The following is a 54,716-nucleotide window of genomic DNA, read 5'->3' as shown; positions in this document are numbered from 1 at the left end:
CGGTCTCGAGCGCGGCTGGCGCACCAGAAATGAGGAAGACCATCAACGCGCGGCGGGATTGCGCACCTTCGCGCTTTCGGGGCTGATCGGCGGCGTCGCCGGCGCGCTGGCGCAGCAATTCGACTCAGCCGCCATCATCGGCTTGGCTTTCCTGGGGTTCGCAGGGGCTTTCGCCGCGTTTCACTGGCTGGAGGCGCAGGCCGAGCGGAACTACAGCGCGACCTCCGTGATCGCCGGCATGTCGACCTTCCTGCTTGGCGTCCTCGCCGTCGTGGGCGATGTGGCAGCCGCCGTCGCCGGCGCCGTCGCGACGGCCGTGCTGCTGGCGCTGCGCGATCAGTTGCACCGTTGGGTCGCATCGTTGAGCTGGAGCGAAATCCGCTCGGGCTTGACGCTTCTGGCGATGACGTTTCTGCTGTTGCCGGTCCTGCCAAATCGGCCGATCGATCCGTGGAACGCGATCAATCCGTATGAAATCTGGCTGCTTACGATCCTGATCGCGGCCGTGTCCTTTGCCGGATACGTCGCCGTTCGCGTATTCGGGGACCGGCTGGGCGTGCTCACGGCGGCGGTCGCAGGGGGGCTCGCATCTTCAACGGCCACGACCGCGACACTGGCGGCCCTGGCCCGGCGCCGCAGCGAAGCCGCCGCTCTGCTTTCTGGCGGAGTGCTCCTTGCAGGGGTGGTCATGATCGCGCGCGTTGCGATCATCGCGACCGCACTCAGTCCGTCCCTGCTGCCGCACCTCCAATGGCCGCTCCTCATTGGCGGCGGCGTCCTTGTTCTCGGGGCCGGGCTTCTGCTTCTCCAAGACAGCGGCGCCACGGAACAGCCGGAACTGAAGATCACCAATCCGCTCGAACTGGCGCCGGCCATCAAGATGGGCGCGCTCATCACCGCCGTCATGTTGATCTCGCAATTGCTTCAACAATCGTTCGGAAACGCGGGCATCTTCGCGACGGCCGCGATCTCGGGGATGGCAGATGTCGATGCGATCTCGATCTCCATGGCGCGAATGTCGCTACAGACGATCGAGCCGAAGCTTGCGGCCCAGGCCATCCTGATCGCGGTCGGTGTGAATTCGCTCGCCAAGGCCGTCCTGGCCGCATGGCTCGGCGGCTACAGACTCGGGGTTCGCGTGGGAGCCGTCAGCGCGCTCGGGGTTGCCGCGGGCATGGCAGCGTCGCTGAAACTCGCTTGATTTCCCGGGCTGTCGGGCCGCAGTTTCCCATAGGATGCCCTAGACTGCTCTTTCGTCCACCACTTTTGGAACAGACGCCGAAACGTTTCGTTCCTCCGGTGTGCGGCGCGTAGGCGTTGCCTCGTCCGCGTTCCGCCGGATACGGTCCGAGAGCAGGCGCAAGCCGTTCAGGACGACCAGCACGGTCCCGCCTTCATGCCCGACCACCGCCAGCGGCAGCGGCAGATCGAAGAACAGCCCGCCTGTGACGAGCACCAGCATGGCGCCGATCGCGACGGTGAGGTTCTGCCGGATGACAGAGGCGGTGCGCCGCGCCAACCGGTGCGCATCTGCCAGTTTCTTCATGTCTTCCGACAGCAGGGCCACATCGGCCGCCTGAAGGGCGACATCCGAACCGGCCGCACCCATGGCGATGCCGACATTGGCGCGGGCAAGGGCCGCCGCATCGTTCACGCCGTCGCCCACGAAGGCGACCCTGCCGCGTTCCGCCAGCTCACCGATTTGGCGCACCTTGTCCTGCGGCAGCATTTCGGCGTGGATCTCGTCCGGGCCGAGGCCAAGTTCCTCACCGATGCGCAGGGCCACCGGGCGACGGTCGCCGGTCATCATGAAGATGCGGCGCACGCCGCCGGCGCGCAGGGCCGCAAGCGCCGGGGCGGAACTCGCCCTCGCCTCGTCCGCGACGCTGACGGCGCCCAGAATGGTCGATCCTCGCCCGAGATAGACGACGGTTTGCGCGTTCTCCTCCAGCTCGCGGAATTCGGCGCGATCAGTGGACGCATCCATTTCCCTGGCGAGATAAGAGTTTCCAGCCCAGACCGGGCCAGTCTCATCCCGCCCGACGATTCCGGCACTGGGACGGGAACTGACATCCATGACTTGCGCCGGTTCGATCCCGTGTATGACCGCCTCACGGCGGATCGCTGCGGCGATATGATGCTCGGAATGCGCTTCCAGCCCCGCCAGCAGGGACAGGAAGCGCCGATCCTCACCGTCCAGCGTAATGATCCGCGTCACCTGCGCACGGCCGTTGGTCAGCGTGCCTGTCTTGTCGAAGGCGAAGGTATCGACGGCCGCCAGCATTTCGAGCGCGCCGCCGCCCTTGAACAGAACGCCGCCCCGCGCCGCCGCCGAGAGCGCCGACAGGATCGCCGCCGGCACCGATATGACGATCGCACAGGGGCTGGCCGCGACCAGCAGCGTCGCGGCCTTGTAGAGCGCCTGCTCCCAATCGCGGCCGAGCCAGTAAAAGACGGCGAAGGCGAGAACCGCGCCGATGAGGACCGCGACGGTATAACGCTGGCCAAACCAGGCGCTGAACCGTTCGGACGGCGCTTTCGCCTCCTGGGCCTCGGTGACCAGGCGGATCATGCGCGCGATCGTACTGTCGCCGACCGTTCTCGCTATCGTCACTTCCAGGATGCCGTCGAGATTGACGGTGGCTTCGAACACCTGCTGGCCCGGCTCCTTGGAGACGGGCATGGATTCGCCGGTGATGTTGGCCTCGTCGATGCCACCGCGCCCTTGCAGGATGACGCCGTCGGCAGGCACCCGGGCGCCCGGCCGCAGGATCACCACGTCGCCGACGGCAAGCTCCGCGGCGGGAACCTCCGTGACCGCACCGTCGGCGGCGTTCTTGCGGAACGCCGTCTCGGGGCGCAGCGCCATCAGGGCTTCGACCGCGCGGCGCGCGCGCCCGAGCGCCTGGTGTTCGAGCGTCGTCGACACGCTGAACAGCGTCAGCAGCACGGCACCTTCGAACGGCGCGCCGACGATCGCTGCGGCGATCGCGGCGACCACCATCAGGAGGTCGATGTCGAGGATATGCTGCCGCCACAGCGCTGACAGGGCCGTCCACGCGGCGGGAAGCCCGCCGGCGGCATAGACGAGCGCCAGTCCCGGCCACCGCAGGACACCAAGTGCCTCGGCTGGCGGCCAGGTCCCGACCGTCGCCAGGATCATGCCCAGCACTGTCAGGAGCGACATCAGCATCGGGATATCGAACGACAGGCGTCTCATAATCAGACCGCCCGGCCGATAAGGGCGCCGATGGCCGCTGTCGACGCCATGGCCACCGCGCCCCAGAAGACGACCCGAACAGTCGGTTTCCAGATGCCGGCGCCGCCCGCGCTCGCACCAACCGCCCCGAGCGCGGCAAGCCCGACGAGACAGGCGATGGACACTGCCCATACGACCGCTCCCGCCGGCGCGAGCAGCGCCACGACCAGCGGCAGCGCCGCGCCCACGGAAAAGGTCGCCGCGGATGTGAAGGCCGCCTGGACGGGCCGCGCCATCACATGGCTCGACAGTCCGAGTTCGTCGCGCGCATGCGCCTCGAATGCGTCCTTCGCCATCATTTGCTTAGCCACCTCAAGGGCGAGATCCGGCGCGACGCCGCGCTGCTCGTAGATCGCAGCGAGTTCGGCTAGTTCCGCCTCCGGCTGCGTGGCGAGTTCGCGGCGCTCGCGCGCCATGTCGGCTTCTTCCGTGTCGGCCTGTGAGCTGACCGAGACATATTCGCCGGCCGCCATTGACATGGCTCCGGCCACCAGCCCGGCAACGCCCGCCACAAGGACCTCGTGAGGGCCGGCGGTCGCCGCCGCCACGCCGACGATAAGGCTCGACGTCGAGATCAACCCGTCATTGGCCCCAAGCACCGCCGCCCGAAGCCAACCGATACGTTCGATAAGATGATTCTCTTTGTGTAAAGTGCGCATAGAATTTGTTCCAGTGTGCGATCGGTCGGCCCCGAGGCACCGCCCATTCTACGGACGCTCGTGAAAGCGTCGCCGATCGATTGTTCGACGTTCATATTAGAATTATTCTAAATATTTGACATGGGCATTGAGATTGGTCAATAAGTTATAATTATTCTAATCTGGGAGACATCATCCATAGAGCGTGCTGGCGTTCAAAACGCCCGATCGTCATATCGACGGGCGCCAATCCCGGAAGATCTGGCACGCCGAGGCCGTTATAGGGGGGAGCCACCTGCCGGCTGCGGTCACCGCGAGGCCGAGAACAGTGATGACTGAGCGGACCCGCGACGGGTCGATCGGCAAAACGCGTCATTTCAGGTTCCTGGCTGGCACGGTCACGGCCTCGGCCGCCGGCGCTGGCTGGGCAGGGGAATCGTCAGGCGGCTTTTTTGCACCGTAACGCGAGGATTGCGATGGCAATCCAGATGCCGGTGCGCAAGATCATCGCGCCCATGGTGCGTATCTCCCATGCGCCGCCGGAGCCGACATGCCACAGGAAGGCGGCGAAGACGGCCGCCGTCGCCGCGGCGATGCCGAGCGACAGCATCGGCGCCCAGTTCGTGCCGCGCCACAGGCCGATCCCGGTGAGGACATAGGCAAATCCCGCTACGAAGTTGAACCACAGCACGAAGGGCACCACAGCGCCCATGTCGACGCCGCCGAACAGCGCCCTGGCGCCCGAAACGATGGTCAGCAGGCCGAAGATCACCGCGACGGCGGCGGCGATGGTAAGGGCGCGGGATCGTCTTGCGGGCATGGAGCGGCTCCGGGTCAGGCGTCGGCGAGGCGGCCGTCGCGCAGGTGGATCAGGCGGTCGAAACGGTCGAAGATCTTTTCGTCGTGGGTGACGGTGACGATGCAGGCTTCCTGCTCGACGGCGAGCTTGCGCATCAGGTCCATCACCAGCCCGGCCCGCGCGCCGTCGAGCGCGGCGGTGGGCTCGTCGGCGAGGATGATGCGGGGACGGTTGGCGAGCGCGCGAGCGATCGCTACGCGCTGCGCCTCGCCGCCGGAAAGGAGTGCAGGTTTAACCTTTGCGCGGTGGCCGACTTCCAGATAGTCCAGCAATTCGCGCGCCCGCACCCGGCCTTCCTCAGCGTGAAGGCCGGCAAGGTCGAGCACGACCGCGACGTTCTCCTCGGCAGTCAGGAACGGCAGCAGGTTGTGCGCCTGGAAGATGAAGCCGATCTTGTCGAGCCTGAGACGTCTCAAGTCGCGGCGCAGCCATCTGCCATCGAACACTGGCTCGCCGTCGAGCACCACCCGTCCCGCCGAGGGGGCGAGGATGCAGCCGATGATGTTGAGCAGCGTCGTCTTGCCCGAGCCCGAAGGTCCGAGCAGCGCGATCACCTCGCCGGCGCGCACGGCAAGATCGACCGCGCGTAAGGCGTCGACGCGGGTCTCGCCCTCGCCGAAATGCTTGGCCACGTTCGAGACTTCTATGAGGATGTCGCCGAGCGCCATGTCGGTCAGCTCCCGAGCGCTGTGGCCGGGTCGACCTTCATCGCCGCCCGCACGCCGAGCGCCGAGGACAGCAGGCAGACGGCGGCGATGATGCCGGCAAGGACCATGACGTTGAACGGCTCCAGCACCACGCGGCGGGGAAAGTAGTCCTTCACGCTAAGGATCAGCATCAGGCCGATCGCCCAGCCCGAGGCGCCGAGGATCAACGCCTGCTGCACGATCAGCGCGACGATGGTGCGGTCGGGGGCGCCGATCAACTTCAGCGTGGCGATCTGCTTCAGCTTCTCCATCGTCATCGTGTAGATGATGAGCGCGATCACCACGGCGCTGACGGAGAGTAGGATGCCGAGGAACAGCCCGATCTGGCGGCGCGCCTTGTCCACCACGGAAACGAGCAGCAATTCCTCCTGTTCGGCCTGGGTCATGGCGGCGAGGTGCTTCCACTGGCGCACTGTGGCGGTCAATAGATCGACATCGGCGCCGGGCGCCATGCGGGCGATGACGGCCGCCACCGATGCGGACTTGACGGAAACCGCCCCGCGCGCCGCCTGCACCCGCTGGGCGGCCGGGTCGAGTTCGGTCTGGAGCGCCATCGCGTCGGCGAGCGTCACGTAGACCGCCGGGTCACCGCCGGAATTCATCGCGCCCTCGACAAGCCCGACGACGGTGAAGCGCTTACGCCCGAACCGGATCGTCTCGCCGGGTAGAAGGCCGGTCTTGCGGTCGGCGACCAGCTCGAAATGGCTGGCGCCGATGCCGCGCCCCTCGGCGATCGCTTGCGGCCCACCGGGCCGACCGGGCTCGTAGCCGACGACGTAGATCCTGAGCGTACGCCCGGCATGGAAAGCCTCGACGTTCTGGTAGTTGACCGCGCCGGCTTCGGCGACACCGGGCATCCTCGCCACCGCATCGCGCGTATCGGCAGGGATGCTGGACGCTTCCGCAAACGGACCCTTGGTTCCAGCCTCGACCACCCAGACATCGGCCACCGGCGCCTTCACCACCGCCAGCGCGTCCGAAACGAGGCCGTTGTAGATGCCGATCATCGCCAGCACGACCGTCATCAGCAGCCCCAGCCCGAAGCAGGTCAAGACGAAGCGAAACAGACCGTGGCGGATGTCCTTGAGCGCAAGGTTCATGGCGCATCCTCGGGGCGGGCACGTCTGCCCCCAGCCACACCCTTCGGCGGTCTGGCGACGATCGCCGCCCCTTCGGGCAGGCCGCCCGCAACTTCGACGCGGCCGCGATCGTCGCGGGCACCGAAGGTCAAGTGCGCTCGCGCGAGACGGCCGTTCTGCACCGTCCACACCGTGCCGCGATGGCCGTCGAAACCGGTGATCGCCACCTCGGGAACCATCAGCGCGCTTTCCCGGCTGCCGGTGGTGATACGCACCTCGGCCTGCTCGCCGAGAAACATCTCGGCGGGACAGTCAGCGCAGGCCAGCCAGACGCGGCGTTCCTCGTTCACTCGGTCACTTTCGATACCGATGCGGACGATTGTGCCGTGGAACTCGGCCGACGGCTGCGACCGCAGCCGGATTGTACCTTGCTGGCCAGGGACAAGCTGGCCGGCGCGCTCTTCGTCGACATAGGCTTGGATCCAGACGGTGGCTGGGTCGATCAGCGTGAAGATCGGATCGCCCGCCTTCACCACCGTGCCCGGCTCCGCGTGGCGAGCGACGACCAGCGCATCGTAGGGTGCGACCAGCCGGTGATGGGCGAGAATGGCTTCCTCCTGTCGCAGGGCTGCCGCCGCGTCCAGGCCCTGCGCCCGGATCACTGCCAGATCGGCCTCCGCTACCGCCAGATCGGCTCGCGCCACGTCCTCATCGCGTTGGGCTTCCTCGGCGCGCTGGGCCGAGGCGACTTCGCGCTGCACCAGCCCCTGCTGACGACGGTTCGCCGTCTCGCGCTCGGCGAGCACCGCGCGGGCGCGCACGACTGCGGCATTGGCCTTGGCGAGATTGGCCTTGTTGGTCGCCACTGTCGCATGGGCGCGCGCCACCCGCGCCTCCTGCTCGGCGGAGTGAAGGATGGCCAGTTCCTGTCCCCGGATCACGCTGTCCCCGGCATCGGCGGCAAGAGAGGTCAGCGCGGCACCCACCTCGAAGCCGATACGGCTGAGAACCCGCGCCTCGACGGTGCCGAGTCCGTAAATGCGAAGGGCGACATCGCGTTCAGGTTGAACGACCGTCACCACCAGCGGCCGTTCGGTGAAGAACAGAAAGCCTGCTCCGACAGCCAAGGCCAGAAGAATGCCCGAAAGCCCGATTCGTCGCATCGCCTATTCTCCCCTTGCAGCCAGAAGGCGGCATTGCACGTCGAACAGCCGCAATCCCTCTTCGCGCAGGTCGAACTCGCGCTCACCGAGCGCCCAGCGGATCGCCACCCCCTGCACGAGCGACGTCAGCAGCACCGCCACATCGTCCGGCATGACATCGCCTCGCATAGCCCTTGCTTCCTGTCCCGCACTGACCTCGCGCGCGAGCAGGCGGTGAAAAGCCTTGAGCGTGCTGTTGAACGTGGCGCGCAGCTCCGCATTGGTGACATTCAGCTCGCGCGAGAACAGCAGCATGGGAAGTGCGGGGGTGGTAGCGATCTGCGCGAACTGCGCGGCAATCAAAGCACGCAACCTGGCGATAGGCTCATCGCATCGGCTCAATGCGTCGTCCCACGCCTCCTCCAGACCTTCGGCCACATGCTCGGCCACAGTCTGCCAAAGCGTGTCCTTGGTCGGGAAATGCCTGAACAGCGCCGCCTGGGTGATGCCGATCGACGACGCCACCGCTCCGGTCGTCACACGGTCCGGCCCGATGCTGTCAGCCAATCCCAGGAGGGCGGCGACGATCTCGGCCTTGCGAAGCTCCGCCCGCTTGCGCATAGATTTCCCTATTGTTAGTTATCAGACACTAACTAATATGATAGACCCTTACGCTATGTCAATCGCAAGCGACCATGGATGAATCACTAGCCAAGAGGTCCATATTCGCTGCTCGCTATGACGTAGATGGCGAAGGAAACAGCGAGGTATGTGGCAAGGTCATCCGCCTTGTGCTGTCGGCGAGCACTCCTTCGCCATCGAGACAAGCATGGTCCGGACCTACACCGCAGCCGGTTTTGTCCAACGCAATATGTTGATTGGAACGCACGACGTCCTCGATCCAGCGTATTTTTCGCCGCTTCTGTTCAACAAGCCGGACGCAGCGGAGAGAGCAGGTTCGGGAAAACTGGACAGGTTGGATAAGTGGAGTTTCTGCCGGAAGGCGGCATGATGGCCGCGATAGGAGAGAGACCATGGCGAAACGACTGCGGCGGAACCACACGCCGGCTTTCAAGGCGAAGGTGGCCCTTGCAGCCGTCAGGGGCGAGAAAACGATCGTCGAGCTGAGGCAGCAGTTCGACGTGCACCCGAACCAGATCAGTATGCGCAATTTTTAACTCAGGATCGCCGAGCCCGGTCGCTCGACCGGCCTATATCTAACCCTGACTATCCGTGCTCCCTACGCGGACCAAATCAGGCTTCCCCGATTTCCCTCAGCGCTGCATGGTCGTTCGCGCAACAGCGTGAGCGACCAATGACAGGCAAGCCCAACGGTGACTTCGGGTGACATTGCACTCAGGGAACTAGCCTCGCGCTCGATGTCCATCAAATGAGCGACACCACGTTGTCGACCGTCGACCGAAGGAGGCTAACATTGGACAACAAATTTCTTACCCCTGAGGAGGTCTCGGAACGCTATCGAGGCGGCGTCTCGGTTGGAACGCTTCGGAACTGGCGGGCGATGAAGATCGGCCCGTCGTTCGTTAAGATTGGCAAAGCCGTCCTCTATCCGATCGACGAGCTTGAAGCGTGGGATGAAAGGAATACAGTGAGTTGCCGTGCATCAAGGCGACTCACTGAACTCACTGGTGATCAGCCGTGATGATCACGATTGGTCATTGGGGACATGCCCCATTCCCCGGCACCAACTTCACCGAATTCCAGAAAAATATCTGCAATATCAATACGATATGGATTTTCGTGGAATGATCCACAACCATCCCTCCGGCGACCCGACCCCGTCCGGCGCCGACATGCGGATGACGCGCGAGCTCGTCGACATCGCCAAGCCCCTCGGGATCGCCATCCACGACCACATCGTCGTCGGCCGCGACGGCCATGCCAGCTTCCGCAGCCTGGGGCTGCTTGACGACTGAACCGGGAGGACGCGGCATGGCGCCGGTATCGATCAAGCGCGTCTACGAGCCCGCCGCCCCGCAGGACGGCACCCGCATCCTGGTCGACCGGCTCTGGCCGCGCGGCGTCGGCAAGGACCGGGTCGATCTCTGGCTCAGGGACATCGCGCCGAGCGACGCGCTGCGCCACGAATTCCATGCCCACCCCGACCAATGGCAGGCCTTCCGGGCGGCCTATGCCGCCGAGCTCGGCGGCGCCGCCGCGCAGGCGGCGCTGGCCGTGCTGAAGGAGAGGATCGCCGCCGGCCCGGTGACGCTGCTCTATGCCGCCCGGGACGAGGAGCGCAACAATGCACGCGCCCTGCTGCTCTGGCTGGACGGCCGCGCCGATCCGGGTCAAGACTAGCAAAGCCGCCGCTTCCGGCGGCCCCGCCAAGGAACAGCCGTGATTCACGGAACGGTTCTTCTCGGCCACGACCGTCGATCCTGAATTGAACCCGCTCAATACTGCCCAGCAAACAGGCATAGCTGCCCGCTAGACAGACTATTCTCCCTCTTCCCGAATGCCCGCGAATGCGCATAGGCTGCCGAAAAGGGAGAAGACGGCCGCATGGTTGCGTTCGATGAGATGACCGGCTCGGGGCAGGAATTGAGGCCGGCCTATGACGCGCTCGACCGCTGGCTGAAGGAAGCCCCGCCCGAGACGCTGGCGCTCAGGCGCTCGCAGGCGGAGCTGTTCTTCCGGCGCATCGGCATCACCTTCGCCGTCTATGGCGACGAGGAATTGACCGAGCGGCTGATCCCCTTCGACATCATCCCGCGCGTCCTGACCAAGCCGGAATGGACCAGGCTGGAAGCCGGCCTGCGCCAGCGGGTCACGGCGCTGAACATGTTCCTGGCCGACGTCTACGGCGCCAAGGAATGCCTCAAGGCCGGCATCATCCCGCCCGATCTGGTCTACCGCAACGCCTGCTACCAGCTCGAGATGGTCGATTTCCAGGTGCCGCACGGCGTCTATTGCCACATCGCCGGCATCGACGTGGTCAGGGTCGACGCCGACACCTTCTATGTCCTCGAGGACAATGCCCGCACGCCGTCGGGGGTCTCCTACATGATGGAGAACCGCGAGGTGATGCTCAGGCTCTTCCCCGAGCTCTTCGCCACCCACCGCGTCGCCCCGGTCGACAACTACCCCGACCAGTTGCTGGCGACCCTGCGCTCGGTCGCCCCGCGCAGCGCGCCCTCCGACCCGACGATCTGCCTGCTGACGCCGGGCCAGTACAACTCGGCCTTCTACGAGCACTCCTTCCTCGCCGACAAGCTCGGCGTCGAGCTGGTCGAGGGCTCGGACCTGCTGGTCAGGGACGATGTCGTCTACATGCGCACCACGCAGGGTCCGAAGCGCGTCGACGTGATCTACCGGCGCATCGACGACGACTTCATCGACCCGCTGGTCTTCCGCAGCGATTCCGTGCTCGGCGTGCCCGGCATCATCGGCGCCTACAAGGCCGGCAACGTCACGCTCGCCAACGCCGTCGGGACCGGCGTCGCCGACGACAAGGCGGTCTACAGCTACATGCCGGAGATCGTGAAGTTCTTCACCGGCGAGGAGCCGATCCTGAAGAACGTCCCGACCTGGCGCTGCCGCGAGCCGCAGGACAACGCCTATGTGCTCGACAATCTCGAGAAGCTGGTGGTCAAGGAGGTCAACGGCTCGGGCGGCTACGGCATGCTCGTCGGCCCCCATGCCGACAAGGCCCAGATCGAGAGCTTCCGCCGCAAGCTCAAGGCGAGCCCCGAAGGCTTCATCGCCCAGCCGACGCTGGCGCTCTCGACCTGCCCGACCTTCGTCGCCTCGGGCGTGGCGCCGCGCCATGTCGACCTCAGGCCCTATGTGCTCTCCGGCGCCAACGGCATCTCCTGCGTGCCCGGCGGGCTGACGCGCGTGGCGCTGAAGGAAGGCTCGCTCGTGGTCAATTCCAGCCAGGGCGGCGGCACCAAGGACACCTGGGTGCTCGACGCATGAGGCAGCAGCGCCGCCCGCCCCCCATGTCCCGGACCTCGCCTGCCCTGCAGCGGAAAGGCCCTCGCTGACCATGCTCTCGCGCACCGCAGACAGCCTCTACTGGGTCTCCCGCTATGTCGAGCGGGCCGAATATCTCGCCCGCATCCTCGACGCCACCTCCCGCCTGACCAACCTGCCCTCGGACTATGGCGGCGCCGGCACCGAATGGCAGAGCGCGGTCTCGACCGCCGGCTGCGAGGACGAGTTCGCCGCCGCCTATGGCGAGGCGAACGAGCGCAATGTCTGCGAATTCCTGACCTTCCACCCGGACAACCCGTCCTCGATCCGCAACTGCCTGGCCCAGGCGCGCTCCAATGCGCGGGCCGTGCGCACCGCCCTGACCTCGGAGATGTGGGACGCGCTCAACGGCGCCTGGCTCGAATTGCAGCGCTTCGAGAAGAAGCGCATGGACCGCGAGGAATTCGCCCGTTTCCTCGACTGGGTGAAGAACGTCTCGCTGGTCTTCGACGGCTCGGCCTACCGCACCATGCTGCGCGACGACGGCTACTGGTTCTCGCGGCTCGGGGTCTATATCGAGCGCGCCGACAACACCGCCCGCATCCTCGACGTGAAATACCATGTGCTGCTGCCGGCCAACGAGCAGGTCGGCGGCTCGCTCGACTATTTCCAATGGACCACGGTGCTGCGCGAGGTCTCGGCCCTGACGGCCTATCACTGGGTCTATCGCGAGGCGGTGAAGCCGATCCTGATCGCCGACCTGCTGATCCTGAACCGCCGCATGCCCCGCTCGCTCGCCGCCTGCTACGAGAGCATCTCGCGCTTCCTCGATGCGCTCGGCGACGCCTATGGCCGCCAGGGCCCGGCCCAGCGCCATGCCCGCAAGACGCTGGCGACCCTCAACAACACCCGCATCGAGAGCATCTTCCAGCACGGGCTGCACGAGTTCATCGAGGATTTCATCATCGACAACAGCGGCCTCAGCAACACCATCTTCGAGCAGTATCTCCAGTGATCCGCAGGCCTGCCGGGAGCCGGCAGGAGGACGCGACGACAGGACAGGGACGCCGGAACGGCCAGAACCCATGCGGATCAGGATTTCCCACACGATCGGCTACGACTATGCCGAGCCGGCCCGGCACATCACGCAGATTCTGCGGCTGACGCCGCGCGACCATGACGGCCAGCATGTGATGTCCTGGCGGATCGAGCCCAGCATCGACGGGCGCCTGCGTGCCGGGCAGGACGCGCATGGCAACATCGTGCACAGCTTCTATGCCGACGGGCCGATCTCGGCGCTGGCGATCCGGGTCGAGGGGCTGGTCGAGACGATCGACCTCGCCGGCGCCGTCCGCGGCGGGCCGGAGCGCGTGCCCTGCGAGGTCTACCGGCGCGACACGCTGCTCACCGCGCCGGACGACGCGCTGCGCGCCTTCGCCGAGGAGGCCGCCGCCGGCGCCGGCACGCCGCTCTCGCGGATGCACGCGCTGATGGCGGCCACGGCCGGGCGCATGAGCTGCCGCGACGCCAGCGGGCGCAGCGGCGTCGGCGCCGCCGCCGCCTTCGCGGCAGGCGAGGCGATCGCGCAGGACATCGCCCATGTCTTCATGGCCTGCGCCCGGCATCTCGGGCAGCCAGCGCGCTACGTCTCGGGCTATGTCGCGCCGTCGGGCGGGCTCGCCGCCGGCGGCGGCGCCCATGCCTGGGCCGAGGTCCATCTCGACGGCTATGGCTGGATCGGCTTCGACAGCGCCAACGGCCTCTGCCCCGTCGACACCCATGTCCGCGTCGCGGCGGGGCTGGACTACGCCGACGCCGCCCCGATAAGGGGGGCGCGCCAGGGCGGCGGCAGCGAGCATCTCAGCGTCCTCGTCGCCGCCCGGGAAGCGGGCGGCCGCCAGCCGGCCCAATAGGCCGGGCTCCCGGCGCGCGCGCCGGCCCGACGACAGCGGAAACGACCGAAGGACAGCAACCGTGACCTATTGCGCCGGAATCCTCGTGCAGGACGGGCTGGTGATGATCGCCGACACGCGCACCAATGCCGGGCTCGACGACATCTCGACCTTCCGCAAGCTCCATCTCTTCGCCTGGCCGGGCGAGCGCAATTTCGGCGTGATGACGGCCGGCAACCTCTCGATCACGCAATCGGTCGTCAGCTTTCTGCACGAGGGCCTGCCGAACCCCGAGACCGGCGAGATCGACACGCTCCAGAACGCCGGCACGATGTTCCGCGCCGCCCAGCTCGTCGGCCGCTGCGTGCGCCATGTCCGCGACATCGACGGCCCGGCCCTGGAGGAGGCCGGCGTCAAGTTCGAGCTGTCCCTGCTCTTCGGCGGCCAGATCAGGGGCCAGCCGATGCGGCTCTTCATGGTCTACAGCGCCGGCAACTTCATCGAATGCGGCGCCGACGCGCCCTTCCTGCAGATCGGCGAGCACAAATATGGCAAGCCGATTCTCGACCGCGCCGTCACCTTCAGGACCGATCTCTACGACGCGCTGAAGGTCGGGCTGATCTCGATGGATTCGACGATGCGCTCCAATATCGGCGTCGGCCTGCCGATCGACCTCATCGTGCTGCGCCGCGACGCCGAGGACTTCGAGCTCAACCGCCGGATCGAGGCCGGCGAGCCCTATTTCCACGATCTGCGCGAGCGCTGGTCGGCGGCGCTGCGGGCAGCGCATATGGCGATCCCGCGGCCGCCCTACAGGCCCGGTCAGGGCTGAGGGCGGCGCAGATTTGCCGGGCGCGGCAACGGGATGTCAACATTTCGTCGGTTAGGTCGATTCGAAGGACCGAGCCCGGGCGTCGCATGTCTCACCTTGCCAGCGCGAAGATGACCAATGCGGGTTCATCCGCGCGCATGTTCGCGAGCACCGTCGCCACGCTGGGTTGCGCCTTCCTGCTGCTGATGGCGGCGGGCGCCGCGGTCGTGGTCGCGATCACGCGCGAGTCGAACCGCCTCGAGGCCCAGCGCCAGCGCGAGCGCATCGAGGCCGCCTTCAACAACCAGATCCGCGCCAGCGAATTGCGCCTGGAGCGGCTGGCGATCACCGGCGACTTTCAGGAGACGCTGCGCGGGCCGGCGCCGCGGACGGCGCTGCAGGCGGCCATCACCCGCCTGCACGGCCAGCTTTCCGATTTCGACGGCGCCTATATCGTCACCGACACTGGCACCGCCCTGGCCGGGGTCGAGGCGAACGCGCCGGCCGGGCAGACCGGCTATGACGGCCTGCGGCACTTCAGCGACTTCATTCCCGGCGGCGACGGCCGGGCCGGCCCGATCTCCCTGGTCAGCGAGCGCAGCGCGACCTGGTCGACCATCGCCAGCAACGGCAGCGACACCATCCTGCTGATGGTGATCGACCTGTCGCGGCTCGCGACGCCGGTGTTTTCGTCCGCCATCGGCCCGCTCTCCTTCGTGGCCTATCGGCGCCTGTCGGGCGGCATGCTGGCCGAGCTGGCGGACGGCTACCGCGTCGCCGGCATGCGCCTGGTCGACAGGGAGCCGGCCGACCCGCTGTCGAGCCTGCCGATCCCGGCGCCGGACGCCTCGGTCGGCACCTGGCTGACCTGGACGCCCGCCCGCCCCGGCGACGTCATGCTCGAGCGCTTCCTCTGGGCGCTGATCGCGGTCGGCCTGCTGTTTTCCGGCATCATCGTCTTCGCGGTGCAGCGGCTGCGCGCCGCCGCCGTCCAAATCGTGCTGCGCGAGCAGGAGATCCACCGCCTCGCCGGGCAGGACGAATTGTCCTCCCTGCCCAACCGCCGCAGCTTCGACCTGGCCTTCGACCAGGCGCTCGCGACGCGCGACCGCAGCGGCGGCAGCCTCGCCGTCTTCCTGATCGACCTCGACCGCTTCAAGGCCGTCAACGACACCTATGGCCACAATGCCGGCGACGACCTCATCCGCCAGGTCGCCAGCCGGCTGCTCGGCGTCGTGAAGGCGGGCGACACGGTCGCCCGGCTCGGAGGCGACGAGTTCGGCGTCATCCAGGCGCAGGCGACCGCGGCCGATTGCGCGGCGCTGGGCGAGCGTATTCTCAAGCACCTCACCGCCCCTTTCCCGGTGGTGGGGGTGGAGGTGACCATCGGCTGCTCGGTCGGCATCGCCATGGCGCCGCAGGACGGCACCGACCGGGAAACGCTGCTCAGGCTCGCCGACACCGCGCTCTACGAGGCCAAGAACAGCGGCCGCAACCGCTTCTCCTTCTTCGAGCAGCAGATGAACCGCTCGCTCCAGGTCAAGCGCATGGTCGAGGACGACCTGCGCAACGCCATCGAGCGCGACGAGCTGACCCTGCACTACCAGCCGCAGGTCTCGATCGACGGCGCGACCATCGTCGGCGTCGAGGCGCTGGTGCGCTGGCCGCATCCGGTGCACGGCATGATCCCGCCCTCCGAGTTCATCCAGATCGCCGAGGAGCGCGGGCTGATCGTGCCGCTGAGCGAATGGGTGCTGCGTCGCGCCTGCCAGGAGGCGAAGCGCTGGAGCGGCATCCGCCTCGCGGTCAACGTCTCGCCGATCCAGTTCCGCCACAAGGACTTCGTCTCCAACGTCATCCGCATCATCGAGGAGACGGATTTCGATCCGGCCCAGCTCGAGCTGGAGCTGACCGAGGGCGTGCTGATCGAGGATGCCGACGCGGCCGAGACGGCGATGATGGACATCCGCGCCCATGGCGTCGGGCTCGCGCTCGACGATTTCGGCACCGGCTATTCGAGCCTGATCTATCTGCGCCGCTTCGCCTTCGACAAGATCAAGATCGACCGCACCTTCCTGGAATATATGGAGGAGGCCGGCGAATCCGCGATCCTCGTCCATTCGATGGCGCATCTGGGCCGCGCGCTCGGCCTGCGCGTCTGCGCCGAGGGCGTCGAGACGCCCGAGCAGCACCGCTTCCTCCAGGCCATCGGCTGCCACGAGCTGCAAGGCTTCCTGTTCTCGAAGGCGGTGCCGGCCGCCGAAATCGACCGGCTGCTGGCGGTGAAGAACCCTTTTGCCGAAGCGCTCGCTGCCTGAGCGCCAGCCCCGGATCAGAACAGCAGCTCGTGGATGCCGCTGAAGATGGCGTAGGCGAAGCCGGCGCTGAGCACGAGCCCGATCGCGCCCAGCACCGCACCGGCTATGATCAGTACGCCGTCGCGCTCGACCAGACCCAGCCCGACGAGGCAGACCGCGAGCCCTAGCGGGATCTGGCCGATGAAGGGCGCCGCGACGATCAGCCCGAGCGCCAGGATCAGGATGACGAGCCCGAGCACCGGCACGGCATAGGCGCCGCCGAGCATCGTCAGCCGCGGGCGCGAGAAGCGTTCCAGCCAGACCAGCGGCGGCAGCGCCCGCCCGACGGCGCGGTTGAGCTCGGGTTTGCCGATGCTGCGCGCGAGCAGCGCCCGCGGCAGCCAGGGCGTCTTGCGGCCGAGCACCATCTGGAACGCGACGAAGGCCAGCACCAGCCCGCAGACCAGCGGGATCGGCGGCGGCATCGGCAGGCAGTTGGGCAGGCCGAGCAGCACCACCAGCAGCGCATAGGCGCGGTCCTGCAGCGCGGCGACGATGGTCCCCACGGCGACACGCTCGCCGGGCAGGCCGGCCAGCGCCTTCAGAAGACCGGAGGTGCGGAGGGGAGATGACAAGAGAGACAGGCCGTGCCGGATTGAGCCGCCCGCCCGGAGCATCGGGAGCGATGCCACGGCAAAGAGCTGGATCGTCATGATGCGTCCGCCGGGACGCAGCGCGATCTAGCACGGCCCGGCGGCGGGCAACAAGCACGCCCCACGCAGGCGCTCAATGCAGCGTTAGCACGCCGTTCACCGTCCGGATCTCGGCCGGGCGGATCAGTCCGGCATGGGCGACGGTGACCGAATGCACCGGACCGTCGAGCTCCCGCTGCCAGAAGGCCAGGAAATCCTGCAGCACCGGAAAGCGCGGAGCGACGTCGTATTGCTGCCAGACGAAGGTCTGCAGCACGTTGAGATGGTCGGGCATGCGGTACAAAATCGTCGCCGTGGTCAGCCCGTAGCCTTCGAGCTGCCTGATGAAATCGGCGGAAACCATCTTCACCTCCCTCCGTGGCGGAACGAAAGCTTAGCCGGCCTGTCGAGGCTGCGCCCGTCTGGTTAACAAAAGCTTGCAAGCTTCCTGACAAGCTGTTGAGATCGCGGGGTCTGCCGCGAGAGCCAGGCAACGGTGCGGCGGGCCCGGAGGGCGGGCGTGGCGTGGGGGTGGCGCAGGGCCGGACAGGCCGGGTTGGCGATGGTGCTGGCCGCCGCGCCGCCGCGTGCCGCCCTGGCCGACGAGGAGGAGACGGAGAGCGGGCGCGCGGCGCTGTCGCAGGTCATCTTCGGTTCGATGGAAGCCGGCCCCACCAAGACCTTCCTTTCCGTCGGGATGAAGCGCGCCCTCGGCGGCGGCCTCGCCGGGAGCGGCTTCCGCCTCTTCCTGAAGGCCGGCGGCTCGCAGGAGCAGACCCGGCGCCAGCCGCCGCGCGGGACCACCTACAAGGCGGAGAGCCAGGCGCTGATCGGCTATGAATGGCGCCTCGGCGACAGCTTCCTCGCGCTCTATGCCGGCTCCGATTTCCAGAGCGAGCAGCGGCTCGAGCCTTTCGGCGCGTCCTTCACCGAGGCGCGCTACGGCGCGCGCCTCCAGGCCGACCTCTGGTCGACGCCGATGCCCGGCATGATGCTCCAGGCCAGCGCCTATGCCTCCTCGCTGAACGGGCGGCTCTGGGCACGCATGGCGCCGGGCTGGCAGGCGCCGCTCGGCTTCTATGCCGGACCGGAGTTCGAGGCCTATCGCGAGCACGGCTACCGCAAGCTGCGGCTCGGCCTGCACCTGACGGGCCTGCGCCTGCTCGGCCTCGAATGGCGGCTCTCCGGCGGCTGGCAGCGCACGAGCGAGCGCCGCTCGGAAGCCTATGCGACGCTCGGCCTGCACTGGCTGCGGTGACCCCGGCGCGCCGCCGCGCGGCTCAGCCCTGCAAGGCCCTGAGCGCCTCCGGCGTGTCGACGTCGATGGCGATGGCCGGATCCTCGAACGGCACCTCGACGACGCGGCTGCCCGCCTCCTCGAGCAGGCGACGCGCCCCGCGGTCCCCGGTCAGGAGCGAGACGGCGGGGAAGATCTGCCGGGCGAGCAGCACCGGATTGCCGCGATGGCCGAACAGGGTCGGCACCACGGCGAGCGAATCCGGCTGCCGGAGATGGCTCTCGACCAGCCGCTCGATGACCTGCGGCGTCACGTTCGGCATGTCGCCGAGCGAGATCACCGCCGCTTCGGCCTCGGCGGGAAGCGCCGCCACCCCGGCGCGCACCGAGCCGGCGAGCCCGGAAGCATAGTCGGGATTGTGGACGAAGCGCACCGGCAGATCGGCCAGGGCGGCTTCCACCGCCCGCTGCTGGTGTCCGGTGACGACAAGGACGGGATCGAGCCTCGCCTCGAGCTGCGCCTCGACCGCGTAGCGGACGATCGGCTTGCCGCGCAGCTCCTGCAGCAGCTTGTTGTCGGCGCCCATCCGGGTCGAGCGGCCGGCCGCCAGGACGATCCCGGCGAGATGTCCGGAGCCCGCCTGCGCCGGGGCGCGCGGCTGCGGCCGCGACACGATCTCCATCAGCAGCCCGCCCACGCCCATGCGCTGCACATTGGCGCGAGCGACCGGAATGCCGGCCAGATGGCGCTGCAGCACCCAGTCGAAGCTGTTCTCCTTGGGCGAGCGCGCGCAGCCCGGCGCGCCGATCACCGGCTTGCCGTCGATCTCGCCCAGCATCAGCAGGTTGCCCGGATCGACCGGCATGCCGAGATGCTCGACCCGCCCGCCGGCCTCGACCAGCGCCTGCGGGATCACGTCGCGCCGGTCGGTGATCGCCGAGGCGCCGAAGACGACGATGATGTCGCTCTCGCCCTTGGCCAGCATCGCGATGCTCTCCGCCAGCGGGGTCGCCTCATGCGGCACCCGCCGGTCGGCGGAGAGGATCGCCGCGGCCGGCGTCAGCCGGTCCATCATCACGCGCATCGTCTTGTCGACCACGCTCGGCTTCAGGCCCGGCAGAAGCGTCGAGATCACCCCGACCTTCGACGGACGATAGGCCGCGACCCTGACCGCCGACTCCGCTCCGAGCGCGGCGAGCGCCTGCTCCACCCGCGCCTCCGAGACGGCATAGGGGATGATCTTGACGGTGGCGACGAGCTCGCCGGCGACGACCGCCTTCAGCGCCGGCAGCGTCGCGACCGTGATGGCCTCGTCGACCGCGTTGAAGGCGTCGATCGCCGCGACGTCGACCTGCAGCACGCCCGCCGCCGTGGCGAACATGTTGACGCGGCCGGTGAACGGCGCTTCCGCGACGATGTTGCCGCCGGTCAGGCGCGCCGCCAGCCGGGAGGCCGCCTCGTTCTCGGCGACGTCGCCCTCCTCCAGCCGCACGGCGACGATCTCGCCGAGGCCTTCCGCGGCCAGCCGCGCGGCGACCTCCTGCGTGATCAGGGCGCCCTTCTTCACCGTCGTCGCGCCCATCCGGATGGTATGCGCGGCGATGCAGCCGACGGCCTCAGCGATGGCGACGGGACCGAACTTCATGACGGGCGCCTTTCAGGCGGGCTTCCTGCGTGGGCCGCGCAGGCTGCTCACGATCTCGGCCAGGATAGCGAGCGCGATCTCGGCTGGCGAGACAGCGCCGATGTCGAGCCCGATCGGGGCATGGATGCGCCCGGTCGCCCCGGCGTCGAAGCCGGCCGCGGCCAGCCGCTCGAGCCGCTTGCCATGCGTCTTCCGGCTGCCGAGCGCGCCGATATAGAAGCAGTCGGAGCGCAGCGCCGCGGCGAGGCCGGGGTCGTCGATCTTCGGATCATGCGTCAGCGCGACGAAGGCGGTGTAGCCGTCGAGGCCGAGACGCGGCAGCGCCTCCTCCGGCCATTCCGCCAGCAGCGTCACGCCGGGAAAGCGCTCCGGCGTCGCGAAGGCCGTGCGCGGGTCGATGACGACGAGGTCGAGGTCGAGCGCCTGCGCCATCGGGGCCATCGCCTGCGAGATGTGCACGGCGCCGGTCACCACGATGCGCGGATGCGGCGCCTGCACGGTGAGGAAATAGGATGCGCCCCCGGCCTCGACGCTGCCGCTCTTCCCGGTGCGCAACTGCGCCTCGATCAGCGCGGCGAGCGGATCGGCCGCGATCTCGCCTTGCCGGACCAGCCGCTGCGCGCCGCCGGCGAGTTCGGTGACGAGCACGGCCGCGCGGCGCGCCGCGCGCTCGGCATTCAGCGCCGAGAGAATGGCGAGATCCATCGCTTCAGCCCCTGTCCGTCGCGAGCTTGAGGCCGAGCCCGATCATCAGCGAGCCGCCGATCCAGCGCGCGATGCCGAAGCCGGCCCGGGTCCGCTTCATCGCGCCCACCACCAGCGAGGCGCCCAGCACCGTCACCAGATCGGCCGAGGAGAAGGCGAAATTGACCACGACGCCGAGGATCAGGAACTGCGCCCAGACCGGCAACGCGCCGGCCGGATCGACGAATTGCGGCAGGAGCGCGATGAAGAACAGCGCGACCTTGGGATTGAGCACCTCGACCACGAAGGAATCGAACAGCGCCCGCTTCACCGTCTTCGGCGGCGTCAACGGCTGGCCGGCCGCGGCGAGGCGCGAGCGGATCATGCCGATGCCGATCCAGACCAGATAGGCGGCCCCGGCGATCTTCACCGCCATGTAGAGCTCCGGCACATGCTTGAACACGGCCGAGAGCCCGAAGGCCGCCGCGAAGACGTGCAGATAGCAGCCGAGATGGATGCCGAGCATCGCCATCAGCCCGGCCCTGCGGCCATGGCTGATCGTCTGGGCGGCCGTGTAGAGCAGCGCCGGCCCCGGAAAATAGGCGACGAGGATCGTGACCGTGGCGAAGGCGAGAAGCGTTTCCCAGGATGCCATTTACCGTGCGGCCTCCGCGCGAACGGGCTCGACATAGACCTTGATGCGGCCGCCGCAGGAGAGCCCGACCTTCCAGGCGGCCTCGTCGGCGACGCCGAATTCCAGGGTGCGCGGCCTGCCGTCGGCGATGACGTCGGCCGCCTCGGCCACCACCGCGCCCTCGACGCAGCCGCCGGAGACGGAGCCGAGGAAATTCCCCTCCCCGTCGATGACGAGATGCGAGCCGACGGGGCGCGGCGCCGAGCCCCAGGTCTCGACCACCGTGGCGATGGCGACGCCCCGGCCGGAAGCCGCCCATTCCTCGGCGGCGCGCAGGATATCGGTTTCGGTGCTGATCATGGTCGAGCCTCCCGTCAGCGATGGATGATGCCCGTCATTGCGAGCGCAGCAAAGCAGTCCTTGGGCGGCAGAGCTCCACGCCCTCCTGGGTTGCTTCGTCGCTGACGCTCCTCGCGATGACAGCGGCATAGATCATGCCTCAACCCGCGCGTTTCAGCCACTGGCGCGGATCGCCCTGCCGTCCTGCATCCCGCGACAGCGCGGCGCAGAGATCGGCCATCGCCGCGAGATTGTGGATCGGCCGGAAGGAATCGACATGCGGCAGCATCGCCCTGATGCCGCTGGCCCGCGCCGCGAAGGCCTCGTAGCGCAGCAGCGGGTTGAGCCAGACCAGTTGCCGGCAGGAGCGGTGCAGCCGGTCCATCTCGAAGGCGAGGCTGTCGTCGAGCTCCCGCTCCAGCCCGTCGGTGAAGAGCAGCACGATCGCCCCGCCGGCGAGCACCCGGCGCGACCAGACCCGGTTGAAGGCGTGCAGCGCCGCGGAGATGCGCGTGCCGCCTTCCCAGTCCGGCGCCGCCTTGCCGGCGAGCGCCAGCGCCTCGTCCGGGTCGCGCGCCTTCAGCATCCGGGTGACGTTGGTCAGCCGCGTGCCGAAGACGAAGGAATGCACCCGCCGGCGCCTCTCGGTCAGCGTGTGCAGGAAATGCAGGAAGATGCGCGAATACTCGGCCATCGAGCCGGAGATGTCGACCAGCGCGACCACCGGCGGATGCATCTCGCGCCGCTCCCGGAAGGCGAGGTCGATCGAGCCGCCGCCGCCCCTGAGCGACTGCCGCAAGGTCCGGCGCAGGTCGATCGACCGCCCCTGCGCCACGGGCCTGAACCGCCGCATCGGCACGCTGTCGTCCGGCAGCCGCAATTCGGCGATGAGCTGCTTCGCGCGGGCGATCTCGGCCGCGCTCATCTGCGCGAAATCGCGCGACTTCAACATCTCGCGATCGGAGACGGTGAGCCGCGCCGTCAGCTCGGTCAGCTCGACCGGCGGCTCGTCCTCGCGCGGTGGCGGCGCGAAGGCCTCGGCCACGCGCAGGGCTCCGGCCTCGGCCTTCTCCGGCGGGCGCTCCGCGCCGGGCGAGACCGGCGACATCTGCGCCATGATCTTCTCGATCAGGTTCCGCCGCCGCCAGAACAGGCGGAAGGCCTGGTCGTAGACCGGCGTATCCTCGTGCTTCTTCACGAAGATCGCGTGCAGCGTCCAGTAGACGTCGTCGCGCCCGCCGAGCGCGCCGCCGCCGAGCGCCTCCACCGCCTCGACCAGCGCGCCGGGACCGACCGGCAGCCCGGCCGCGCGCAGGGCGCGGGCGAAATAGGCGAGGTTCTCGGAGAGCTTGCCGGTCATCGGCGCGCTTTCGTCACGCCCGCGCCTCGGCCCTGGCCCGGTCCAGCAATTCCTTCACCTTCGAGCCCTGCATCACCTGGATGTCGTCCTGGTATTTCAGCAGCGCGCCCAGCGTATCCGAGACCACCGCCGGGTCGAGCGCGACGGCGTCGAGCTCGACCAGCGCCGTCGCCCAGTCGAGCGTCTCGGCCACGCCCGGCGCCTTGAACAGCTCCTCCTTGCGGATCGCCTGCACGAAGGCGACGACCTGCTTCGAGAGCTTCATCGGCGCATCCGGCACCTTCGCCTTGAGGATGGCGAGCTCGCGCGCCGCATCGGGATAGCCGACCCAGTGATAGAGGCAGCGCCGCTTCAGCGCGTCATGGATCTCGCGGGTGCGGTTCGAGGTCAGGATCACGATCGGCGGCTCGGCCGCCCTGACCGTGCCGAACTCCGGAATGGTCACCTGCGCATCGGCCAGCACCTCGAGCAGGAAGGCCTCGAAGGCCTCGTCGGTGCGATCGAGCTCGTCGATCAGCAGGATCGGCGCCCCGCCCTCCTGCGGCTCCAGCGCCTGCAGCAGCGGCCGCTTGACCAAGTATTTCTCCGAGAAGATATCGCCTTCCAGCCGGTCGCGGTCATCCGCGATCCCGCCGGCTTCCGCCAGCCGGATCGCCATCATCTGCCCGGCATAGTTCCATTCATAGACGGCGGAGGCGAGGTCGAGCCCCTCATAGCATTGCAAACGGATCAGCCGGCGCCCGAGCCCGGCCGAGAGCACCTTGGCGATCTCGGTCTTGCCGGTGCCGGCCTCGCCCTCCAGCAGCAGCGGCCGCTTCATCCGCAGCGCCAGGAACAGCACCGTCGCCAGCGCGCGGTCGGCGACATAGCCTTGGCGCTGCAGCAGCGACAGCGTGGCATCGATCGAGGCAGGCAGCGGCTGGGACATGGAAACTCGCGTCATTCCGGGGCGACCGCAGAGCGGTCGAGCCCGGAATCCATAACCGCCGACAGAGCCGATGACGAGCACCGACAACGGTCGCGGATCCAGGGCTCTTCGCTTCGCTCGCCCCGGGATGACACCGGTGGCGAGACCCGTCCCACGCCCCTATTTCCCCGTCGCCTGCGCCACGGCCTGTTTCGCCATGACGCCGATCAGATGGGCGCGGTATTCCGGGTCCGCGTGGATGTCGCCGTTGATGCCGTCGGCCGTGTGCTTCAGCCCGTCGAGCGACTTCACCGCGAAGCGCGCCTTCAGCGCAGCCTCCGCTTCGGGCCAGCGGAAGACGCCGCCCTCGCCCGCCCCGGTCACCGCGACGCGCACCTCGCCGCCGCGCTTGGCGACGAAGACGCCGACCATGGCGTAGCGCGAGGCCGGGTTGCGGAACTTGGCGTAGCCCGCCCTGGACACGACCGGAAACGAGACCCTCGTGACGATCTCGCCCTCGTCGAGCGCCGTCTCGTAGAGCCCGGTGAAGAACTCTTCCGCGGAAAGCTTGCGCTTGTTGGTGACGACGGTGGCGCCGAGCGCCAGCAGCGCGGCGGGATAATCCGCGGCCGGATCGTTGTTGGCGACCGAGCCGCCGATCGTGCCGCGATGGCGCACATGCGGATCGCCGATATGGCCGGCGAGGTAAGCCAGCGCCGGAATGGCGGCCTGCACTTCGGGCGAGGCCGCGACCTCGGCATGGGTCGTCATCGCGCCGATGACGACGTTGCGGCCTTTGACCGCGATGCCCTTGAGATCGGCGCAGGCCCCGAGATCGACCAGCGCCGAAGGCGCGGCCAGGCGCTGCTTCATCGTCGGCAGCAAAGTATGGCCGCCGGCGAGAAGCTTGGCGTCCTCCTTCTTGGCGAGCAGCGTCGCCGCCTGCCGGGCGCTGGTGGGCTTGTGATAGGTGAAGGCGTACATGGACATGATCCCTTGCTGAAATCCGCATCGTCATCCCGGCCGGAGCGAAGCGGAGAGCCGGGATCCATGCCGGAACGGTTCAGGCATGGATCCCGGATCGGCGCTGCTTCGCAGCTTGTCCGGGATGACCGCGAGGGTTACTCCGCTGCCATCCGGTTCATGCTCTTCCGCGCCGCCCGCCACACCGCCTGCGGCGTCGCCGGCATCGCGATCTCCTCATGGCCGAGCGCGTCGGTGATGGCGTTGATCACGGCGGGCGGCGAGGCGATGGCGCCGGCCTCGCCGCAGCCCTTGATGCCGAGCGGGTTCGACGGGCAGGGCGTCACCGTCATGCCGACATCGAAGGACGGCAGGTCGTCGGCGCGCGGCATGGTGTAGTCCATGAAGCTCGCGGTCACGAGCTGGCCGTCGGCATTGTAGCGGGCGCCCTCCAGCAGCGCTTGGCCGACGCCCTGGGCGATGCCGCCATGGACCTGCCCCTCGACGATCATCGGGTTGATGACGTTGCCGAAATCGTCGACCGCCGCCCAGCGCTCGATCCGCGTCACGCCGGTCTGCGGGTCAATCTCGACCTCGCAGATATGGACGCCGGCCGGGAAGGTGAAGTTGGTCGGGTCGTAGAACGCCCCCTCCTTCAGCCCCGGCTCCAGCTCCTGCCCGTTGAACTTGTGCGCGACATAGGCTTGCAGGGCGCAGGAGCCGAAATCGAGCTTGCGGTCGGTGCCCTTCACCGCGAAATGCCCGTCCGCGAAGTCGATATCGGCCTCGTCGGCCTCCAGCACATGGGCGGCGACCTTCTTGCCCTTGGCGATCACCTTGTCGAGCGCCTTGAAGATCGCCGACATGCCGACCGCGCCGGAACGCGAGCCATAGGTGCCCATGCCCATCTGCACCTTGTCGGTGTCGCCATGGATGATCGAGACGTTGTCGATCGAGATGCCGAGCCGGTCCGAGACGAGCTGGGCGAAGGTCGTCTCATGGCCCTGGCCGTGGCTGTGCGAGCCGGTCAGCACCTCGACCGTGCCGATCGGATTGACCCGGACCTCGGCCGATTCCCACAGGCCCACGCCCGCGCCGAGCGAGCCGACCGCGGCCGAAGGCGCGATGCCGCAGGCCTCAATATAGGAGGAGAAGCCGATGCCGCGCAGCTTGCCGGCCCGCGCGGAGTCGCGCTTGCGCTTGCCGAGCCCCTTGTAGTCGATCATCTCCAGCGCCTTCTTCAGCGAGGCGCCGTAATTGCCGGTGTCGTACATCATGATGACCGGCGTCTGGTGCGGGAACCTCCTGATGTAGTTCTGCATCCGGAACCTGGCCGGGTCCTTGCCGAGCTGGCGGGCCGTGACCTCGATCAGGCGCTCGACCACGAAGGTCGCCTCCGGCCGCCCGGCGCCGCGATAGGCGTCGACGGGAGCGGTGTTGGTATAGACCGCGTCGACCTCGCAATAGATCGCCGGGATGTCGTACTGGCCCGAGAGCAGCGGCGCGTAGAGATAGGTCGGCACCGAGGACGAGAAGGTCGAGAGATAGGCGCCGAGATTGGCGGTCGTCTTGACCCGCATGCCGAGGATCCTGCCCTCGGCATCGGTCGCGAGCTCGGCATGGGTGACGTGGTCGCGGCCATGCGCGTCGGAGAGGAAGGCCTCCGTCCGGTCGGCCGTCCATTTCACCGGCCGCCCGACCTTCTTCGCCGCCCAGACGCAGACCGTCTCCTCGGCATAGATGAAGATCTTGGAGCCGAAGCCGCCGCCGACATCCGGCGCGATCACCCTCAGCTTGTTCTCCGGCGCGATGCCGATGAAGGCGGAGAGCACGAGCCGCGCCACATGCGGGTTCTGGCTGGTGGTGTAGAGCGTGAAGACGCCCTCGCCGGCGTCGTAGTCGCCGACCGCCGCCCGCGGCTCCATCGCATTGGGAACGAGCCGGTTGTTGACGAGGTCGAGCTTCGTCACATGGCTGGCCGCCCGGAAGGCTTTCTCGACCGCCTCCCTGTCGCCGAGATGCCAGTTGAACACGGTGTTGTCCGGCGCCTCGTCATGGATCACGGTCTTCGCGCCGGCCGCCGTGCCCGTATCGACCACGGCCGGCAGCTCCTCGTAGTCGACGGCGATCGCTTCGGCGGCGTCCTTCGCCTCGGCCAGCGTCTCGGCCACCACCACGGCGACATGGTCGCCGACATAGCGCACCTTGCCCTGGGCCAGCGCCGGATGCGGCCCGGCGCGCATCGGCGTGCCGTCCTTGTTGTGGATCATCCAGCCGCAGATCAGCCCGCCGATCTTGTCGGCGGCGAGGTCGGCGCCGGTGAAGATGCCGATGACGCCCGGCATGCCGGCGGCGGCCTCGGTGTCGATCGCCTTGATGATCGCATGCGCATGCGGCGAGCGCAGGAAATAGGCATGGACCTGGCCCGGCCGGTTGATGTCGTCGGTGTAGCGGCCCTGGCCGGTGATGAAGCGGTGGTCTTCCTTGCGGCGGACTGCGGCGCCGATTCCGGTGGCGGACATGGTGTTCCCTCCTCGCACGCGCCTCTGCCGGACGCCTCACTGCCTGGAACGCATCACGGATGACGGAGCGCGGGCGCTTTACTCGGCGGCCTGGCGCAGCGGCGCGCCGGCCCTGCCCATGGCCTCGGCGCCGGCGGCGATCGCCTTGACGATATTGTGATAGCCGGTGCAGCGGCAGATATTGCCGTCGAGGTCCTCGCGGATCGTCTTCTCGTCGAGATGGTGGCCGCGGCGGTTCACCATGTCGACGGCGGACATGATCATGCCCGGCGTGCAGAAGCCGCATTGCAGGCCGTGATGCTCGCGGAAGGCCTCCTGCATCGGATGCAGCGCATCGCCGGACGCCAGCCCCTCGATCGTGGTGACGCTGGAGCCGTCGACCGCCACGGCGAGCGTGGTGCAGGACTTCACGGCCTTGCCGTCGAGATGCACGACGCAGGCGCCGCACTGACTGGTGTCGCAGCCGACATGGGTCCCGGTCAATCGCAGGTTTTCGCGCAGGAACTGCACCAGAAGGGTGCGCGGGTCGATAGCGGCGGTGACGGCCCTGCCGTTCACCGTCAGCGAAACAGTGGTCATGAGCACATCTCCTGTGACCCGTCTCTGATGCGCCGTCCGTGACCGTTCACGGCTGCCGGCGCCGATCCTCCCGCCCAAGCCCGCCCCCTCGGGCAGCCTTTCCTTGGAATGGATCAAAACGGAGTTTGGACCCGGGATTCTGCGGGGTCAAGCGCCGCCGCTTCAGCCGAAAGGCGGCCTTTCCGGGCGTTTTCGGCCTGTTCCGGGCGGGAGCCCGTTTCGCCGGGCCCGGCCTGCCGCATTGGCGAAATCTTAAGGCGCGCCGCGCATCATCGCCCCGTCGTGGCCTGCGCGAGCGGCCCCCCCTGAACGAGGACCGCCGTGCCCCTGATGACGGAGCAGATCCAGCGACGGCTGAGCGCGATCGGGTTCGGCGAGCCCCAGCGCCGCCGCCTCCGGCTCTACAGCCCTGTCGTCGACCGCGTCATCGCGCGCGTCGTCGCCGAGGATTTCGAGCGCGCCTTCGCCATCCATCCCGCGCTACGGGCCAGCGTCGCGCCCCATTCCGACGCGATCCACGCCGCCGCGGCGGACCATTTCCGCCTGCTCTTCACCGGCGCCTTCGACGACGCCTACATCGCCTCGATGGACCGGCTCTGCGCGCTCGAGCACCGGACGCATGTGCGGGCCCGGTCGCGGGCCTCCATCGCCTTCTCGCTGCTGCGGGAGATCTGCCTCGCGCGCCGCCGCACCGCGCTGCTGACGCCGCGCCAGTTCGCCGCCGACCTGTTCATCATCGAGCGGATGCTGACCTATGACGTCAACACCGCGATGACGCTGAGCCAGGACGCCGAAACCGACGATGCGCGGCTGCGCGGCCTCGCCCTCGACGAGGCGGCGGCGACGCTGAAATCCCGCATCGGCAGCCTCGACGACACGATCAGCGGCGCCGTCGAGCAGTTCGTCTCGACCGCCGCCGAGACCGGCCGCGCCACCGCCTTCATCAAGGACACGGTCGGCAAGGTCGCCCGCGCCTCGGTCGTCGTCCGCGAGAAGTCGCTCCAGACGGCGGCGGCCACGGAGGAAATCTCGGCCAATCTCGCCGATATCGGCCAGCGCGCCGCGCAGAGCCTGACGGTGACCCAGCAGGCCGTGCAGGACACCGCCCAGATGAACGACGCCATCCTGCGGCTGCGCCAGGCCACCGACAGCATCGGCAGGGTCGTCGGCATGATCGCCGACATCGCCGCTCAGACCAATCTCCTGGCGCTCAACGCCACGATCGAGGCCGCGCGCGCCGGCGAGGCCGGGCGCGGCTTCTCCGTCGTCGCCTCCGAGGTCAAGTCGCTCGCGACCCAGACCGCCGGCGCGACGCAGGAGATCGCCGGCCAGATCGCCGAGCTGGCGGCGAGCGCCGAATCCTGCACCGTGCACGCGGCCGCGATCGCCGCCACGGTCGACGCCATCCGCCTCGACGCCGAGGCGATCTCGGAAGCGGTCTGCGTGCAGAGCACCGTCACCGCCGGCATCGCCCGCGACGCCTCGACGGTGGTGCAGAGCTCGGACGAGGCGATCGACAGCGCCAACGCCGTCAACGACAGCCTCGACATGACGCAGCGGACGCTGGAACGGGCCAATGTCGCGGCCGCCGACATCGCCTTGCAGGTCGGCTCGGCCGAGGCGGCGGTGAGCAAGGCGCTGGAGGCGCTGCGCAAGGCTTCCTGACGGATCGGCGCGTCCGGCCCGGGATGCCGCTCCGGTCGCCCGCGCGACCTCAGCCCTCGGCGACCGCCTTGGCGAAATTGGCGAAGAACTCGTCGGCCAGCTTCTTCGAGACCGAATTGATCAGGCGCGAGCCGAGCTGCATCAGCTTGCCGCCGACCTGGGCCTCGACCTCGTAGCGCAGCAGGGTCTGGCCGCCCTCGGCGTCGCTGAGCGCGACCCGCGCCCCGCCCTTGGCGAAGCCGGCAATGCCGCCCTCGCCCTCGCCGGCGATGCGGTAGCCGTTCGGCGGATCGAGCTCGCTCAGCTCGACCTTGCCCTTGAAGGTCGCCTTCACCGGGCCGAGCTTGACCTTCACCACGGCCGAGAAATGCGTGTCGTCGTCCTTGCCGAGCTGTTCGCAGCCCGGGATGCAGGCCTTCAGCACCGCGGCGTCGTTGAGCTTCGCCCAGACGACCTCCTTGCCCGCCGGCAAGGTCACCTCGCCATTCATCGTCATCGCCATCGCCGGCCTCCCTGCCGCCCGGCCGGGCGCAGCCGGCAGGGTCCTGTCTTCCTATCCATGGGCGAAAAGCCCGCGCCTGCACAAGGGGCGCGGCGGCCGGCGCGGCTCAGACCGCCTCGAACTGCCGGCGCCGGTAGATCAGGCTGCCGCCCCGCCCGGCGCCGCCGAGTCCGGCCACCTCCCCGACCAGGACCCGATGGGTCGCGATGTCGTGGCTGGCGACCAGCCGGCAGTCGAACGCCGCCAGCGCGTCGCGCAGCGCCGGCGAGCCGGTGACGAGCGTGCCCCAGTCGCCGGCGGCGAATCGCTCCTCGCCCTGCAGGCCGCGCCGGTTGGCGAAGATCTCGGCCGTCCCGACCAGGTCCCCGGGCAAGGTATTGACGCAGAAGACGCCGCTCGCCTCGATAGCCGCGAGCGTGCGGCTGGAGCGCTCGATGCAGACGAGCACCGTCGGCGGCGCGTCCGAGACGGAGGCGACGGCCGTCGCCGTCATGCCGACCCGCCCGGCCGGCCCGATCGTGGTGACGACATGGACGGCGCTGGCGACCTGCGCCATCGCATCGCGAAAAGCCTGCCCCGGAGGCGGCTCCGCCTCCGGCGGGAAGGGTTGGACGGTGCTTGTCATCGGCTCTGCGGCTGGAAACGCGGCTCCTGCCCATGTAGCGGCTCGCACCGGCGATTGCCAGACGACCGCTGCAACGGCCGCGCGCTCCCACGAATCCACGCCCGCCCCCGCTGGGCAGCCGCGCCCGGGTCGCCGCCGCATGCCGGCCGGAGGAGCCGCGACGGCCTCATACCTTTGGCGGAAGCCTCGCCCGCGGAGGCGGGCCGCGGCGGCGGGATTCGAGCCCCGCCGCCTGCGCCCTCGCCTGCCATGTCGAGAGGGCCGGAAGCAGCCCGGAGCGGCGGAATCCGCAGACCGGAGGCCCTTCCGCCGCGGAACGACGCTGCTCAAGGCACAATCATCATGCGCGAAATGGAGGCGGTTTCGCACAGAATTCGGCCTGTTCGAGGGATGATTCGCGCGAGATTGCTTTTGACAGAAAAATGGACCGGGGTGATTGTCGCTGCCGCAAGCCATTGGTAGCTCTGCATGGCAATCGCATCCCGCATGCGCCGGCGACATGCCGACGCCAAGAACGGGAGCTGGTTCGAGGGGTCGGCGTTTTCAATGGAAGTCTTTCTGCAGCAGCTCATCAACGGGCTGACACTGGGATCGATCTACGGTCTCATCGCCATCGGCTACACGATGGTGTTCGGCATCATCGGCATGGTGAACTTCGCCCATGGCGACATCTTCATGCTCTCCGCCTTCATCGCCCTGATCTTCTTCATGCTGGTCACCGCCGTCCTCGGCGCCAGCGCCGGCATGGTGATGCTGGCGCTGATCATCGTGCTGGGCCTGGCGATGTTCTTCACCTCGCTGTGGAGCTGGACGATCGAGCGGTTGGCCTACCGGCCGCTGCGCGGCTCCTTCCGCCTGGCGCCGCTGATCTCGGCGATCGGCATGTCGATCTTCCTGTCCAATTTCGTCCAGGTGGCCCAGGGCCCGCGCAACAAGTCGATCCCGCCGATCCTGAACAAGTCGATCACGCTGATCGAGAGCTCGGTCTACTCCGTCCAGATCTCCTACAAGCAGATCGTCATCGTGGTAACCACGGCGGTGCTTCTGCTCGCCTTCTGGTACGTCGTCCAGAAGACCCCCCTCGGCCGCGCCCAGCGCGCCTGCGAGCAGGACCGCAAGATGGCCGCCCTGCTCGGCATCGACGTCGACCGCACCATCTCGATCACCTTCGTGATGGGCGCGGCGCTGGCGGCGGTGGCCGGCGTGATGTTCCTGGTGCTCTACGGGGTGGTGAACTTCGCCGACGGCTTCGTGCCCGGCGTCAAGGCCTTCACCGCGGCGGTGCTCGGCGGCATCGGCTCGCTGCCCGGCGCGGTGCTGGGCGGGCTGCTGATCGGCCTGATCGAGGTGATGTGGTCGGCCTATTTCACCATCGACTACAAGGACGTGGCCGCCTTCTGCATCCTCGCCATCGTGCTGGTCTTCATGCCGTCGGGCATCCTCGGCCGGCCTGAAGTCGAGAAGGTCTGACGCCATGGCGACGATCCAGACCACCGGCCCGGCCGCCGCGGCCTCCGCCCAATCCCCCGCCAGGACCCGCGACCTCGGGGCCGCCCTCAAGGAGGCCGGCTTCGCCGCCCTCGTCACGCTCGGCCTGTGCATCCCGATCATCGCCTGGGGCACGCGCCAGAACCTCGACAACGTCCTCATCCTCGATCCGCGCTGGGGCGCGGTCGCCTGGGCGGTCGGCATCGTCTTCGTCGGCCGCTTCCTGGTGGCGCTGCGCCAGCAGAGCCGCGTCCCCGGCAAGCCGGCGGTGCGCCTGCTGCCGCATGGCACGATCGCCTTCTTCCAGCGCCATTCGCGGCTGTTCTCGCTCTTCGGGCTGGGCTTCCTGATCACCTTCCCGGCGATCGCGATCGGGCTTGCCGGCTGGGGCGGCTCGCTGAAATGGATCGACAATTTCGGCGTCCAGATCCTGATCTACGTGATGCTCGGCTGGGGGCTGAACATCGTCGTCGGCCTCGCCGGCCTGCTCGATCTCGGCTATGTCGCCTTCTATGCGGTCGGCGCCTATTCCTATGCGCTGCTCGCCAAGAATTTCGGCCTGTCCTTCTGGCTGCTGCTGCCGCTCGCCGGCATCCTCGCCTCGTTCTGGGGCATGCTGCTCGGCTTCCCGGTGCTGCGCCTGCGCGGCGACTACCTCGCCATCGTGACGCTGGCCTTCGGCGAGATCATCCGCCTCGTCCTGGTCAACTGGACCGATTTCTCGAACGGCTATGCCGGCATCTCCGGCATCCCGCGCCCGAGCTTCTTCGGCATTCCGTTCACCGCGGCGGATGACGGCTTCGCGGCGGTGTTCGGGCTGGAATTCTCGCCGCTCTACCGAACGATCTTCCTCTATTACCTGATCCTCTGCCTCGCTTTGCTGACCGCCTTCGTGACGCTGCGCCTGCGACGCCTGCCGGTCGGGCGCGCCTGGGAGGCGCTGCGCGAGGACGAGATCGCCTGCCGCTCGCTCGGCATCAACACCACCAACACCAAGCTCACCGCCTTCTCGATCGGGGCCATGTTCGGCGGCTTCGCCGGCTCCTTCTTCGCGGCACGCCAGGGCTTCATCAGCCCTGAATCCTTCACCTTCATGGAATCGGCGGTGATCCTGGCCATCGTCGTGCTCGGCGGCATGGGCTCGCTCTGGGGCTGCGCCATCGCCGCCATCGCCATGATCGGCGGCACCGAGCTGCTGCGCGAGCTCGAATGGATGAAGGCGATCTTCGGCCCCGATTTCGACCCGACCAAATACCGCATGCTGATCTTCGGCTTCGCCATGGTCGTGATCATGATCTGGAAGCCCCGCGGGCTGATCTCGGTGCGCGAGCCCACCGCCTTCCTCAAGGAGAAGAAGCAGATCTCCTCCGACCTCGTGCAGGAGGGCCACGGCTGATGGCGACCGCACCCGCAGCCACCGGCCGGCCTCTGCTGGAGGTCGAGCACGTCACCATGCGCTTCGGCGGCCTCACCGCCGTCAACGGCCTTTCCTTCGCGGCCCGCAAGGGCGAGATCACCGCGCTGATCGGCCCCAACGGCGCCGGCAAGACCACGGTGTTCAACTGCATCACGGGCTTCTACAAGCCGACGCAGGGCATGATCACTCTGACCCAGGACGACGGCACCAGCTACCTGCTGGAGCGCATGCCGGACTTCCGCATCTCCTGGAAGGCCAAGGTCGCCCGCACCTTCCAGAACATCCGCCTCTTCGGCGGCATGACGGTGCTGGAGAACCTGCTCGTCGCCCAGCACAACCCGCTGATGCGCGCCTCCGGCTTCACCTTCCTCGGCGTGCTCGGCGTCGGCAACTACCGGGCGCGCGAGAAGGAGGCGATCGAGAAGGCGAGGTTCTGGCTCGACAAGATCGACCTCACCCATCGCGCCGACGACCCCGCCGCCGACCTGCCCTATGGCGACCAGCGCCGGCTCGAGATCGCGCGCGCCATGTGCACCGACCCGGTCCTGCTCTGTCTCGACGAGCCGGCCGCCGGCCTCAACCCGCGCGAGAGCCACGACCTCAACGAATTGCTGCTCTCGATCCGGAAGGATCTCGGAACGGCGCTGCTGCTGATCGAGCACGACATGTCGGTGGTGATGGAGATCTCCGACCATGTCGTGGTGCTCGACTACGGCACCAAGATCGCCGACGGCACGCCGGCGGAGGTCCAGGCCGACCCGAAGGTCATCGCCGCCTATCTCGGCGTCGACGACGAAGAGGTCGACGAGGTGGAAGCGGAGGTCGGCATCTCGTGACCATGACTCAAGCCCTGCTGACCGCCCGCGGCATCAAGACCTATTACGGCAACATCATCGCGCTGAAGGGCGTCGACATCGACGTCAACGCCGGCGAGATCGTGACGATGATCGGCGCCAACGGCGCCGGGAAATCGACGCTGATGATGACGATCTTCGGCAATCCGCAGGCCCGCGAAGGCACGATCACCTATGAGGGCCGGGACATCACCCGGATGCCGAGCCACGAGATCGCCCGCCTGGGAATAGCGCAGTCGCCGGAAGGTCGCCGCATCTTCCCGCGCATGACCGTCTACGAGAACCTGCAGATGGGCGCGGCGGTGCGCAATTTCGAGCATTTCGACGAGGACCTCGAAAAGATCTGCGTGCTCTTCCCGCGCGTCAAGGAGCGGCTGCAGCAGCGCGGCGGCACCCTTTCGGGCGGCGAGCAGCAGATGGTGGCGATCGCCCGCGCCCTGATGGCGCGCCCGAGGCTGCTGCTGCTGGACGAGCCCTCGCTCGGCCTCGCGCCCCTGATCGTCAAGCAGATCTTCGAGGCGATCCGCGAGCTCAACCGGACGCAGGGGCTGACCGTCTTCCTGGTCGAGCAGAACGCCTTCCACGCCCTCAAGCTCGCCCATCGCGGCTATGTGATGGTCAACGGCGTCATCACCATGAGCGGCACCGGCAAGGAGCTGCTCGCCAATCCGCAGGTCCGCGCCGCCTATCTCGAAGGCGGCCGGCACTGAGACGCGGCCGGGGGCGGCGCCCCCGCTGCAACTTTTTGATGAGAGACGGCCCGTGGCCGCCCATGCCATCGCTTGAGGCGATGTCGGCGGTCCTGGGAGCCCGGTGAAGCCTGGAGCAGCAGATGCAAGGCATCCTCTACGAAGAACCCACGGTCTGGCTCTTCCTGCTGGTGACGGTGGTGATGGGCGGCTGGCTCGCCTGGATGGCGGGCCGCGCCATCGCCCTGACCTGGCGGCCGAACTGGCAGCTCGTCGTCTACATGCTGATCCTCGGGCTGTTCGTGCGCTTCATCCATTTCGCGCTGTTCGAGGCGACGCTGCTGACGGTGCATTACTATCTGGTCGACGTGGTCGTGCTGCTCGCCTTCGGCTTCGCCGGCTGGCGCTACACCCGCGCCCGGCAGATGACGCGGCAATATCACTGGCTGTTCGAGAGCGCCGGCCCCTTCGGCTGGAAGCCGCGCCCGGGCGCCGTGATCAGGCCGGAATTGTCCTGAAAGATCGACGAGCTTGTCGCGTGGGAGCCGGCTTGAAACACGCAGGATTGCGGTTTGGGGCGGCCCGGCGCGCCGAGACGGGCAAGATCGAGAAAAAGCCCGTTGAACAGTTCCTTAGAGGGGAGTCGCATCACATGAAGAAACTGCTGTTGGGCGGCATTGCGCTCGGCGCGGTCATCGCCTTCTCCGGCGTGGCCAGCGCGCAGATCAAGATCGGCGTCGGCGGCCCGCTGACGGGTCCCAACGCCGCCTTCGGCGCGCAGCTCAAGAACGGCGCCGAGCAGGCCGCCGCCGACATCAACGCCGCCGGTGGCATCAACGGCCAGAAGATCGAGATCGTCCTCGGCGACGACGTCTCCGATCCGAAGCAGGGTGTCTCCGTCGCCAACAAGTTCGTCGGCGACGGCGTCAAATACGTGGTCGGCCACTTCAATTCGGGCGTCACCATGCCGGCCTCGGAGGTCTATGCCGAGAACGGGACGCTGGTGATCACCCCGGCCTCGACCAACCCGCAGGTCACCGAGCGCGGCCTGTGGAACACCTTCCGCATCTGCGGCCGCGACGACCAGCAGGGCACCGTCGCCGCCGAGTACATCGCCAAGAACCTCAAGGGCAAGAAGATCGCCGTGGTCCACGACAAGACCACCTACGGCAAGGGGCTGGCCGACGAGACGCTGAAGGGGCTCCAGAAGGCCGGCATCAAGGAAGTGCTCTACGAAGGTGTGAACGCCGGCGAGAAGGACTTCTCGGCGCTGGTCTCCAAGATCAAGTCGACCGGCGCGGACTATGTCTACTGGGGCGGCCTGCACACCGAGGGCGGCCTGATCGTGCGCCAGATGCGCGACCAGGGCATCCAGGCGACGCTGATCTCGGGCGACGGCATCACCACCGACGAATTCGCCGCCATCGGCGGGCCGGGCGTCGAGGGCACGCTGATGACCTTCGCCCCCGATCCGCAGAAGCGCCCGGAAGCCGCCGCGGTGATCAAGCGCTTCGAGACCCGGAACTTCAAGCCGGAAGCCTACACGCTCTATGCCTATTCCGGCGTGCAGATCATCGCCGACGGCATCAAGCGCGCCGGCTCGGCCGACCCGAAGAAGGTCGCCGCCGTGCTCAAGGACGGCACGGCCACCAAGACCGTGCTCGGCGATCTCGCCTTCGACAAGAAGGGCGACATCACCCGCATCGACTACACCATGTACACCTGGAAGAAGCAGCCCGACGGCAAGATCACCTATGTCGAGAACTGATCTCGGCGGCTGATCCCGGCTTCCGCGCCAGACCGCCCCGGTGAAAGCCGGGGCGGTTTTGCCTTATGCCTCCGCCAGGGGTCGTCGCGAGTAGCGAAGCGATCCCGGGGGACGCCGCGCCCTGCCGCGCCCGGATCGCTTCGCTACGCTCGCGGCGACGGCGAGACGGCTCCGAACGCCGTGGCATGATCCCACACCTCGCTCATCGGCGCGCCAACCCGATCCGTTATTGAATCACCTTCTGCGGAACCGCGCTCAAGCTCTTGAGAAAGCCCGCGAAACGCAGGAGCCCGTCCGGCCAGGGGCCGTGCCCGGACTCGCTGTTGAGATGGCCGCCATCGCCGGCATCGACGAATTCCGAGCCCCAGGCCTGCGCGAGCGCCCTGGCCTCGTCGGGGCTGCAATAGGGGTCGGTCGCGCTCGCGATCAGCACCGAGGGAAAGGGCAGCTTCTCGCGCCGATGCGGGATGAAGTCCTCTCCCATGCCGGGGATCGCCCGCTTGGCCCGCTCGGAGGCCGGCGCGACCAGGAAGGCCCCCGCCACCTCCCCCGGCTTCAGATGCTCAGCCGCATGGGCGACCGCGCTGACGCCGGCCGAATGCGCGACGAGGATTACGGGGCGGGTCGAAGCCCGCACGGCCGCGACGATCCGGCTGGCCCAGCCGTCGCGCGTCGGCTTGTACCAGTCCTCCTGCTCGACGCGCCGCGCCGTCTTGAGGCGGGCTTCCCAGCGGGTCTGCCAATGATCGGGGCCGGAGCCCGACCAGCCGGGAACGATGAGGATGTCGGCGTCGGAGGATTTCATGACGCGTAGATAACCTCGCCTTTGCCGGAATCCAGCCCGTCAAGCTTCCCCGAAGACACGCCGGAAGATCGTGTCGACATGCTTGAAGTGGTAGCCTTCGTCGAACATCGCCTTGAGTTCGGAGGCCGTGAGCTTCTCGGCCACGTCGCTGTCGGAGAGCAGGTTGGTCAGGAAGTCCTCGCCATGCTCCCAGGTGCGCATGGCGTTGCGCTGAACCATGGCATAGGCGTCCTCGCGGCTGGCGCCCGCCTGCGTCAGCGCCAGCAGCACGCGCTGCGAATTGTGCAGCCCGCCGAGCCGGTCGAGGTTCTTGCGCATGTTCTGCGGATAGATCAGCAGCTTGTCGACGACCCCGGTGAGCCGCGCCAGCGCGAAGTCGAGGGTCACGGTCGCGTCGGGACCGATCATGCGCTCGACCGAGGAATGCGAGATGTCGCGCTCGTGCCAGAGGGCGACGTTCTCCAGCGCCGGCGTGACCATGCCGCGCACCAGGCGCGCGAGGCCGGTCAGGTTCTCGGTCAGGACGGGGTTGCGCTTGTGCGGCATCGCCGAGGAGCCCTTCTGGCCCGGCGAGAAGAACTCCTCCGCCTCATAGACCTCGGTGCGCTGCAGATGACGGATCTCGGTCGCCAGGCGCTCGATGCAGGAGGCGACGACGCCGAGCGTCGCGAAATACATCGCGTGCCGGTCGCGCGGGATCACCTGGGTCGAGACCGGCTCGACCGCGAGCCCCATCTTCCGCGCGACATAGTCCTCCACCTGCGGGTCGATATTGGCGAAGGTGCCGACCGCGCCGGAGATGGCGCAGGTCGCGATCTCGGCGCGGGCCGCCACCAGCCGCTCGCGACAGCGCGAGAACTCGGCATAGGCCTGCGCCAGCTTGAGCCCGAAGGTGACAGGCTCGGCATGGATGCCGTGCGAGCGGCCGATCGTCGGGGTCAGCTTGTGCTCGAAGGCGCGGCGCTTGATCGCGGCGAGCAGCGCATCGACATCGGCGATCAGGATGTCGGTCGCCCGCGCGAGCTGGACCGAGAGCGTCGTGTCGAGGATGTCCGAGGAGGTCATGCCCTGGTGGACGAAGCGCGCCTCCGGCCCGACGATCTCGGCCAGATGCGTCAGGAAGGCGATGACGTCGTGCTTGGTGACGCGCTCGATCTCGTCGATGCGGGCGACGTCGAAGACGGCGTCCTTCGCCTTGGCCCAGATCGTCGCGGCGGCCTCCTTCGGCACCACGCCGAGCTCGGCGAGCTTGTCGGTGGCATGCGCCTCGATCTCGAACCAGATGCGGAACCGGGTCTGCGGCTCCCAGATGGCGACCATCTCGGGGCGGGAATAACGCGGGATCATCGGTGTGCTCGACGGAACGTGGCTGAGATCATGCGCTCGCTATCACGAGCCGGCACGGAGGGAAACCGCCGACGCCGCTCGCCATCGCTGCTGTCACAACTTGGCCGGGCGCGTGGCGTAGATTCGCCCGGCCATATGAGCGTGAAAAAGGAGGAACGTCATGAGCTATGTCGATGGTTTCGTCGTGGCCGTCCCGAACGCCAACAAGGAAGAATACCGTAAATTTGCGGCGAAGGCCGCCCCGCTGTTCAAGCAGCACGGCGCCACGCGCGTGGTCGAGTGCTGGGGGGAGGATGTCCCGCGCGGCAAGCAAACGGACTTCTTCCGCGCCGTCGAGGCCGGGGAGGACGAGGTCGTGGTGTTTTCCTGGATCGAATGGCCGAGCAAGGAGGCCCGCGATGCCGCCTGGGCCAAGGTGACGGAAGACCCCGCGATGCAGCCCGGCGCCACTCCGATGCCTTTCGACGGCAAGCGCATGATCTACGGCGGCTTCGCGCCCCTCGATCTGGGCGTCTAGATCATCGGGCCGAATATCGTACGCGGCACGGGAACCGCCATTCCGGTCCCGTAAGGAACCACCACCGTCATTCCGGGGCGGGCCGCAAGGCCCAAGTCCGGAACCGATGGCCCGGATCGAGAAGGCATCACCCGATCGAGACTTCCCGACAAAGCGCATCGGTTCTGGGTTCCGGGCTCATGGCTTCGCCATGCCCCGGAATGACGGTGGCGGATCATGCGCCGATACCGACAGCCCGGACGAATCGCGTACGATATTCAGTCCGGCGTTCTTGAGCATCGCAACAAGGAGCTGGATCGTCACGGACCGTCCGACAGGACGCTCGACGGTCCAGCCCGTCAAACCCAGTCGCCGCGGGCGGCTTCCGCCGCCTTGCGGATGGCGTCGATATTGCCGGCATAGGCCGAAGGCCCGCCCTTGAACACGGCCGAGCCCGCGACCAGCGTATCGGCGCCGGCCTTGACCACCAGCGGCGCGGTCTCGGGCGTGACGCCGCCGTCGATCTCGAGCGTGACGGGGCGGTCGCCGATCAGCGCCTTCACCTGCGAAACCTTCTCGACCACGGAGCGGATGAAGCTCTGCCCGCCGAAGCCGGGATTGACCGTCATCAGCAGGATCAGGTCGACATCGGCGATCAGCGCCTCGACGGCGCCCGCCGGCGTGCCGGGATTGAGCACGAGGCCGGCCTGCTTGCCCTGCGCCTTGATCGCCTGGATCGTCCGGTGCGGATGCGGGCCCGCCTCGACATGGAAGGAGATCAGGTCGGCGCCGGCCTTGGCGAAGGCTTCGACGTAAGGGTCGACGGGCGCGATCATCAGATGCACGTCGAAGAATTTCTGGGTGTGCGGGCGGATCGCCTTCAGCACGTCCGGCCCGAAGGTGATGTTGGGGACGAAATGCCCGTCCATCACGTCGCAATGGATCCAGTCGGCGCCGGCCGCGTCGACGGCGCGCACCTCCTCGCCCAGCCTGGCGAAATCGGCCGAGAGGATGGACGGGGCGATGCGGATCGGGCGGGTCATGGCGGGCGGTTTACCCCCGCTCAGGTCCCGCTGCAATCAGGCGGAGCGCGATTTCACCGGAAAGGACAGCCGCCGGTCGGCCTCCGCGATCTCGGCCGCGGCCTGCACGAAGGCCGGCCGCTGCCTGAGCCGCCCAAACCAAGCCGAGAGCGCCGGATGGCCGTCGAGCGGCGGCCCGCCGAGACGGAGCGAGAACAGCACGCTCATGAACAGCGCAATATCCGCCAGCGAGAGCCGGCCGCCGAAGAACTCCCGCCCCGCCAGCTTCTGCTCCAGCACCTCGTAATGCCGCGCCAGCGCCTCCTCGGCGATCAGCGCGTCGGCCTCCCGGGCGATGCGGCGGTCGCGGTCCGGCGCGGGCGGCGCGGTCCGGTGCATCAGCGGCTTCAGCGCCTGCAGCATGATCTCGTCGGCATAGAGCTCGTCGAGCCGGCAGCGGGCGCGGTCCACCGGGCTATCCGGCATCAACCGGGGCTCGGGATAGGCCTCGTCGAGATATTCGTTGATCACGGTGGAATCGTAGAGCACGAGCCCGCAATCGCTCAGCACCGGCACCTGCCCCTTCGGGTTGAGCGCCAGCACCTCCGGATGCTTCGGGTCGTAGCCGGTGGTCTGGTTGAACGGCACCATGACGCGCTCGAAGGCGAGGCCTTTCTCCCTGAGCGCGATCTCGACCTTGCGCGCGAACAGGCTCAGCGGCCCGGAATACAACGTGATCATGGCGCGAACTCCTGCGATGGCGAAAACCTTCGCAGGGCGCCGCGTCAGCGCCCGTCAGCAGCTTCCCGGCGCCGGATCCGGCCCGCCAGCCCGCCGAGCAGCCAGGGCAGCAGGTAGATCGGGAACTGTGCCAGCGCGAAGAACAGGAAGGTGGTGGGCGAGACCCCCGCCCCCAGCGCCGCGACCAGCAGTCCCATGTTCCGCTGCCCGCTGCCGTAGCCGATCATGAAGCGGTCCGGCGCGCCCAGGATGCGCAGCAGGAACCAGCTCGACACCAGCCCCGCCGCCGAGACGGCGAAGACGCAGGCGAGCACGAACAGGACCAGCCGCGGCTGCGCCAGCGCGGCCGCCGTCACCCCGTCCATCGCGGCGATGGCGAAAATGAAATACATCAGCACGCCGAAGCCATCGAGATTGGCCTTCATCGCCCTGATCCGCTCGAGCCCGAGCCAGAGCCTGAGCGAGATCGCGACCGCCATCCCGCCGCCGATGAAGATCAGCAGCCGCAGCATCAGCGAGGCCCGGTCGAGCGGCACCGCCGCCCCGGCGAGGAACTCGACCAGGACCGGCGCGACCAGCGGGCTCGCGATCGTCGTGACGATGACGCTGGCGATGATCAGCGACGGCTCGAAGCCGTAGAGGATCGCCACCGCCGGGGAGGACATGATCGGCGGCGCCGCGCCCATGATGGCGAGCCCGAGCACGATGCCCGGATCGAGGCTTTCCCGGCCGGCGAGGAAGAGCGCCCCGCCGATCAGCAGCACCGGCGCCGCGATCAGCCAGACGCAGGCGGCGGCGAGCCGGGCCGGCCGGCGCAGCAGCCCGGCCGTGACGCGCAGATCGAGGCGCAGGAACACCACCGTGGTGAAGCAGAAGATGGTGATCGGCAGAGCCGGCCGCGCCGCCGCTGAGAATTGCGGCAGCGCCAGCCCGAGGAAGATCGAGAGCGCGAACCCTTGCGTGCCATGGCGCCCGAGCCATCCCAGGCCGGCGGCGAGAAGCGTTGCTGGATACATCGTCACCCGACTGGAATCATTCGCAAATCGAGCCCGCACACTGGCCGAATGGCGGCCTGCCGTCACCCGCCTTCTCCGCAGGGAAAGGGTGCGCCGGCATGAAATTGCGGAGAGGTCGCGAAAATCCGCTCCAGAGCGGCAATACCCCGAGAATCGAGACATAAACTGCGAAAGATCGCCCCCTCTTCCGCAAAGATCCACCGCGCCGCTGACAAGCCTGCGCAAAGCGCTATTTTCGCTTCGCAAAAAGCGCGGCAGAAGGGTTGGCGGGAGCTGGTCATGCGGGTGGATACGATTGTTCTCGGCGCGGGCATCGTCGGCATTTCGGTGGCGCTTCATCTGCAGAAGGCGGGCCGTTCCACCCTGCTCGTCGACCGCCGCGGGCCGGGCGAGGAGACCAGCTACGGCAATGCCGGGCTGATCCAGCGCGAGGGCGTCTACCCTTACGGCTTCCCGCATGATTTCGGCGCGCTCTTCCGCTACGCGATGAACAACACCATCGATGCCTCCTATCATTGGAGCGCGCTTCCGAAGCTCGCCCCCTTCCTGTTCTCCTACTGGATGCATTCGCGCGCCTCGCAGCACGAGGCCATCGCCCGCAAATACGCGAAGCTGATCGAGCACTGCGTCAGCGAGCACGACGTGCTGGCGCAGGAAGCCGGCGCCACCGCGCTCCTGCGCCGCAAGGGCTGGATGAAGGTCTTCCGCACCGAAAAGGAGCGCGACGAGCGCCTCGCCGAGGCCGCCCGCTGGAAGCGCGATTTCGGCGTGAACTACCGCGCGCTCGACATGGCGGCGCTGAAGGCGGACGAGCCGCACCTCGACCATGCCAGCCTGATCGGCGGCCTGCACTGGACCGACCCGGTCACGGTGGTCGACCCGCTCGGCCTGTCGAAAGCCTATGTCGCCCTGTTCGAAAAACTCGGCGGCAAGCTCGCGCTCGGCGAGGCCGGCACGCTGACGCAGGAGGGCGCCGAATGGAGCATCACCCTCGCCGACGGCACCAAGGCCACGGCGAAGGATGTGGTCGTCGCGCTCGGTCCCTGGGCCGACGTGCTGACCAACAAGCTCGGCTACCGCCTGCCGCTCGCGGTCAAGCGCGGCTACCACATGCATTACAAGCCGCAGGGCAACGCCGTGCTCAACCATCCGGTGCTCGACACCGAGCGCGGCTATTTCCTGGCGCCGATGCTGCAGGGCATCCGCCTGACCACCGGCGCCGAATTCGCCGATCGCGATGCGCCCAAGACCCCGGTGCAGCTCGCCCGCGCCGAGCCGATCGCCAAGGCGCTGTTCCCGCTGGGCGAGCGCGTCGATGCCGAGCCCTGGCTCGGGCGGCGCCCCTGCACGCCGGACATGATGCCGATCATCGGCCCGGCGCCGAAGCACAAGGGGCTGTGGTTCTCCTTCGGCCACGCCCATCACGGCCTGACGCTGGCCGCCGTCACCGGCCGGATGATCGCCGAGATGGTGACGGGACAGAAGGTCTTCGTCGATCCGGCGCCGTTCGCGGCTGCGCGCTTCTCGTAGAGCGCCTGTCACAGGGCGCCCTTCAAAGAGCGCCTGTCATCCCGTGCGCGCCGCAGCGTGAAACGCTGCTGCGCTGACACGGGACCGCGCCCCGAAAGAGGCGCCTACCTTCGTGCGGTCCCGCATCTGCGCAGCGGCACTGCGCGCCGTCGCACGTGCGGGATGACAGCCCTGCGCTCTGCCCCCTCGCCTGCCGCGGCAGCGCCTGCCACCATGGCGTTCCCGATTCCCGACCGAGATCCCGCCATGGCCCTCGCCAAACCGCCCGTCCAGGACAATGCCTACGCCGCCGCGCTCGCCTTGCTCGACCGCGTCCCGCTGATCGACGGCCATAACGACCTGCCCTACGTCATCCGCAAGGATGCCGCGGCCAGGGGCGACGTCGCCGCCTACGACCTGACCAAGGTCCACCCGGAGGTCGACACCGACATTCCGCGCATGCGGGCCGGCAAGCTCGCCGGCCAGTTCTTCGCGGCCTATGTCCCGCCGAACCAGCCCAACCCCGCCGGCTTCGCCCTCGCCCAGATCGCGCTGATGCGCGACATCCTGAAGCGCCATGCCGACGTCTTCCGGCCCGGTCTCACGGCGGCCGATGTCGAGGCGGCCAAGGCGGAAGGCCGCATCGCCCTGTTCATGACCATCGAGAACGGCGCGGCGGTCGATGGCGAGCTCGACGCGCTCGACGCCTATTACGATCTCGGCGTGCGGCTGATGACGCTCTGCCACAACGGCACGACCGACTGGTGCGATTCCGCCACCGACGCGCCGCGCCATAACGGCCTCAGCGCCTTCGGCAAGGATGTGATCCGCCGGATGAACAGGCTCGGCATGGTCGTCGACCTCGCCCATGTCTCGCCCAAGGTGATGCACGACACGCTCGACGTCTCGAAAGCGCCGGTCGTCTGGTCGCATTCCAACGCCTTCACGCTCTGCGACCATCCGCGCAACGTCCCCGACGACGTGCTCGACCGGGTCGCGGCCAATGGCGGCGTCGTGATGGCGACCTTCGTGCCCGACTTCATCAGCCAGGCCGCGCGCGACTGGCACCGCCCCGCCCGCGACCAATACGGCAAGGCGCCGGAAGGGCAGAACCACGCCCAGGTCGAAGCCGAGATCGTCGCCAGGTCGGGCCCGCGCCCGAAGGCGACGGTCGCCCAGTATTGCAACCATGTCGAATATCTCGCCAAACGCATCGGCCACGACCATGTCGGCATCGGCTCGGACTTCTTCGGCTGGGTCAACCCGGACGGGCTCGAAGACACCTCGACATTCCCGAACGTGATCGCCGAGCTGATCCGCCGCGGCTGGTCGGAGGAGAATCTGGCGAAGCTCGCCGGCGGCAACACGCTGCGCGTCCTGCGCGCGGTCGAGGCGGCCGCGGGCTGACGGCCATCGCGGCTTCATTCCGGATCGGCGGCTCCCCCGCGCGGCCTGGAATGACCTGCACCGACGCCCCGGCGAGCTCAGGGCTCGTCGGGCTTCTTCGGCTCGTTCTCCTGCACCCGAAGATGGGTCTCGCCCGGCGGACGGGCCCTCGCCCAGAGCGAGATCAGCACGAGCCCGATCGGCACGGCCGCGAGCACGATCCAGATCACGAAATTGCCGTCACCGCCCATGCGTCCGGTTCTCCGCAGCGAAGCCGTCGGGGCTTGACGCCGACGCCGCGCCGGCAGACAGCAGCGCCGGCGCAGGATAGCAGCCGCGCACGTCAACGAACAGCAAGGACCATGACCGGTTCCGGAACCGACCGCACCCGCCCCGCCATCGAGGGAGCCGCGCCCGTCGTCATCCTCGTCGAGCCGCAGCTCGCCGAGAATATCGGCATGTGCGCCCGCGCCATGGCCAATTTCGGCCTCTCCGAGATGCGCCTCGTCGCGCCGCGCGACGGCTGGCCGAGCGGCGGCGGGCTGAAGAAGGGCGCCACGGCCGCGGCCTCCGGCGCCACCCATATCCTCGAGAACGCCCGGCTCTACGCCAGCGCGTCCGAGGCCATCGCCGACCTGAACCATGTGCTCGCCACCACGGCCCGCGAGCGCGGCCAGATGAAGCGCGTGCTGACCCCGGCCGAGGCGATGCCTGAGACCGCCGCGCGCATCGGCGGCGGCGAGCGGGTCGGCATCCTGTTCGGGCGCGAGCGCATCGGCCTGACCAATGAGGAGATCAGCTTCGCCGACGCGATCCTGACCTTTCCGGTCAACCCGGCCTTCGCCTCGCTCAACCTCGCCCAGGCCGTGCTGCTCTCCGGCTATGAATGGTTCAAGGCGACGGGCGGCGAGCCGCCCTTCCGCGAGAGCAACCCCTCACCCCCGGCGAAGCGCGAGATGGTCCTGTCGATGTTCGACTATCTCGAAGGCGAGCTCGACGCCTGCGGCTTCTTCCCGCCCGGCAAGAAGCCGATCATGACCGCCAATCTGCGCGACATCCTGCACCGCCTCGCCATGACCGAGCAGGAGGCCCGCACGCTGCGCGGCGTCTTCAAGTCGCTGGTCGAGGGACCGAGGAAGGCGCGCCTGCTGGCGCGGCAGGCCGGAGAGCCGGACGAGGGCTGAAGCGTCGCCGCCCGGGCGGTCTCCCTGCGAAGCACCGGGCCGAGGACCGGGAATGCGGCCCGCGCATGAAAAAGGCCGGCCCCGGAGGGCCGGCCATCTGGTCGGGGGGTCTCGAAACGTCCCGGTCAGAACTGGTACTTCAGCGTCGCCTTCACGGTGCGGCCCGGCTCCGTGTAGTAGTCGCGGGCCTGCGCCAGATTGCCGGTCGGCACGTTGACCGCATCCCAGTACTTGCGGTCGAAGATGTTGTAGACGCCAACCTGCAATTCAAGGTCGGCGATCTGCGGCAGCGGCCGCCACCAGGCGGAGGCGTTGAAGATCGCGTAGCCCGGCGCGCGGAAGCCCTGATCGTTGCCCGTGATCGCCTCGACGTGATTGCGCGGCCCGGCGAGCTTGGCCGAAACCTCCGCGCCCCAGGTATCGGTGCCGTAGGCGACGGCGACGATGCCCTGGATCGGCGAGATCGAGTTGAGATAGGTGTGCTCGTCCTTGTTGACGCCGCGGGTATAGGCGAAGGAGCCGCGCACCAGCCAGTTCGGCGCGAAGGCGTATTGGGCGTTGAGCTCGACGCCCTGGATCTCGGCGCGGGCGATGTTGCGATAGCCGGTGATGCCGCCCTGCGGATAGAGCCCGCCGGGGATCGGCGGCTCGACCTGATAGGTCTCGATGAAGTTGCGGTAATTGGTGCGGAAATAGGTCACCGAACCGCCGAACGCCTTGTCACCGAAGCGCAGGCCGACATCGATGCCGTTGCCGACCTCCGGCCGCAGATCGGGATTTCCCGTCCGCAGATAGGTGCCGACGGCTCCGAAGCGGCCATAGAGCTCGCTCGCCGTCGGTGCCCTGAAGCTCTTGCCCCACTGTGCGAAGAAGGTGACGTCCTTCACCCAGGGCGCGTTCTTCAGGATGTCGTATTCGAGCCGGATGCGCGGCGACCAGGCCGAGTCGCTCGACGAAGCCGGCAGCGAGCCGGGATAGGACGAAGAGATCGTGTAGGCCGGGGTCTCCTTCGGCTTTTCCTCGTACCAGTCGAAGCGCACGCCAGGCGTGATCCTCAGCCGGTTGTCGATGAAGCCCATTTCGTCATGCGCGTAGAGCCCGACCATCTTGCCGTCGACATCGGGCTGGTCGGCCTGGTTGCTGTGCAGGTTGTTGCAGCCCGAGAAGCCGGCCGGATAAGGAGGGCCGGGCGGGCAGCCGTCGAGACCAGCCGAATATTGCTGGAGCTTGCTTGCCCGCAATTCCGTCCCCAGCGTGAACTTGTGGGAGGCGATGCCGGTTTGGAAGTTCTTCACCACATAGCCGTTGAAGCCATAGGCGTCCTCTTCGGACTGTCCGTCACGGGCATAGATGCCGAGCGGATTGGAGGTGAAGCGCCGGGCCCAGATGAGCTGGTCGCGCTTGACGTTCTGCCAGTAGAGGATCGCGTGCGCCTCGTCGAGGAAACCGCCGGGCAGCTTGTAGTCGTAAGTCAGCGAAACCCGCTTGCGCTCGACATCCTCGCCCGTCTGGTAGGCGCCGGGCCGGTAGTTGCCGGTCAGTGACACGGTCGAGGTCCGCGTCTGCACCCGGTCGCTGCGCTTGAACAGCTCGCCCTGAATGCCGAAACGGTGCACCTCGTCGACATAGTGATAGACCTTGCCGAGGATGTTGTACTGGTTGAAGTCGGCCGGGTTCGGCGCCGTGCGGGTGGCGCCGATCGACTTCACGCCGCCCCGGTTGTCCGTCTCGTGCCCGTCGCGGAAACCTCCCTGCAGCAGGAACCAGGTGTTGTTGAGCCGCGCGGCCGTCGCCGCGCTGCCGAACCAAGCCCGGTCGGTGCTGTCATAGCCGGTCTTGGCGAGGGCACCGAAGGAGCGATTACCGCGGATCAGATCCTCCGGATCGAGCGTGCGCACCGCCAGCACGCCCCCGAGCGCGCCCGAGCCCATCGTGCTGGCGCCGCTGCCCCCGCGCAGCAGGTCGAGCGTGGACAGCGAGTCGAAGTCGAAGGCGTTGGTCGAGCTTTTGTCGACACGCGTGTCGGTGATGTAGGATTGGCGAATGCCGTCGATCGTGGTCAGCACGCGCGGGCCGTCGAGGCCGCGGATGTTGATCGTGTTGTTCTGGCGGTTGAAGCTGATGCCGGCCTCGACCCGGTTCGACAGCTCGGTCAGGCTCTGCACCTGCTGGCGGTCGAGCTCCTGGCGCGTCACCCGCGTGGTCGTCGGGCCGTTGAGCAGCGCCCCGCCCGGCTGGCCTTCGCCCTGGACGTTGATCTGGTCGAGCAGGACCGGCGTATCGCCGGTGGCCGGAGGCGGGTTGGCGTCCGCCTGCCGGTTGCGCTGCTGCGCCTCGGCCGCCGAAACCGCCACCAGCATCAGGGCCAGCGTGCCGAGCGCCACGCCCCCGCGAAGCTTTCCGAAATGAACGCCCATCGCCCACCCCCACCATGACGCCGCCTGGTCCGGCCGCGCCGAGCAGATTAAAATGAATACAAACAGAATCTTATGATTCTCAGGCTTTTGCTGCGATATTGCTTGTACAACATCGTGTCAATTGCTTCAGACCTCCAAGCAAAACAATAGAATCGATCCAATAAATAACTATTCTAATGTAGAACGACATGCGGACCGCCGCCGCCTCCCCGAACGGCTCGCCCGCGACCGCCAAAGAGGCCGGCGCGCCGCGGTTCCTGCCGGCACGCCCTGCGGCTTTCGCGGCCGAAATGGATCGATCTCGCTCGAAAATGCCGACATGACGGACGCTGGCGTCCTGCCGGCGGGCTTGCGGACCGCGCCCCGCACGCCGGCCGTCGCGGCGGCCTCCACCGAAGCAGCGCGTCATTCCGGGCCTGCCCCGGCCGCAATCATGCAACGCGAAGACCTTCGCCGGTTTCCGGATCGGCGCCGTGCGCGGCCTGTCCGGAATGACGGCGGGGTTCCGCGCGAAGCCGGCGCGCTTTAGAGCCTCAGCTCCCAGTTCTGCCCGACCAGATCCACGCCGAAGGAATGATGCTTTTCCTCGGCGACCAGCCGGAAACCCTCGGCCTGGTAGATGGCCCGCGCCGCATGCAGGATGTCGTTTGTCCACAGCACCATGCGCCGGTAGCCCACGGCGCGGGCGAAGGCGACGGCCTCGCCCACCAGCGCCTTGCCCAGCCCCAGCCCCTGCGCGCGCTTCTCCACCAGCACCAGCCTCAGCTTGGCGGTTTCGGCGTCCTGCTCGACCACGAAGCTCGATCCGACCGGCGCGCCGTCGAGCTCGGCGATGAAGCAGCGCTCGCGACCCGGCTTGAACGCGCGCAGGAACTGCGCCGCGATCTCGGCGACCAGCGCCTCGAAGGTCATGTCCCAGCCATATTCCTCCGCGTAGAGCCGGCCATGCGCCGAAACCACCCAGCCGATATCGCCCGCCTGATGCTCGCGGATCACCGGCCGCGGCCGCGCCGCTGCCTCGCCCGAGAGCAGCGCCTGCGTATCGGCGAGCGCGCCGACCAGCCTGTCGCGCTGCGCCGGCGAGAGTCGCGACAGGATCGCCTCGGCCTGCGCCCGCGACGCCGCCTCGAGCGGCCGGAACGCGAGCTCGCCCGCCGGCGTGAGCCTCAGGCGCAGCGCCCGGCCGTCGGCGGCCGAACGCTGCCGCTCGAGCCAGCCCTGCGCCACGAAACGCTTCAGGATACGCGAGAGATAGGCCGGGTCGAGATCGAGATCGCGCGACAATTCGACCGCCAGGCAGCCCTCGCGCTGCGCCAGCTCGTAGAGCACGCGCGCCTCCGCCAGGGCGAAGCCAGAGCCGTGGAGATTGCCGCCGAGGGCGCCCACCCAGCGCGTATGGAACCGGTTGAACCGGCGAATGGCCGCGACGGCCGTGGTCTCGCTTCCCGCCATGGCGACCTCCCGTCAGGAGGAAACAGCGAAATAGTGGACAAAGTTAACTAAATTCGGGACAGCCGCGTCACTCGGCATTGACCCTCGCTTAACCCCTCTCTGGCGGAGTCGGGCTTTGAGGTCTCGCAGCGCTGTCATGCAGGTCGATCTTCTCGCCGGAACGGGCCACCGCCCCCTCGCGATCCCCCGCCCGCGATCCACCATCCTGGTCTTCGATTCGGGCCTCGGCGGCCTCACGGTGCTGGGGCGCACCACCCGGGCCTGCCCGGGCGCCGATATCGTCTATGCCGCCGACGACGCCGGCTTCCCCTATGGCCGGCTCGGCGAGGCGGCGCTCGTCGCGCGCGTCACGGACGTGATGGAGCGGCTCGTCGCGCGCTTCCACCCCGACCTCGTGGTGATCGCCTGCAACACCGCCTCGACGCTGGTGCTGCCGACGCTGCGGGCGCGCTTCGCCATTCCCTTCGTCGGCACGGTCCCGGCGATCAAGCCCGCCGCCGCCGCGACCCGCAGCGGCCTGATCTCGGTGCTGGCGACGCCCGGCACCGTGGCCCGCGACTACACCCGCGAGCTGATCGGAACCTATGCCGCGCGCCACGCGGTGACGCTCGTGGGCGCGACCCGGCTCGCCGGCCTCGCCGAGCAGGCGCTGAAGGGCGAAGCGGTCGACGACGCGGTCCTCGCCGCCGAGATCGCGCCCTGCTTCGTCGAGGCGGCAGGGCGGCGCACCGACGTGGTCACCCTCTCCTGCACGCATTACCCGCTGCTGCTCGAGCGGATGAAGCGGCTCGCGCCCTGGCCGGTCGAATGGATCGACCCGGCCCCGGCAGTCGCGCGCCGCGTCGCCGATCTCCTGCCCGCGGCGCGCGAGCCCGGCCTCCCCGGCCGCGACGCCACCGCGGTCTTCACCGGCGGCGGCGCCCTGACCGGCCCCTTGCGCATCGCGCTTGCCGGCTACGGCCTGGCGCAGGTCGTCGTCGACCCGATGCCGCTGGAGAACTGAGGCAAACAGCCTGGCCATCGGCCCCGCGCCAGCGGCGCCCATGGCGGCTTTCCGCCTGCCTCACATTGACTCGAAGCCGGCTTTCGGTCATACGCCCTTTCGTCGCGCGGCTCCTCACGGGGCCGCGCGGCTTTTTCCGCACCCGCGATCCGCCCTTCTTCGGAGGCCGGATCTGTCGCCCCGGCCCGTCGCCGGGGAGCAGGAGGGCGCGGTCCTCAATTCGCGAACCTGAGAGGACACGCGACATGTCGAAGCGCCACGAGGCGAAATACAAGATTGACCGCCGTCTCGGTCAGAACATCTGGGGCCGCCCGAAATCCCCGGTCAACCGCCGCGAATACGGCCCGGGCCAGCACGGCCAGCGCCGCAAGGGCAAGCCGTCCGACTTCGGCACCCAGCTTCGCGCCAAGCAGAAGCTGAAGGGCTATTACGGCTCGATTTCCGAGAAGCAGTTCCGCCGCTACTATGCCGAGGCGATCCGCCTCAAGGGCGACTCGGGCGAGAACCTGATCGGCCTGCTCGAGCGCCGTCTCGACGCGGTGATCTATCGCGCCAAGTTCGTGCCGACCGTCTTCGCCGCCCGCCAGTTCGTCAACCACGGCCACGTCACCGTGAACGGCAAGCGCGTCAACATCGCCTCCTACCAGGTCAAGCCGGGCGATGTGATCGCGGTCAAGGAGAGCTCGAAGCAGCTCGCCATCGTCATCGAATCCGCCGCCCTCGCCGAGCGCGACGTGCCGGACTATATCGACGCCGACCACACCAAGTTCTCCGCCACCTTCACCCGCACTCCGGCGCTCACGGACGTGCCCTATGCGGTGCAGATGGAGCCGAACCTCGTCATCGAGTTCTACTCGCGCTGAGGCGCCGGGACGGGGCGAGGCCCCGTTTTCCGCGAAGATTTCCGAGGGAGGGCGAATTCTTGCCCTCCCTCTTCTTTTTTCCGCCTCCCGTTCCGGCGCGAAGCGCGCCGGACTGCGCGCCCTCGTCGCGGTCCATTGCGAGAGCGCGCCCGGACGCCCGGACAGGCCGGCCGGGATTGGCATCAATTTGAGCGAACGGATTATGCCGATCGCGATCTGTTTCGCGCATTCCTGCCGCACGGAGCCGATCGGCTTCGCAGAGCTTGAGCCCCCCGGTGCCGGATTTCTTCACCCTCTATCTGGTCGTCCTGCTTCTCGGCCTGTCCCACGCCGTGCTGTGGGCGGCGATCGTCTACCGCTATCCCGACCTGGGGGGCGCGCGCTTCTGGCTCTGCGGCGCGATCGTCCCGATCTTCGGGGGAGCGATCCTGGCCACGCAGGGCAATGACGGCCTGCTTGTCCAGACCGTCCTCGGCAACGCCTTCACCATCGCCGGCTTCTATCTCTGCCTGATGGGCGTTCGCCGGTTCCATGGCGACCCGACGCGCTGGCGGTCCTGCTCCGCTCTCCTCGCCCTTTCCGTCGTCGCGATGGCAGCGACCTTCCGGACCTGGTACGGCTTCAACCCGCTCTATACCCTCCTTCAGGCTCTGCCTCTCCTGCTGACGGCCGGCTATCTGCTCAATCACCGCCATCGCGACCTGGGCGCGATCATCGCCGCCATCGGCCTCTTGCTCGCGGCCCTGGCGCATCTGACGGTGGCCGGGCTGTTCACGGCCAGGCTGGCCGGCAGCGAGATCGAGATCCCGGTCGCCCGTCTCGCGGCGGCCGACCTGCTCGTCCTGATGTTCTCGGCCACCCTCTGGAATTTCGGCTTCATCGTCCTGAGCGTGGACCGCCTGCGCTCGGAGCTCGCCCGCCTCGCCGCCGAGGACGACCTGACCGGGCTTCCCAACCGGCGCAGCTTCCTGACCGGCCTGGAGGCCGCCCTCGCCGATGGCGGGGCGCCCGTCAGCCTGCTTCTCTTCGACCTCGACCGCTTCAAGGCGATCAACGACAGCTACGGGCACGCGGCGGGAGACGCCGCCTTGTCCCATGTCGCGCGAACGTTCGAGGGCTGCGCCGCCTTCGGCCGGAGGACGACCTTCGCACGCCTGGGCGGCGACGAATTCGTCATCCTGCTGCCCGGCGCGACGGCCGACGAGGCGATCCGGACCGCGGAGCGGATCGGCGCCCTGCTGCGCGCCCGTCCGCTCACCTGGCAAGGCGACGCGCTTCCGCTGACGCTCAGCATCGGGATCGCCTGCAAGGCGCAAAGCCACGCGCTGGAGGCAAGCGGCCTGATCGAACTGGCCGACAAGGCGCTCTACCACAGCAAGAGGAAGGGCAAGGATACCTATACCGTGCTCCACGCCCTGCCGTCCCGCGAGCCTCCGCCGCGCGGCGAGCTCGACGCCGCGATGCGGCTTCCGGGACTGGGCGAGATCCGCCCGCGCGGCGCATGAGACCGTGCCGATGACGCTGCGTTCCCGCAAGACCTCTGCCGCAGTCCCCGTGCGGATCATGCTCGCGGCGTTCCTGCTGGCGCTGCCGGCGGTCAGCGCCGCGCAGGCGGAGGTCCGCTTCGGCCGCAATGTCCGCGTCGGCGGGCATGATGTCTCGAACCAGCGCTTCGACCGCAATCGCCGCGCGGTCATCCATCTCTACGACCGCACGCCCGAACGACAGGGCTGCGTCTGGCGGGCGGACGGCCGGGGCGGCAAGGTCAAGATCTGCCATCTTCGCCGCCTCCGTCGCTGAGGCTGACGGCAGCAATGAAAAGGGGCGGCCCCTCGGGTCCGCCCCTTTTCATTGCCCGCGGAGGGCAAAGCCGCCTGCCCTAGAGATGCGAGCCGACCTCGTTGCGGAAGCAGTAGCAGCCAAGGCCGAGGCAACCGATCAGGATCGACAGTGCGTAAGGTCCGAACAGGCACAGAACGAAGACGGAGCCGATGAAGGCGCGCATTCCCCATGTCAGCCAGATGTTACTCATTCTTCACCCCTTGCATCGCATTGGCTGACAAAGCGTAAACGCGAAGCCATGAATCCAACTTGAACAGATATGGTGAATCGCGAAATCCTTTGTCAATTCCGCAGGTTAGGCAGTAAGGCCGAATTGCGGCGCAAGCAAGGAAAACACGCCCGGCAGCGCCATGATTGCCCTTGCGTCCGCCCCGGGGCCGGGCGGACGCAGGCCTGTTCGCCCGGGCGGTCGCTCAGGCGAACAGGCGCAGCGGGCTGAT

The 54,716-nt window shown here is 68.1% G+C and carries 54 protein-coding genes and 2 pseudogenes (1 of these 56 cut by a window edge); 27 read left to right on the top strand and 29 right to left on the bottom strand.

The window, feature by feature from the left end; translation table 11 throughout:
• Positions 1-1,201 carry the 3' portion of an MgtC/SapB family protein gene (locus ACWH43_RS09330; RefSeq protein WP_260347788.1) on the top strand. 59 nt of this gene lie to the left of the window's left edge, so 1,201 of the gene's 1,260 nt are visible here — the last part of the coding sequence; its start codon lies beyond the left edge, outside the window; the stop codon is at positions 1,199-1,201.
• 39 nt (positions 1,202-1,240) lie between these two features.
• On the opposite strand, the gene ACWH43_RS09325 is transcribed toward ACWH43_RS09330, so the two are convergent.
• The 7 genes from ACWH43_RS09325 to ACWH43_RS09295 form a co-directional block, all read right to left on the bottom strand.
• Positions 1,241-3,220 carry a heavy metal translocating P-type ATPase gene (locus tag ACWH43_RS09325; protein WP_448153444.1) on the bottom strand — a complete coding sequence of 660 codons (1,980 nt, stop codon included), beginning with the start codon at positions 3,218-3,220 and terminating at the stop codon, positions 1,241-1,243.
• Between the two features lie 2 nt (positions 3,221-3,222).
• Positions 3,223-3,918, bottom strand: coding sequence for a VIT1/CCC1 transporter family protein (locus tag ACWH43_RS09320; protein WP_254690912.1), 696 nt, complete (start codon positions 3,916-3,918; stop codon positions 3,223-3,225).
• A gap of 418 nt (positions 3,919-4,336) precedes the next feature.
• Positions 4,337-4,717: a hypothetical protein gene (locus tag ACWH43_RS09315; protein WP_260347786.1), complete on the bottom strand. Its 381-nt coding sequence runs from the start codon at positions 4,715-4,717 to the stop codon at positions 4,337-4,339.
• Between the two features lie 14 nt (positions 4,718-4,731).
• Positions 4,732-5,424, bottom strand: coding sequence for an ABC transporter ATP-binding protein (locus ACWH43_RS09310; protein WP_260347785.1), 693 nt, complete (start codon positions 5,422-5,424; stop codon positions 4,732-4,734).
• A gap of 5 nt (positions 5,425-5,429) precedes the next feature.
• Positions 5,430-6,563 (bottom strand): ABC transporter permease, encoded by a 1,134-nt coding sequence (locus ACWH43_RS09305; protein ID WP_260347784.1) that lies wholly within the window; start codon positions 6,561-6,563, stop codon positions 5,430-5,432.
• Complete coding sequence (locus tag ACWH43_RS09300) at positions 6,560-7,705, bottom strand: efflux RND transporter periplasmic adaptor subunit (protein ID WP_260347783.1); 1,146 nt, start codon at positions 7,703-7,705, stop codon at positions 6,560-6,562. Before ACWH43_RS09300 ends, ACWH43_RS09305 begins: the two co-directional genes overlap by 4 nt.
• A gap of 3 nt (positions 7,706-7,708) precedes the next feature.
• Positions 7,709-8,305, bottom strand: coding sequence for a TetR/AcrR family transcriptional regulator (locus ACWH43_RS09295; RefSeq protein ID WP_260347782.1), 597 nt, complete (start codon positions 8,303-8,305; stop codon positions 7,709-7,711).
• A 208-nt stretch (positions 8,306-8,513) separates the two neighbouring features.
• Here ACWH43_RS09295 and ACWH43_RS09290 point away from each other — a divergent pair, with 208 nt between their 5' ends.
• The 10 genes and pseudogenes from ACWH43_RS09290 to ACWH43_RS09245 all read left to right on the top strand — a co-directional run bounded on the left by ACWH43_RS09290 (position 8,514) and on the right by ACWH43_RS09245 (position 16,644).
• Entirely contained in the window at positions 8,514-8,696 is a 183-nt protein-coding gene (locus tag ACWH43_RS09290) for a hypothetical protein (RefSeq protein WP_260347781.1), read from the top strand.
• Positions 8,697-8,718: 22 nt separating this feature from the next.
• Positions 8,719-8,847, top strand: a pseudogene (locus ACWH43_RS09285) (transposase); the annotation flags it as partial.
• 227 nt (positions 8,848-9,074) lie between these two features.
• Positions 9,075-9,347: a helix-turn-helix transcriptional regulator gene (locus tag ACWH43_RS09280; RefSeq protein WP_260347780.1), complete on the top strand. Its 273-nt coding sequence runs from the start codon at positions 9,075-9,077 to the stop codon at positions 9,345-9,347.
• 103 nt (positions 9,348-9,450) lie between these two features.
• Positions 9,451-9,621: pseudogene (locus ACWH43_RS09275) on the top strand (JAB domain-containing protein); the annotation flags it as partial.
• Between the two features lie 16 nt (positions 9,622-9,637).
• Positions 9,638-10,006 (top strand): DUF488 domain-containing protein, encoded by a 369-nt coding sequence (locus ACWH43_RS09270; RefSeq protein ID WP_158448308.1) that lies wholly within the window; start codon positions 9,638-9,640, stop codon positions 10,004-10,006.
• A gap of 204 nt (positions 10,007-10,210) precedes the next feature.
• Positions 10,211-11,626 carry a circularly permuted type 2 ATP-grasp protein gene (locus ACWH43_RS09265; RefSeq protein ID WP_448153443.1) on the top strand — a complete coding sequence of 472 codons (1,416 nt, stop codon included), beginning with the start codon at positions 10,211-10,213 and terminating at the stop codon, positions 11,624-11,626.
• Between the two features lie 70 nt (positions 11,627-11,696).
• Entirely contained in the window at positions 11,697-12,638 is a 942-nt protein-coding gene (locus ACWH43_RS09260) for an alpha-E domain-containing protein (RefSeq protein WP_158446630.1), read from the top strand.
• A gap of 70 nt (positions 12,639-12,708) precedes the next feature.
• Positions 12,709-13,536 carry a transglutaminase family protein gene (locus ACWH43_RS09255; protein ID WP_158446629.1) on the top strand — a complete coding sequence of 276 codons (828 nt, stop codon included), beginning with the start codon at positions 12,709-12,711 and terminating at the stop codon, positions 13,534-13,536.
• Between the two features lie 61 nt (positions 13,537-13,597).
• Entirely contained in the window at positions 13,598-14,347 is a 750-nt protein-coding gene (locus tag ACWH43_RS09250) for a peptidase (protein WP_158446628.1), read from the top strand.
• A gap of 137 nt (positions 14,348-14,484) precedes the next feature.
• On the top strand, positions 14,485-16,644 hold the full coding sequence (locus tag ACWH43_RS09245) for a putative bifunctional diguanylate cyclase/phosphodiesterase (protein WP_260347779.1): 2,160 nt from the start codon (positions 14,485-14,487) through the stop codon (positions 16,642-16,644).
• A 14-nt stretch (positions 16,645-16,658) separates the two neighbouring features.
• Here the strand turns inward: ACWH43_RS09245 and ACWH43_RS09240 are convergent, their stop codons facing one another.
• Positions 16,659-17,258, bottom strand: a complete 600-nt coding sequence (locus tag ACWH43_RS09240) for an exopolysaccharide biosynthesis protein (protein ID WP_260347778.1) — start codon at positions 17,256-17,258, stop codon at positions 16,659-16,661.
• A 151-nt stretch (positions 17,259-17,409) separates the two neighbouring features.
• Positions 17,410-17,679: an usg protein gene (locus ACWH43_RS09235; RefSeq protein ID WP_158446626.1), complete on the bottom strand. Its 270-nt coding sequence runs from the start codon at positions 17,677-17,679 to the stop codon at positions 17,410-17,412.
• Positions 17,680-17,835: 156 nt separating this feature from the next.
• Here ACWH43_RS09235 and bcsS point away from each other — a divergent pair, with 156 nt between their 5' ends.
• Positions 17,836-18,573, top strand: a complete 738-nt coding sequence (gene bcsS, locus ACWH43_RS09230; protein ID WP_158446625.1) for a cellulose biosynthesis protein BcsS — start codon at positions 17,836-17,838, stop codon at positions 18,571-18,573.
• A 22-nt stretch (positions 18,574-18,595) separates the two neighbouring features.
• Here bcsS and ACWH43_RS09225 read toward each other — a convergent pair whose 3' ends face one another.
• The 9 genes from ACWH43_RS09225 to ACWH43_RS09185 all read right to left on the bottom strand — a co-directional run bounded on the left by ACWH43_RS09225 (position 18,596) and on the right by ACWH43_RS09185 (position 28,185).
• Positions 18,596-20,197: an NTP transferase domain-containing protein gene (locus ACWH43_RS09225; protein ID WP_448153442.1), complete on the bottom strand. Its 1,602-nt coding sequence runs from the start codon at positions 20,195-20,197 to the stop codon at positions 18,596-18,598.
• A 12-nt stretch (positions 20,198-20,209) separates the two neighbouring features.
• On the bottom strand, positions 20,210-20,902 hold the full coding sequence (locus ACWH43_RS09220) for an XdhC family protein (protein WP_158448306.1): 693 nt from the start codon (positions 20,900-20,902) through the stop codon (positions 20,210-20,212).
• Between the two features lie 4 nt (positions 20,903-20,906).
• The gene (locus ACWH43_RS09215) at positions 20,907-21,536 is read right to left on the bottom strand and encodes a LysE family translocator (RefSeq protein ID WP_158445886.1); all 630 of its coding nucleotides are present in this window, start codon (positions 21,534-21,536) and stop codon (positions 20,907-20,909) included.
• A complete protein-coding gene (locus ACWH43_RS09210) occupies positions 21,537-21,875 on the bottom strand; it encodes an XdhC family protein (RefSeq protein ID WP_158445885.1) in 339 nt (112 codons plus the stop codon).
• A gap of 139 nt (positions 21,876-22,014) precedes the next feature.
• Positions 22,015-23,214 (bottom strand): vWA domain-containing protein, encoded by a 1,200-nt coding sequence (locus ACWH43_RS09205; RefSeq protein WP_158445884.1) that lies wholly within the window; start codon positions 23,212-23,214, stop codon positions 22,015-22,017.
• A gap of 13 nt (positions 23,215-23,227) precedes the next feature.
• Positions 23,228-24,142 carry an AAA family ATPase gene (locus ACWH43_RS09200; RefSeq protein WP_158445883.1) on the bottom strand — a complete coding sequence of 305 codons (915 nt, stop codon included), beginning with the start codon at positions 24,140-24,142 and terminating at the stop codon, positions 23,228-23,230.
• Positions 24,143-24,301: 159 nt separating this feature from the next.
• Positions 24,302-25,105, bottom strand: a complete 804-nt coding sequence (locus ACWH43_RS09195) for an FAD binding domain-containing protein (RefSeq protein WP_158445882.1) — start codon at positions 25,103-25,105, stop codon at positions 24,302-24,304.
• A gap of 137 nt (positions 25,106-25,242) precedes the next feature.
• Complete coding sequence (locus ACWH43_RS09190; protein WP_158445881.1) at positions 25,243-27,606, bottom strand: xanthine dehydrogenase family protein molybdopterin-binding subunit; 2,364 nt, start codon at positions 27,604-27,606, stop codon at positions 25,243-25,245.
• A 78-nt stretch (positions 27,607-27,684) separates the two neighbouring features.
• Complete coding sequence (locus ACWH43_RS09185; RefSeq protein ID WP_158445880.1) at positions 27,685-28,185, bottom strand: (2Fe-2S)-binding protein; 501 nt, start codon at positions 28,183-28,185, stop codon at positions 27,685-27,687.
• Positions 28,186-28,515: 330 nt separating this feature from the next.
• Here ACWH43_RS09185 and ACWH43_RS09180 point away from each other — a divergent pair, with 330 nt between their 5' ends.
• Entirely contained in the window at positions 28,516-29,850 is a 1,335-nt protein-coding gene (locus ACWH43_RS09180) for a methyl-accepting chemotaxis protein (RefSeq protein ID WP_260347871.1), read from the top strand.
• Between the two features lie 49 nt (positions 29,851-29,899).
• On the opposite strand, the gene ACWH43_RS09175 is transcribed toward ACWH43_RS09180, so the two are convergent.
• Entirely contained in the window at positions 29,900-30,352 is a 453-nt protein-coding gene (locus tag ACWH43_RS09175; RefSeq protein WP_448153441.1) for a CoxG family protein, read from the bottom strand.
• A gap of 106 nt (positions 30,353-30,458) precedes the next feature.
• Positions 30,459-30,977, bottom strand: coding sequence for a flavin reductase (locus ACWH43_RS09170; protein ID WP_158445877.1), 519 nt, complete (start codon positions 30,975-30,977; stop codon positions 30,459-30,461).
• Between the two features lie 546 nt (positions 30,978-31,523).
• Here ACWH43_RS09170 and ACWH43_RS09165 point away from each other — a divergent pair.
• From ACWH43_RS09165 to ACWH43_RS09140, 6 genes are all read left to right on the top strand, one after another.
• On the top strand, positions 31,524-32,447 hold the full coding sequence (locus ACWH43_RS09165) for an ABC transporter permease subunit (protein WP_158445876.1): 924 nt from the start codon (positions 31,524-31,526) through the stop codon (positions 32,445-32,447).
• A gap of 4 nt (positions 32,448-32,451) precedes the next feature.
• Positions 32,452-33,861: a high-affinity branched-chain amino acid ABC transporter permease LivM gene (gene livM / locus ACWH43_RS09160; protein ID WP_158445875.1), complete on the top strand. Its 1,410-nt coding sequence runs from the start codon at positions 32,452-32,454 to the stop codon at positions 33,859-33,861.
• Positions 33,861-34,718, top strand: a complete 858-nt coding sequence (locus ACWH43_RS09155; RefSeq protein ID WP_158445874.1) for an ABC transporter ATP-binding protein — start codon at positions 33,861-33,863, stop codon at positions 34,716-34,718. The genes livM and ACWH43_RS09155 overlap by 1 nt, the downstream gene beginning before the upstream one ends.
• Positions 34,719-34,720: 2 nt before the next feature.
• Positions 34,721-35,446, top strand: a complete 726-nt coding sequence (locus tag ACWH43_RS09150) for an ABC transporter ATP-binding protein (protein ID WP_158445892.1) — start codon at positions 34,721-34,723, stop codon at positions 35,444-35,446.
• A gap of 122 nt (positions 35,447-35,568) precedes the next feature.
• Positions 35,569-35,943, top strand: coding sequence for a DUF6867 family protein (locus tag ACWH43_RS09145; RefSeq protein WP_158445873.1), 375 nt, complete (start codon positions 35,569-35,571; stop codon positions 35,941-35,943).
• 134 nt (positions 35,944-36,077) lie between these two features.
• Positions 36,078-37,193, top strand: a complete 1,116-nt coding sequence (locus tag ACWH43_RS09140) for a branched-chain amino acid ABC transporter substrate-binding protein (protein ID WP_158445872.1) — start codon at positions 36,078-36,080, stop codon at positions 37,191-37,193.
• Positions 37,194-37,419: 226 nt separating this feature from the next.
• Here ACWH43_RS09140 and ACWH43_RS09135 read toward each other — a convergent pair whose 3' ends face one another.
• Both ACWH43_RS09135 and purB read right to left on the bottom strand, forming a co-directional pair.
• Complete coding sequence (locus ACWH43_RS09135; RefSeq protein WP_158445871.1) at positions 37,420-37,998, bottom strand: RBBP9/YdeN family alpha/beta hydrolase; 579 nt, start codon at positions 37,996-37,998, stop codon at positions 37,420-37,422.
• A gap of 39 nt (positions 37,999-38,037) precedes the next feature.
• Positions 38,038-39,345: an adenylosuccinate lyase gene (purB, locus tag ACWH43_RS09130; RefSeq protein WP_158445870.1), complete on the bottom strand. Its 1,308-nt coding sequence runs from the start codon at positions 39,343-39,345 to the stop codon at positions 38,038-38,040.
• A gap of 160 nt (positions 39,346-39,505) precedes the next feature.
• On the opposite strand from purB, the gene ACWH43_RS09125 reads away from it, so the two are divergent.
• The gene (locus ACWH43_RS09125) at positions 39,506-39,862 is read left to right on the top strand and encodes a DUF1428 domain-containing protein (RefSeq protein ID WP_158445869.1); all 357 of its coding nucleotides are present in this window, start codon (positions 39,506-39,508) and stop codon (positions 39,860-39,862) included.
• A gap of 338 nt (positions 39,863-40,200) precedes the next feature.
• On the opposite strand, the gene rpe is transcribed toward ACWH43_RS09125, so the two are convergent.
• Genes rpe through ACWH43_RS09110 form a run of 3 tightly spaced genes read right to left on the bottom strand, consistent with a single transcriptional unit; the run spans position 40,201 to position 42,626 of the window.
• Entirely contained in the window at positions 40,201-40,884 is a 684-nt protein-coding gene (rpe, locus tag ACWH43_RS09120) for a ribulose-phosphate 3-epimerase (protein ID WP_158445868.1), read from the bottom strand.
• A gap of 36 nt (positions 40,885-40,920) precedes the next feature.
• Positions 40,921-41,604, bottom strand: coding sequence for a glutathione S-transferase family protein (locus ACWH43_RS09115; RefSeq protein WP_260347777.1), 684 nt, complete (start codon positions 41,602-41,604; stop codon positions 40,921-40,923).
• Positions 41,605-41,648: 44 nt separating this feature from the next.
• Positions 41,649-42,626: a hypothetical protein gene (locus ACWH43_RS09110; RefSeq protein WP_158445867.1), complete on the bottom strand. Its 978-nt coding sequence runs from the start codon at positions 42,624-42,626 to the stop codon at positions 41,649-41,651.
• A gap of 273 nt (positions 42,627-42,899) precedes the next feature.
• Here ACWH43_RS09110 and ACWH43_RS09105 point away from each other — a divergent pair, with 273 nt between their 5' ends.
• The gene (locus ACWH43_RS09105) at positions 42,900-44,150 is read left to right on the top strand and encodes an NAD(P)/FAD-dependent oxidoreductase (protein ID WP_158445866.1); all 1,251 of its coding nucleotides are present in this window, start codon (positions 42,900-42,902) and stop codon (positions 44,148-44,150) included.
• A gap of 246 nt (positions 44,151-44,396) precedes the next feature.
• Positions 44,397-45,536, top strand: a complete 1,140-nt coding sequence (locus ACWH43_RS09100; protein WP_158445865.1) for a dipeptidase — start codon at positions 44,397-44,399, stop codon at positions 45,534-45,536.
• 77 nt (positions 45,537-45,613) lie between these two features.
• Here ACWH43_RS09100 and ACWH43_RS09095 read toward each other — a convergent pair whose 3' ends face one another.
• Positions 45,614-45,766 (bottom strand): intracellular growth attenuator family protein, encoded by a 153-nt coding sequence (locus ACWH43_RS09095; protein ID WP_158445864.1) that lies wholly within the window; start codon positions 45,764-45,766, stop codon positions 45,614-45,616.
• Between the two features lie 111 nt (positions 45,767-45,877).
• Between ACWH43_RS09095 and ACWH43_RS09090 the strand changes: the two genes are divergently transcribed.
• On the top strand, positions 45,878-46,699 hold the full coding sequence (locus tag ACWH43_RS09090; RefSeq protein WP_158445863.1) for an RNA methyltransferase: 822 nt from the start codon (positions 45,878-45,880) through the stop codon (positions 46,697-46,699).
• A 125-nt stretch (positions 46,700-46,824) separates the two neighbouring features.
• Here the strand turns inward: ACWH43_RS09090 and ACWH43_RS09085 are convergent, their stop codons facing one another.
• Positions 46,825-49,116 carry a TonB-dependent hemoglobin/transferrin/lactoferrin family receptor gene (locus ACWH43_RS09085; protein ID WP_158445862.1) on the bottom strand — a complete coding sequence of 764 codons (2,292 nt, stop codon included), beginning with the start codon at positions 49,114-49,116 and terminating at the stop codon, positions 46,825-46,827.
• A 525-nt stretch (positions 49,117-49,641) separates the two neighbouring features.
• Positions 49,642-50,568 carry a bifunctional helix-turn-helix transcriptional regulator/GNAT family N-acetyltransferase gene (locus ACWH43_RS09080; protein ID WP_158445861.1) on the bottom strand — a complete coding sequence of 309 codons (927 nt, stop codon included), beginning with the start codon at positions 50,566-50,568 and terminating at the stop codon, positions 49,642-49,644.
• A 136-nt stretch (positions 50,569-50,704) separates the two neighbouring features.
• On the opposite strand from ACWH43_RS09080, the gene murI reads away from it, so the two are divergent.
• From murI to ACWH43_RS09060, 4 genes are all read left to right on the top strand, one after another.
• Positions 50,705-51,571 carry a glutamate racemase gene (murI, locus tag ACWH43_RS09075; RefSeq protein ID WP_158448305.1) on the top strand — a complete coding sequence of 289 codons (867 nt, stop codon included), beginning with the start codon at positions 50,705-50,707 and terminating at the stop codon, positions 51,569-51,571.
• A gap of 245 nt (positions 51,572-51,816) precedes the next feature.
• Positions 51,817-52,434 carry a 30S ribosomal protein S4 gene (gene rpsD, locus ACWH43_RS09070; RefSeq protein WP_158445859.1) on the top strand — a complete coding sequence of 206 codons (618 nt, stop codon included), beginning with the start codon at positions 51,817-51,819 and terminating at the stop codon, positions 52,432-52,434.
• Between the two features lie 275 nt (positions 52,435-52,709).
• A complete protein-coding gene (locus tag ACWH43_RS09065) occupies positions 52,710-53,939 on the top strand; it encodes a GGDEF domain-containing protein (RefSeq protein WP_158445858.1) in 1,230 nt (409 codons plus the stop codon).
• A gap of 10 nt (positions 53,940-53,949) precedes the next feature.
• Positions 53,950-54,234, top strand: a complete 285-nt coding sequence (locus tag ACWH43_RS09060) for a hypothetical protein (RefSeq protein WP_260347776.1) — start codon at positions 53,950-53,952, stop codon at positions 54,232-54,234.
• Positions 54,235-54,313: 79 nt separating this feature from the next.
• On the opposite strand, the gene ACWH43_RS09055 is transcribed toward ACWH43_RS09060, so the two are convergent.
• A complete protein-coding gene (locus ACWH43_RS09055) occupies positions 54,314-54,466 on the bottom strand; it encodes a hypothetical protein (protein WP_260347775.1) in 153 nt (50 codons plus the stop codon).
• Positions 54,467-54,716: the final 250 nt, after the last annotated feature.

Source organism: Allobosea minatitlanensis, from assembly GCF_964020775.1.
This window is presented reverse-complemented; position numbering and strand designations above follow the sequence as displayed.

What these genes read in the sequence shown, in the direction of transcription:
- ACWH43_RS09115 (WP_260347777.1), bottom strand. Translation starts at nt 41,604, where the DNA reads ATGATCACGTTGTATTCCGGGCCGCTGAGCCTGTTCGCGCGCAAGGTC.
- ACWH43_RS09175 (WP_448153441.1), bottom strand. Translation starts at nt 30,352, where the DNA reads ATGGCGATGACGATGAATGGCGAGGTGACCTTGCCGGCGGGCAAGGAG.
- ACWH43_RS09095 (WP_158445864.1), bottom strand. Translation starts at nt 45,766, where the DNA reads ATGGGCGGTGACGGCAATTTCGTGATCTGGATCGTGCTCGCGGCCGTG.
- ACWH43_RS09235 (WP_158446626.1), bottom strand. Translation starts at nt 17,679, where the DNA reads ATGGTTTCCGCCGATTTCATCAGGCAGCTCGAAGGCTACGGGCTGACC.
- ACWH43_RS09325 (WP_448153444.1), bottom strand. Translation starts at nt 3,220, where the DNA reads ATGAGACGCCTGTCGTTCGATATCCCGATGCTGATGTCGCTCCTGACA.
- ACWH43_RS09185 (WP_158445880.1), bottom strand. Translation starts at nt 28,185, where the DNA reads ATGACCACTGTTTCGCTGACGGTGAACGGCAGGGCCGTCACCGCCGCT.
- ACWH43_RS09180 (WP_260347871.1), top strand. Translation starts at nt 28,516, where the DNA reads ATGACGGAGCAGATCCAGCGACGGCTGAGCGCGATCGGGTTCGGCGAG.
- murI (WP_158448305.1), top strand. Translation starts at nt 50,705, where the DNA reads ATGCAGGTCGATCTTCTCGCCGGAACGGGCCACCGCCCCCTCGCGATC.
- ACWH43_RS09255 (WP_158446629.1), top strand. Translation starts at nt 12,709, where the DNA reads ATGCGGATCAGGATTTCCCACACGATCGGCTACGACTATGCCGAGCCG.
- ACWH43_RS09060 (WP_260347776.1), top strand. Translation starts at nt 53,950, where the DNA reads ATGACGCTGCGTTCCCGCAAGACCTCTGCCGCAGTCCCCGTGCGGATC.
- ACWH43_RS09290 (WP_260347781.1), top strand. Translation starts at nt 8,514, where the DNA reads ATGGTCCGGACCTACACCGCAGCCGGTTTTGTCCAACGCAATATGTTG.
- rpsD (WP_158445859.1), top strand. Translation starts at nt 51,817, where the DNA reads ATGTCGAAGCGCCACGAGGCGAAATACAAGATTGACCGCCGTCTCGGT.
- ACWH43_RS09220 (WP_158448306.1), bottom strand. Translation starts at nt 20,902, where the DNA reads ATGGATCTCGCCATTCTCTCGGCGCTGAATGCCGAGCGCGCGGCGCGC.
- ACWH43_RS09305 (WP_260347784.1), bottom strand. Translation starts at nt 6,563, where the DNA reads ATGAACCTTGCGCTCAAGGACATCCGCCACGGTCTGTTTCGCTTCGTC.
- purB (WP_158445870.1), bottom strand. Translation starts at nt 39,345, where the DNA reads ATGATCCCGCGTTATTCCCGCCCCGAGATGGTCGCCATCTGGGAGCCG.
- ACWH43_RS09080 (WP_158445861.1), bottom strand. Translation starts at nt 50,568, where the DNA reads ATGGCGGGAAGCGAGACCACGGCCGTCGCGGCCATTCGCCGGTTCAAC.
- ACWH43_RS09225 (WP_448153442.1), bottom strand. Translation starts at nt 20,197, where the DNA reads ATGAAGTTCGGTCCCGTCGCCATCGCTGAGGCCGTCGGCTGCATCGCC.
- ACWH43_RS09195 (WP_158445882.1), bottom strand. Translation starts at nt 25,105, where the DNA reads ATGTACGCCTTCACCTATCACAAGCCCACCAGCGCCCGGCAGGCGGCG.
- ACWH43_RS09135 (WP_158445871.1), bottom strand. Translation starts at nt 37,998, where the DNA reads ATGAAATCCTCCGACGCCGACATCCTCATCGTTCCCGGCTGGTCGGGC.
- ACWH43_RS09155 (WP_158445874.1), top strand. Translation starts at nt 33,861, where the DNA reads ATGGCGACCGCACCCGCAGCCACCGGCCGGCCTCTGCTGGAGGTCGAG.
- livM (WP_158445875.1), top strand. Translation starts at nt 32,452, where the DNA reads ATGGCGACGATCCAGACCACCGGCCCGGCCGCCGCGGCCTCCGCCCAA.
- ACWH43_RS09310 (WP_260347785.1), bottom strand. Translation starts at nt 5,424, where the DNA reads ATGGCGCTCGGCGACATCCTCATAGAAGTCTCGAACGTGGCCAAGCAT.
- ACWH43_RS09055 (WP_260347775.1), bottom strand. Translation starts at nt 54,466, where the DNA reads ATGAGTAACATCTGGCTGACATGGGGAATGCGCGCCTTCATCGGCTCC.
- ACWH43_RS09245 (WP_260347779.1), top strand. Translation starts at nt 14,485, where the DNA reads ATGTTCGCGAGCACCGTCGCCACGCTGGGTTGCGCCTTCCTGCTGCTG.
- ACWH43_RS09205 (WP_158445884.1), bottom strand. Translation starts at nt 23,214, where the DNA reads ATGACCGGCAAGCTCTCCGAGAACCTCGCCTATTTCGCCCGCGCCCTG.
- ACWH43_RS09190 (WP_158445881.1), bottom strand. Translation starts at nt 27,606, where the DNA reads ATGTCCGCCACCGGAATCGGCGCCGCAGTCCGCCGCAAGGAAGACCAC.
- ACWH43_RS09150 (WP_158445892.1), top strand. Translation starts at nt 34,721, where the DNA reads ATGACTCAAGCCCTGCTGACCGCCCGCGGCATCAAGACCTATTACGGC.
- ACWH43_RS09085 (WP_158445862.1), bottom strand. Translation starts at nt 49,116, where the DNA reads ATGGGCGTTCATTTCGGAAAGCTTCGCGGGGGCGTGGCGCTCGGCACG.
- ACWH43_RS09145 (WP_158445873.1), top strand. Translation starts at nt 35,569, where the DNA reads ATGCAAGGCATCCTCTACGAAGAACCCACGGTCTGGCTCTTCCTGCTG.
- ACWH43_RS09315 (WP_260347786.1), bottom strand. Translation starts at nt 4,717, where the DNA reads ATGCCCGCAAGACGATCCCGCGCCCTTACCATCGCCGCCGCCGTCGCG.
- ACWH43_RS09140 (WP_158445872.1), top strand. Translation starts at nt 36,078, where the DNA reads ATGAAGAAACTGCTGTTGGGCGGCATTGCGCTCGGCGCGGTCATCGCC.
- ACWH43_RS09165 (WP_158445876.1), top strand. Translation starts at nt 31,524, where the DNA reads ATGGAAGTCTTTCTGCAGCAGCTCATCAACGGGCTGACACTGGGATCG.
- rpe (WP_158445868.1), bottom strand. Translation starts at nt 40,884, where the DNA reads ATGACCCGCCCGATCCGCATCGCCCCGTCCATCCTCTCGGCCGATTTC.
- ACWH43_RS09215 (WP_158445886.1), bottom strand. Translation starts at nt 21,536, where the DNA reads ATGGCATCCTGGGAAACGCTTCTCGCCTTCGCCACGGTCACGATCCTC.
- ACWH43_RS09125 (WP_158445869.1), top strand. Translation starts at nt 39,506, where the DNA reads ATGAGCTATGTCGATGGTTTCGTCGTGGCCGTCCCGAACGCCAACAAG.
- ACWH43_RS09210 (WP_158445885.1), bottom strand. Translation starts at nt 21,875, where the DNA reads ATGATCAGCACCGAAACCGATATCCTGCGCGCCGCCGAGGAATGGGCG.
- ACWH43_RS09265 (WP_448153443.1), top strand. Translation starts at nt 10,211, where the DNA reads ATGGTTGCGTTCGATGAGATGACCGGCTCGGGGCAGGAATTGAGGCCG.
- ACWH43_RS09100 (WP_158445865.1), top strand. Translation starts at nt 44,397, where the DNA reads ATGGCCCTCGCCAAACCGCCCGTCCAGGACAATGCCTACGCCGCCGCG.
- ACWH43_RS09200 (WP_158445883.1), bottom strand. Translation starts at nt 24,142, where the DNA reads ATGTCCCAGCCGCTGCCTGCCTCGATCGATGCCACGCTGTCGCTGCTG.
- ACWH43_RS09295 (WP_260347782.1), bottom strand. Translation starts at nt 8,305, where the DNA reads ATGCGCAAGCGGGCGGAGCTTCGCAAGGCCGAGATCGTCGCCGCCCTC.
- ACWH43_RS09320 (WP_254690912.1), bottom strand. Translation starts at nt 3,918, where the DNA reads ATGCGCACTTTACACAAAGAGAATCATCTTATCGAACGTATCGGTTGG.
- ACWH43_RS09280 (WP_260347780.1), top strand. Translation starts at nt 9,075, where the DNA reads ATGAGCGACACCACGTTGTCGACCGTCGACCGAAGGAGGCTAACATTG.
- ACWH43_RS09300 (WP_260347783.1), bottom strand. Translation starts at nt 7,705, where the DNA reads ATGCGACGAATCGGGCTTTCGGGCATTCTTCTGGCCTTGGCTGTCGGA.
- ACWH43_RS09170 (WP_158445877.1), bottom strand. Translation starts at nt 30,977, where the DNA reads ATGACAAGCACCGTCCAACCCTTCCCGCCGGAGGCGGAGCCGCCTCCG.
- ACWH43_RS09090 (WP_158445863.1), top strand. Translation starts at nt 45,878, where the DNA reads ATGACCGGTTCCGGAACCGACCGCACCCGCCCCGCCATCGAGGGAGCC.
- ACWH43_RS09270 (WP_158448308.1), top strand. Translation starts at nt 9,638, where the DNA reads ATGGCGCCGGTATCGATCAAGCGCGTCTACGAGCCCGCCGCCCCGCAG.
- ACWH43_RS09260 (WP_158446630.1), top strand. Translation starts at nt 11,697, where the DNA reads ATGCTCTCGCGCACCGCAGACAGCCTCTACTGGGTCTCCCGCTATGTC.
- ACWH43_RS09105 (WP_158445866.1), top strand. Translation starts at nt 42,900, where the DNA reads ATGCGGGTGGATACGATTGTTCTCGGCGCGGGCATCGTCGGCATTTCG.